This window comes from Kyrpidia sp., from assembly GCF_023512215.1.
Classification (GTDB): Bacteria; Bacillota; Bacilli; order Kyrpidiales; family Kyrpidiaceae; genus Kyrpidia; species Kyrpidia spormannii.
The window spans coordinates 1-57,671 of the sequence record NZ_JAILZZ010000005.1; the positions used below are offsets into that span (position 1 = coordinate 1).

52 protein-coding genes (1 of these 52 running past the window's edge) are annotated in these 57,671 nt (G+C 58.5%); 7 read left to right on the forward strand and 45 right to left on the reverse strand.

From position 1 onward, the window contains the following. Positions 1–182: 182 nt before the first annotated feature. Positions 183–416, reverse strand: a complete 234-nt coding sequence (locus K6T64_RS03310) for a TcpE family conjugal transfer membrane protein (RefSeq protein WP_288008557.1) — start codon at positions 414–416, stop codon at positions 183–185. An 80-nt stretch (positions 417–496) separates the two neighbouring features. Next, complete coding sequence (locus K6T64_RS03315) at positions 497–706, reverse strand: TcpD family membrane protein (RefSeq protein ID WP_288008635.1); 210 nt, start codon at positions 704–706, stop codon at positions 497–499. Between the two features lie 197 nt (positions 707–903). On the opposite strand from K6T64_RS03315, the gene K6T64_RS03320 reads away from it, so the two are divergent. Next, on the forward strand, positions 904–3,030 hold the full coding sequence (locus K6T64_RS03320) for a sigma-54-dependent Fis family transcriptional regulator (RefSeq protein ID WP_288008558.1): 2,127 nt from the start codon (positions 904–906) through the stop codon (positions 3,028–3,030). A gap of 80 nt (positions 3,031–3,110) precedes the next feature. Here K6T64_RS03320 and K6T64_RS03325 read toward each other — a convergent pair whose 3' ends face one another. Together K6T64_RS03325 and K6T64_RS03330 are read right to left on the reverse strand one after the other, a co-directional pair. Further along, positions 3,111–4,409, reverse strand: a complete 1,299-nt coding sequence (locus tag K6T64_RS03325; RefSeq protein WP_170100094.1) for an Nramp family divalent metal transporter — start codon at positions 4,407–4,409, stop codon at positions 3,111–3,113. A gap of 243 nt (positions 4,410–4,652) precedes the next feature. Beyond that, the gene (locus K6T64_RS03330) at positions 4,653–5,528 is read right to left on the reverse strand and encodes an SDR family oxidoreductase (RefSeq protein WP_232070110.1); all 876 of its coding nucleotides are present in this window, start codon (positions 5,526–5,528) and stop codon (positions 4,653–4,655) included. Positions 5,529–5,972: 444 nt separating this feature from the next. Between K6T64_RS03330 and K6T64_RS03335 the strand changes: the two genes are divergently transcribed. Both K6T64_RS03335 and K6T64_RS03340 read left to right on the forward strand, forming a co-directional pair. Further along, complete coding sequence (locus K6T64_RS03335) at positions 5,973–7,532, forward strand: 4Fe-4S dicluster domain-containing protein (RefSeq protein WP_288008559.1); 1,560 nt, start codon at positions 5,973–5,975, stop codon at positions 7,530–7,532. A 16-nt stretch (positions 7,533–7,548) separates the two neighbouring features. Then, positions 7,549–10,533 (forward strand): molybdopterin-dependent oxidoreductase, encoded by a 2,985-nt coding sequence (locus K6T64_RS03340; protein ID WP_288008560.1) that lies wholly within the window; start codon positions 7,549–7,551, stop codon positions 10,531–10,533. A gap of 118 nt (positions 10,534–10,651) precedes the next feature. On the opposite strand, the gene K6T64_RS03345 is transcribed toward K6T64_RS03340, so the two are convergent. The 28 genes from K6T64_RS03345 to K6T64_RS03480 form a co-directional block, all read right to left on the reverse strand. After that, the gene (locus K6T64_RS03345) at positions 10,652–11,434 is read right to left on the reverse strand and encodes a sulfite exporter TauE/SafE family protein (protein WP_100669496.1); all 783 of its coding nucleotides are present in this window, start codon (positions 11,432–11,434) and stop codon (positions 10,652–10,654) included. 173 nt (positions 11,435–11,607) lie between these two features. Then, a complete protein-coding gene (locus tag K6T64_RS03350) occupies positions 11,608–13,281 on the reverse strand; it encodes a bifunctional metallophosphatase/5'-nucleotidase (protein WP_288008561.1) in 1,674 nt (557 codons plus the stop codon). Positions 13,282–13,317: 36 nt separating this feature from the next. After that, positions 13,318–15,201 (reverse strand): outer membrane protein assembly factor BamB family protein, encoded by a 1,884-nt coding sequence (locus tag K6T64_RS03355; protein WP_288008562.1) that lies wholly within the window; start codon positions 15,199–15,201, stop codon positions 13,318–13,320. Between the two features lie 126 nt (positions 15,202–15,327). Continuing rightward, complete coding sequence (locus tag K6T64_RS03360) at positions 15,328–16,290, reverse strand: helix-turn-helix transcriptional regulator (RefSeq protein ID WP_170086162.1); 963 nt, start codon at positions 16,288–16,290, stop codon at positions 15,328–15,330. Positions 16,291–16,390: 100 nt separating this feature from the next. Further along, positions 16,391–17,359: a radical SAM protein gene (locus tag K6T64_RS03365; protein WP_232059722.1), complete on the reverse strand. Its 969-nt coding sequence runs from the start codon at positions 17,357–17,359 to the stop codon at positions 16,391–16,393. Further along, a complete protein-coding gene (locus K6T64_RS03370) occupies positions 17,331–18,509 on the reverse strand; it encodes a radical SAM protein (protein WP_100668392.1) in 1,179 nt (392 codons plus the stop codon). Before K6T64_RS03370 ends, K6T64_RS03365 begins: the two co-directional genes overlap by 29 nt. A 40-nt stretch (positions 18,510–18,549) precedes the next feature. Further along, positions 18,550–19,608: a lipoate--protein ligase family protein gene (locus tag K6T64_RS03375; RefSeq protein ID WP_288008563.1), complete on the reverse strand. Its 1,059-nt coding sequence runs from the start codon at positions 19,606–19,608 to the stop codon at positions 18,550–18,552. Beyond that, complete coding sequence (gene gcvH, locus K6T64_RS03380; RefSeq protein ID WP_170086165.1) at positions 19,608–20,033, reverse strand: glycine cleavage system protein GcvH; 426 nt, start codon at positions 20,031–20,033, stop codon at positions 19,608–19,610. Before gcvH ends, K6T64_RS03375 begins: the two co-directional genes overlap by 1 nt. Then, complete coding sequence (locus K6T64_RS03385; RefSeq protein ID WP_100668393.1) at positions 20,023–20,922, reverse strand: lipoate--protein ligase family protein; 900 nt, start codon at positions 20,920–20,922, stop codon at positions 20,023–20,025. The genes gcvH and K6T64_RS03385 overlap by 11 nt, the downstream gene beginning before the upstream one ends. A gap of 9 nt (positions 20,923–20,931) precedes the next feature. Further along, on the reverse strand, positions 20,932–21,321 hold the full coding sequence (locus K6T64_RS03390; RefSeq protein ID WP_170086167.1) for a DsrE/DsrF/DrsH-like family protein: 390 nt from the start codon (positions 21,319–21,321) through the stop codon (positions 20,932–20,934). A gap of 41 nt (positions 21,322–21,362) precedes the next feature. Continuing rightward, entirely contained in the window at positions 21,363–21,767 is a 405-nt protein-coding gene (locus tag K6T64_RS03395; protein ID WP_133121297.1) for a hypothetical protein, read from the reverse strand. Next, positions 21,751–22,293, reverse strand: a complete 543-nt coding sequence (locus K6T64_RS03400; protein ID WP_100668396.1) for a GAF domain-containing protein — start codon at positions 22,291–22,293, stop codon at positions 21,751–21,753. Before K6T64_RS03400 ends, K6T64_RS03395 begins: the two co-directional genes overlap by 17 nt. Next, complete coding sequence (locus K6T64_RS03405; RefSeq protein WP_013076429.1) at positions 22,293–22,673, reverse strand: DsrE family protein; 381 nt, start codon at positions 22,671–22,673, stop codon at positions 22,293–22,295. Before K6T64_RS03405 ends, K6T64_RS03400 begins: the two co-directional genes overlap by 1 nt. Positions 22,674–22,685: 12 nt before the next feature. Continuing rightward, entirely contained in the window at positions 22,686–22,922 is a 237-nt protein-coding gene (locus K6T64_RS03410) for a sulfurtransferase TusA family protein (RefSeq protein ID WP_100668397.1), read from the reverse strand. 25 nt (positions 22,923–22,947) lie between these two features. Next, entirely contained in the window at positions 22,948–24,003 is a 1,056-nt protein-coding gene (locus K6T64_RS03415) for a lipoate--protein ligase family protein (RefSeq protein WP_288008564.1), read from the reverse strand. A 51-nt stretch (positions 24,004–24,054) separates the two neighbouring features. Next, complete coding sequence (locus K6T64_RS03420) at positions 24,055–24,528, reverse strand: biotin/lipoyl attachment domain-containing protein (protein ID WP_288008565.1); 474 nt, start codon at positions 24,526–24,528, stop codon at positions 24,055–24,057. Between the two features lie 21 nt (positions 24,529–24,549). After that, positions 24,550–24,984: a glycine cleavage system protein H gene (locus tag K6T64_RS03425; protein ID WP_170086169.1), complete on the reverse strand. Its 435-nt coding sequence runs from the start codon at positions 24,982–24,984 to the stop codon at positions 24,550–24,552. Further along, positions 24,981–27,122 carry a heterodisulfide reductase-related iron-sulfur binding cluster gene (locus tag K6T64_RS03430; RefSeq protein WP_288008566.1) on the reverse strand — a complete coding sequence of 714 codons (2,142 nt, stop codon included), beginning with the start codon at positions 27,120–27,122 and terminating at the stop codon, positions 24,981–24,983. The genes K6T64_RS03425 and K6T64_RS03430 overlap by 4 nt, the downstream gene beginning before the upstream one ends. A gap of 25 nt (positions 27,123–27,147) precedes the next feature. Then, entirely contained in the window at positions 27,148–28,092 is a 945-nt protein-coding gene (locus K6T64_RS03435) for an electron transfer flavoprotein subunit alpha/FixB family protein (RefSeq protein WP_288008567.1), read from the reverse strand. Between the two features lie 31 nt (positions 28,093–28,123). Further along, on the reverse strand, positions 28,124–28,891 hold the full coding sequence (locus tag K6T64_RS03440) for an electron transfer flavoprotein subunit beta/FixA family protein (RefSeq protein ID WP_100668402.1): 768 nt from the start codon (positions 28,889–28,891) through the stop codon (positions 28,124–28,126). A 31-nt stretch (positions 28,892–28,922) separates the two neighbouring features. After that, positions 28,923–30,215, reverse strand: coding sequence for a (Fe-S)-binding protein (locus K6T64_RS03445; RefSeq protein WP_288008568.1), 1,293 nt, complete (start codon positions 30,213–30,215; stop codon positions 28,923–28,925). Continuing rightward, on the reverse strand, positions 30,187–30,924 hold the full coding sequence (locus tag K6T64_RS03450) for a hypothetical protein (protein ID WP_288008569.1): 738 nt from the start codon (positions 30,922–30,924) through the stop codon (positions 30,187–30,189). The genes K6T64_RS03445 and K6T64_RS03450 overlap by 29 nt, the downstream gene beginning before the upstream one ends. A gap of 8 nt (positions 30,925–30,932) precedes the next feature. Beyond that, positions 30,933–32,000 carry a CoB--CoM heterodisulfide reductase iron-sulfur subunit A family protein gene (locus K6T64_RS03455; protein ID WP_288008570.1) on the reverse strand — a complete coding sequence of 356 codons (1,068 nt, stop codon included), beginning with the start codon at positions 31,998–32,000 and terminating at the stop codon, positions 30,933–30,935. Positions 32,001–32,041: 41 nt separating this feature from the next. Beyond that, on the reverse strand, positions 32,042–33,244 hold the full coding sequence (locus K6T64_RS03460) for a heterodisulfide reductase-related iron-sulfur binding cluster (protein WP_100668406.1): 1,203 nt from the start codon (positions 33,242–33,244) through the stop codon (positions 32,042–32,044). Between the two features lie 53 nt (positions 33,245–33,297). Further along, positions 33,298–34,074: a 4Fe-4S dicluster domain-containing protein gene (locus K6T64_RS03465; RefSeq protein WP_232796607.1), complete on the reverse strand. Its 777-nt coding sequence runs from the start codon at positions 34,072–34,074 to the stop codon at positions 33,298–33,300. Positions 34,075–34,895: 821 nt separating this feature from the next. After that, positions 34,896–36,320, reverse strand: a complete 1,425-nt coding sequence (locus tag K6T64_RS03470) for a SpoVR family protein (protein ID WP_288008571.1) — start codon at positions 36,318–36,320, stop codon at positions 34,896–34,898. Between the two features lie 13 nt (positions 36,321–36,333). Further along, positions 36,334–37,491, reverse strand: coding sequence for a sporulation protein YhbH (yhbH, locus tag K6T64_RS03475; RefSeq protein WP_288008572.1), 1,158 nt, complete (start codon positions 37,489–37,491; stop codon positions 36,334–36,336). Between the two features lie 20 nt (positions 37,492–37,511). Further along, entirely contained in the window at positions 37,512–39,410 is a 1,899-nt protein-coding gene (locus K6T64_RS03480; RefSeq protein ID WP_170099674.1) for a PrkA family serine protein kinase, read from the reverse strand. Positions 39,411–39,607: 197 nt separating this feature from the next. Between K6T64_RS03480 and K6T64_RS03485 the strand changes: the two genes are divergently transcribed. Continuing rightward, positions 39,608–40,756 (forward strand): transglutaminase domain-containing protein, encoded by a 1,149-nt coding sequence (locus K6T64_RS03485; protein ID WP_288008573.1) that lies wholly within the window; start codon positions 39,608–39,610, stop codon positions 40,754–40,756. A gap of 55 nt (positions 40,757–40,811) precedes the next feature. Then, positions 40,812–41,030, forward strand: coding sequence for a hypothetical protein (locus K6T64_RS03490; protein WP_170086180.1), 219 nt, complete (start codon positions 40,812–40,814; stop codon positions 41,028–41,030). A 43-nt stretch (positions 41,031–41,073) separates the two neighbouring features. Here K6T64_RS03490 and K6T64_RS03495 read toward each other — a convergent pair whose 3' ends face one another. The 10 genes from K6T64_RS03495 to pstB all read right to left on the reverse strand — a co-directional run bounded on the left by K6T64_RS03495 (position 41,074) and on the right by pstB (position 49,940). Further along, positions 41,074–41,832, reverse strand: a complete 759-nt coding sequence (locus K6T64_RS03495) for a L,D-transpeptidase (RefSeq protein ID WP_100668412.1) — start codon at positions 41,830–41,832, stop codon at positions 41,074–41,076. Between the two features lie 17 nt (positions 41,833–41,849). Continuing rightward, the gene (locus tag K6T64_RS03500) at positions 41,850–42,563 is read right to left on the reverse strand and encodes an HAD family hydrolase (protein ID WP_288008574.1); all 714 of its coding nucleotides are present in this window, start codon (positions 42,561–42,563) and stop codon (positions 41,850–41,852) included. 3 nt (positions 42,564–42,566) lie between these two features. Then, on the reverse strand, positions 42,567–43,412 hold the full coding sequence (locus K6T64_RS03505; protein ID WP_288008575.1) for an MTAP family purine nucleoside phosphorylase: 846 nt from the start codon (positions 43,410–43,412) through the stop codon (positions 42,567–42,569). Positions 43,413–43,448: 36 nt separating this feature from the next. Beyond that, positions 43,449–43,922: a tRNA (uridine(34)/cytosine(34)/5-carboxymethylaminomethyluridine(34)-2'-O)-methyltransferase TrmL gene (trmL, locus tag K6T64_RS03510; protein WP_100668415.1), complete on the reverse strand. Its 474-nt coding sequence runs from the start codon at positions 43,920–43,922 to the stop codon at positions 43,449–43,451. A 113-nt stretch (positions 43,923–44,035) separates the two neighbouring features. After that, positions 44,036–45,904, reverse strand: coding sequence for a HAMP domain-containing sensor histidine kinase (locus tag K6T64_RS03515; RefSeq protein WP_288008576.1), 1,869 nt, complete (start codon positions 45,902–45,904; stop codon positions 44,036–44,038). Next, on the reverse strand, positions 45,889–46,602 hold the full coding sequence (locus K6T64_RS03520) for a response regulator transcription factor (protein WP_288008636.1): 714 nt from the start codon (positions 46,600–46,602) through the stop codon (positions 45,889–45,891). The genes K6T64_RS03515 and K6T64_RS03520 overlap by 16 nt, the downstream gene beginning before the upstream one ends. A gap of 74 nt (positions 46,603–46,676) precedes the next feature. Next, positions 46,677–47,522 carry a phosphate ABC transporter permease PstA gene (gene pstA, locus K6T64_RS03525; RefSeq protein ID WP_288008577.1) on the reverse strand — a complete coding sequence of 282 codons (846 nt, stop codon included), beginning with the start codon at positions 47,520–47,522 and terminating at the stop codon, positions 46,677–46,679. A 2-nt stretch (positions 47,523–47,524) separates the two neighbouring features. Next, positions 47,525–48,460 (reverse strand): phosphate ABC transporter permease subunit PstC, encoded by a 936-nt coding sequence (gene pstC, locus K6T64_RS03530; protein WP_100668420.1) that lies wholly within the window; start codon positions 48,458–48,460, stop codon positions 47,525–47,527. Positions 48,461–48,489: 29 nt separating this feature from the next. Next, on the reverse strand, positions 48,490–49,149 hold the full coding sequence (phoU, locus tag K6T64_RS03535) for a phosphate signaling complex protein PhoU (protein ID WP_100669500.1): 660 nt from the start codon (positions 49,147–49,149) through the stop codon (positions 48,490–48,492). Between the two features lie 14 nt (positions 49,150–49,163). Next, positions 49,164–49,940 (reverse strand): phosphate ABC transporter ATP-binding protein PstB, encoded by a 777-nt coding sequence (gene pstB / locus K6T64_RS03540; RefSeq protein WP_100668421.1) that lies wholly within the window; start codon positions 49,938–49,940, stop codon positions 49,164–49,166. Positions 49,941–50,151: 211 nt separating this feature from the next. Here pstB and K6T64_RS03545 point away from each other — a divergent pair, with 211 nt between their 5' ends. Continuing rightward, positions 50,152–50,886, forward strand: a complete 735-nt coding sequence (locus K6T64_RS03545) for a response regulator transcription factor (RefSeq protein ID WP_288008578.1) — start codon at positions 50,152–50,154, stop codon at positions 50,884–50,886. Between the two features lie 48 nt (positions 50,887–50,934). Here K6T64_RS03545 and K6T64_RS03550 read toward each other — a convergent pair whose 3' ends face one another. After that, positions 50,935–53,256 (reverse strand): methyl-accepting chemotaxis protein, encoded by a 2,322-nt coding sequence (locus tag K6T64_RS03550; RefSeq protein WP_288008579.1) that lies wholly within the window; start codon positions 53,254–53,256, stop codon positions 50,935–50,937. A 176-nt stretch (positions 53,257–53,432) separates the two neighbouring features. Then, positions 53,433–54,533, reverse strand: a complete 1,101-nt coding sequence (gene pstS / locus K6T64_RS03555; RefSeq protein ID WP_100668424.1) for a phosphate ABC transporter substrate-binding protein PstS — start codon at positions 54,531–54,533, stop codon at positions 53,433–53,435. A 307-nt stretch (positions 54,534–54,840) separates the two neighbouring features. On the opposite strand from pstS, the gene K6T64_RS03560 reads away from it, so the two are divergent. After that, entirely contained in the window at positions 54,841–55,848 is a 1,008-nt protein-coding gene (locus K6T64_RS03560; protein WP_100668425.1) for a mechanosensitive ion channel family protein, read from the forward strand. 369 nt (positions 55,849–56,217) lie between these two features. On the opposite strand, the gene acnA is transcribed toward K6T64_RS03560, so the two are convergent. Further along, on the reverse strand, positions 56,218–57,671 hold the 3' portion of the coding sequence (acnA, locus tag K6T64_RS03565; RefSeq protein WP_288008580.1) for an aconitate hydratase AcnA. The gene runs 1,258 nt beyond the window's last position; only the last 1,454 of its 2,712 coding nucleotides appear in the window; the start codon falls outside the window, past its right edge; the stop codon is at positions 56,218–56,220.

The following is a 57,671-nucleotide window of genomic DNA, read 5'->3' on the forward strand; positions in this document are numbered from 1 at the left end:
ACCATCACCTCGCCCTTTCGCACTTTCACGTTCGCCGGCACCCTCAGCTCAAGCTGCGACACTCTTCCCTTGGCAGGCAGGCTCCCCACCCGGCCGTCCTCGACCAGCGAGACCTTGACCTTCCACGACACCGTCTCTGGCCGTCCTTTCGGGTTTGGCCGGGCGTCCCAGCCATCGTGAACTTACGGTCGGACGAGATACTTCGCGAGGTCCCACAGAAACGCCACAACCGTCTTTCCCGCCGGATCGAGCTTGCTCAACTGGTACCCGATCAGACCGGCTGCGCAAACCCCGAGAAACCAGTCAGGAAGGGGAATCCACCGGGACAGGATCTGTCCAAGAATGACCCACGACGGCAACCACAGCACGCCCGTCAGGATCACGGTGTCCGCCGTAATCTGAACGCCCCTGGGCAACCGAACCCGGTACCGCCCCTACCCGATGCTGGACAGGGACGGCCGAATCCGGTAAAGATTCCGATATGTGCGGTACGCCATTACTGCATCGTCCCCGCGCCGCCGCCACCGCCGCCGCCGATCTTGCCGCCGGCCGCGGTCACGATGGACTTGAAGATATTGAGAATGCCGTTCGGGTCGGCGACGAACCAGAAGGCAACACCGAAGAGCAGGATCGTGGCGACGAGTTGGCCGTACTCGTGCCTGTGGAGCATCCGGAGCATCCGGCTGCCCATCATGACAAAAAGGATCGCGAGAAGATGCTCAGCAAGAGATGGACTAAATTGTCGATCGGTGTACTAGCGACTCACCTGTAGCGCTACAGTTGTTGCGCACGATCAGCGGGGAAAAAAAGAGTTACCCCCATTCCCGCTTAGCCGAAATTTAGTATAATAGTGCAAAACCCTAGACAGCTCTGACGTGACTCCAAAAAAGTGGGGTGTAACCGTTGTATCACGCACACCGCACGGTGTTGTCCCCCGAGGAACTCAGAAAGCAGCGCCGACGGTTGGAGGAAAGTTGGGACCACTTTTTACGCGATCCCCGGGCAGCCGGAAGCTCTTCCATTCGTTCCGTCGTTTTGGAGTCCTGGAGCCGATGTGTGCAGTCCGGGGTTGATCCGCGCCGCAAAGCGACGGATATTTCCCTGAAAGAAGACCAAATCAAAGATATTCTTCAATATTCTCAGTTATATGAACTATCTTTCCCGGTTTTGCAGGATTTATCTTTGCAGGTGAAGGAGACGGGCTATCTGGTCACCCTCTGCGATCCAAAGGGGCACATCCTGTTCCTGGACGGGGACCACCAAGTACTCAAGAAAGCGGAACGGATGAACTTCGTGGTGGGAGCCGACTGGAGCGAGCAATCCATCGGGACCAACGCCATCGGCACCTGTTTGGAAGTGGGCCAGCCGGTTCAGATTTTCGCCGCCGAACATTTTTGTGTGGGGGTGCAGGATTGGACCTGTTCTTCGGCGCCGATTCGGGATCCCATCTCCCGAGAGATCATCGGGGTGGTGGATGTCACCGGTTTGTGGCGGGACATTCAGCCCCACACCTTGAGCATGGTCACTATGGCTTGCGGGACCATTCAATCTCGGATGAACCAACAGATTGCAGGAGCACGGTTCGAACTTTCTGAACGGTATCAACGGGCGCACCGGCGATACCCGGGAAACGGAGTGATGGCTCTGGACGCCGCCTTCCATCCAGTGGCCGTCAATGAAGAGGCCAGGCAGATTTTGCGGCGGCATTCCGGTCGGGAAGTGGAGCAGTGGTGGGACAATGAACGAATCCACGCCGCACTGTTCGCAGCTCGCAGCCCCTCCGGAGACGAGGGGATGTACGAGGTTACCTTAGAGGAATGTGGGATTCGCGTGGTCGTTGAGGAGGTCCAGTGGTCCGGCCGGCGGGTTGGCTACCTCCTGATCCTTCGGCCCATGGGTTCCCAAAAAGCGGCGGGCCCAACGGTGGCCTGGGGAGGTGTGATCGGGCGAAGTCCGGAGATTCTCTCGGTCATCTCCCGCTGCGACGTGGTGGCCCACACCGACGTGCCGGTCTTGCTGCTCGGGGAAAGCGGAACCGGAAAGGAATTGTTTGCCCGGGGGATCCACCAAGCCGGCCCCCGCCGGAACGGCCCTTTCATTGCCGTTAACTGCGGGGCTCTGCAAAAGGATCTTTTGGCCAGTGAACTGTTCGGTTACGCCCCCGGGGCCTTTACCGGCGCCTCGAAAACGGGGAAGCCCGGGAAGTTCGAAGAGGCCCAAAACGGCACGTTGTTTTTGGATGAGATCGGCGAAATGCCACCGGAATTTCAGGTTCATCTTCTTCGGGTGCTCCAAGAGCGTGAAGTGGTTCGGCTGGGATCCTCTCAACCGATTCCCGTCAACGCCCGGATCATCGCCGCAACCCACCGAAATCTGGAGGAGATGATAAGAAGAGGGGAATTCCGGGAAGATTTGTATTTCCGTCTCCACGTGGTCAGCTTGACGATTCCACCGCTTCGCGACCGCCGCGGGGACATTCCCTTGCTCATCGACCACATCTTGGATCAGTTATCCAAACGCTACCACATTCCCAGACCGGGATTGGAGCCTGATGTGTTCGACTTCTTCGCCCATCGCTACCCTTGGCCAGGAAACGTGCGGGAACTCAAGCACGCCTTGGAGTATGCCGTCCTTTTCTGCAACCGGGTCATCACCTGGCGGGATTTGCCCGAAACCCTGCGCAAAGCCGGGCTCGGCGATTCGGATCGACCCCTCGCACCAAAGAATGCCGATCCGCCGGTCACATCCGGCGATCACCGTCTCGCTGTGGGGAGATCCACCCTGGCTTCACCAAGGCAGTCCTTGCCCGGACCGGTCAAATCCGCGCCGGTCTCAAGATTGGAACCGGACCCCGACGTCGCCAATGCCGAGCCCGGGGGCACCGGAGCCGACCGTGAGCAACTGTTGCAGCTACTGGAGGAAGTGGGGGGTAACCTTTCCGAGGCCGCCAGAAGGCTACGCATCGCCCGCACCACCCTGTACCGCCGACTTGACCGATACGGTATCCGCAAACGCCTCAAGATCGAATAGCCCGGCGTGTGGAGCGCCGGGCTGGCATTTTTCGACCTCATAAAATCGTTTAGAATCGTTCCCAGAACGCAAACCGCCCATCAACTGCCGATGGAGGGCATCGGGCCGCCCAAGGCTTGATAGATCAGCAGCACATTCAGCAGCGTCACCACCGTGGCCACTGCGCTGGCCACCCAGGTCGTCAGCGGCCGGTTCACCAGGATTCCCATGATGTCTTTTCTGCGGGCAAAATAGATCAAGGTGATAACCGGAACCGGCAGGACCAAACTCAGCACCACCTGACTGATCACGAGCGTCCGGGTGGGATCGACCCCCAAAGCCACCACGATGACGGCGGGGATCATCGTCACCACCCGCCTCAGCCACACCGGAATCGTAAACCCCACGAATCCCTGCATGATCACCTGTCCGGCCATCGTCCCCACTGTCGAACTGGATAATCCCGAGGCCAGGAGGGAGATCAAAAACACCGTCGCCGCCGCCGGTCCCAAAAGAGGGGTCAATGTCTGGTAGGCCGTAGTGATGTCGGCCACCGCGGTATGACCGCTGGCGTAAAACACCGAAGCCGCCATGTACATCATCGAGAGATTGATCAGCCCGGCAATCCCCATGGCGATCACCACTTCTTTGACACTGAACCGATTGATCATCCGCTTTTCGCGGTCGTCCCGGGGAATGATCCGGCGCTGGGTCAACCCGGAATGCAGGTACACCACATGGGGCATCACCGTGGCCCCGATCACCCCCACCGCCAACATGACACTTTCTTGGGGTCCGAGCCATGGCACGACACTGTGGTAAACGACCTGGCCCCACTCTGGCCTGGAAAAGATCGTCTCCACCAGGTAACTCAGTCCAATCACAGCCACCAATCCGGCGATGACCTTTTCCAAAGGTCGAAATCCGAATCGTTCCAGAGTGAGAAGGAGGTAGGTCGCCACCCCGGTGATCAGGACCGCCGCCAGCATCGGAATGTGAAAAAGCAAATGCAAAGCCAGAGTCGCCCCGAGGAATTCTGCCAAATCCGTGGCCATGGCGGCCAACTCCGACACGATCCATAAGGTGACGGAAACGCCTTTTGGAACATGTTCCCTGCACAATTCCGGCAGGTTTTTCCCCGTTGCGATGCCCAACTTCGCGGACATGCTCTGGATCAGCATGGCCATTAAGTTCGCCATCACCACCACCCAGAGCATCTGGTACCCGAACTGAGATCCACTTTCAATGTTGGTGGCGTAGTTTCCGGGATCCATGTAGGCCACCGACGCGACGAAGGCCGGCCCGACAAAGGGCAGGAGTGCCCGAAGGCCTTTTGTTTTCCCGCTCATTGCCATCCTGGCCGCGGCCACCGCCTTGTGATCGCGAACCCCAACCGACATCTCGGCCACCTCCGTCACCTCCCCTTTTCTTTACAGCTGAAACAAATTGTCAAAGCGGACAATATGTTGGCTTAGGGAAACTTGTCGTTATTATTATACGACACGCGCTCCAGTTTTGAAAGTCCCACCCTATTCCTGGCGCGCAAATCCCCCTTGGAGGGCCGACAACACCCGGTACCCGGCGGCCCCGAAACCACCTATCCCGAGACCGCCTGGCTCAGCCGGAGTGTACCCCACAGGGATTTAACTGCCCGTGATCACGCCGCCGTTGACATGGATCACCTGACCCGTGACAAAAGCCGAGTCGCCGGATGCCAGGTACACGTAGGCCGGAGCCAGATCTGCCGGCTGCCCCGGCCGATCCATGGGACTGTGGCTTCCGAAAGAAGCGACCATCTCCGGTGTAAACGATGAAGGAATGAGCGGCGTCCAGACTTCACCGGGGGCCACGGCGTTGACCCGGATACCGTAAGGGACCAGGGACAAGGCGAGGGATCGGGTAAACCCCACCACCGCGGCCTTGGTCGCCGCATAGTCGATCATTGTGGAAAAACCCTCATAAGCGGTGATGGAGGTGGTGTTCACGATGGCACTACCCCTTTTCATGTAGGGGAGCGCCGCTTTGGTGAGGTAAAACATGGCAAAAATATTCGTCCGAAAGGTGCGCTGCATCTGAGCGTCAGTAACCTGAAGGAGCGTGGGCTGCACATGCTGTTCACCCGCGTTGTTAACGAGCACATCCAAGCGCCCAAAAGCCGTAACCACGGATTGGACTACATGAAAACAGTGTTCCTCCGATCCAATATCACCGGGGAGGAGAAGGCACCTTCGGCCCAGGGCCTGAATATAGCCTCGTGTCTCCTCCGCGTCGCCATGCTCATCCAGGTATGCGATGGCCACGTCCGCCCCTTCTTTCGCGAAGGCGACGGCGACAGCCCGGCCAATCCCGCTGTCGCCCCCGGTAATCAGGCACACTTTTCCTTGGAGCTTTCCGCTCGGCCTGTAGTGGGGGTTGTCAAATATCGGGCGGGGCCGCATGATCGATTCGATCCCCGGCTGCCGGGGCTGGGTCTGGGGCGGCACCCGACGGGGATAAAAGGCGTCCACCGGAAGTTCCACGGGGTCACACCCTCCTTTTTCCCATGGAGATGAGTCCTATGTGTCAACACCTCTGCCTTTGCATCCTATGTGAAGGGCCTGGGCGAGGTGCCGCAACCCCGCAGCCGACGGTGCGAATCCTTCTCCATTGTTCGGCAAATGTAAAAGGTAAAAAGTATTATGTGATCCCGGGTATCTTGTGCTAGAATACCCCTAGAGGTAGAGGCATTCCCGGCACTCTCGTTCGGGTCACACGAAAGCCAACCTCTCACCGGGTAATGTCCGAAAAGGGGAACGATTGCCCGTTCTTGGATTCATGCCGGTTTCAGGCCATTTCAAAGTCGTCAAAATACGCTGTCATCCTCACCATGCATGGGTCGTTCCCTGTTTCCCCGGACCGGAGCCCGGTTTCGGCGCAACGTCCTCGCGCCCATCATCATTTTATCGTCAGGAGGGATGTGATTGATGATCGAGCTCGAAACAGCGCCCAGAGAACGCCCCCCGGTGAAATGGGGCAAAGTGTTCAACCAGGACGCCTGTATCGGCTGCCACGCCTGCAGCACCGCGTGTAAGTCGGAACACCTGGTGCCCCTCGGCGTGAACCGGACCTATGTCAAACAGGTGGAAGTGGGCATCTACCCCGAGGTGAGCCGGCAGTTTCAAATCACCCGGTGCAATCAGTGCGAGGATCCTCCCTGTGTCGCCATCTGTCCGGTGTCCGCAATGTTTCAGCGGCCCGACGGCATCGTGGATTTTGACCGCGAGGTCTGCATCGGCTGCAAAGCGTGCATGGCGGCCTGTCCTTATGATGCCATTTACATTCATCCGGACATCCACAGTGCGGAAAAATGCAATTTTTGCGCACACCGGATCGATCAGGGGCTGGAGCCGGCCTGTGTGGCCGTCTGTCCGGTAGAGGCGATCGTGGTCGGCGACCTCAACGACCCCGAGAGTGAGGTTTCCCAGCTCATCGCCCGGAATAAAGTCGACGTCCGCAAGCCCGAGAAAGGCACCAATCCAAAAGTTTTTTACGTCGGAGCCAGCGATTATACTCTCAATCCGACCAAGAGCAGTTACGAGTCGATGCACGTGTACGCCGAACAAAAAGAAGGCTATCCGGTCGGCCGAAAGCCCCAGAAAGAGGAAGGCGGCTCCCGGTCGGTGGCCGCAGCTCGGCTGGCCTACGATGTCAACCATCACTCCCCGTGGCACTGGGAGGTCTCCTTGTACACCTGGACAAAGTCCATTGCGGCGGGAGTGTTCATTCTATTTGCGATTCTCACCTTTGCCGGACAAACCCTGCCCCCGGCCTGGGGGATCGCCAACGCAGTGGTCGGAGGTGCTTTTTTGGGCCTGACCGGTTTGCTGTTGATCGCAGACCTGGAGCACCCCGGACGGTTCCTTCGCCTGTTTACCCGGCCCCAGTGGAGATCATGGCTGGTCCGGGGGTCGATGATCATTTCCGGCTACAGCATTGTGCTGTTGATTCAGTTTGTGCTCAGCCTGGCGGGCGTGACCGCCGCCAACACCGTGTTGTCCGTTTTCGGCCTGGTACTTGGGGCCTTTACCGCTATGTACACCGCATTCTTGTTCGCCCAGGCCAAAGGGCGGGATCTCTGGCAGAATCCGAGCCTGCCGCTGCACCTGTTGTCCCAGGCCGGGCTGAGCGGCGCGGCGGTTTACCTGCTGTTGAACCTGTTTCTGCCGCTGCCCGAAGGGGCCGTGCCCCTGGTTCAGATCACCCTGATCATCTCTTTGGGCTTGCACCTGGCCCTGGTGCTCAGCGAATGGGTGATCCCCCACACGTCCGAAGGGGCCAGAATCGCCGCCGAGCACATGTTCCACGGGCGGTACAAAGGTTATTACTGGACCGGGGTGATCCTCGGGGCGGTGATCCCGTTCATTCTCTCGTGGTTTACCGGGATTCCCGCACTGCCGGTTCTCGCGGGAGTACTCGGCCTCATCGGCCTGTTGGCTTATGAACACGCCTATGTGCAAGCGGGGCAGTCGGTGCCATTAAGTTAACAAAGGGGGACGGGGCATGAGCGTTCGCGAAGAAAAACTTTCAGCCATTCAGGGATACGGCGGTCTCAAGAGCCATCCGGATCCCGACCAGTGGGATGATTGGCGGGAACTGGACTCCCGGTCTTGGCCGCGAAAACAGTACAAACAATACCAATTGGTCCCTACGGTGTGTTTCAATTGTGAAGCGGCCTGTGGGCTGGTGGCCTACATCGATAAGGAAACGGGGGAGATCCGGAAACTAGAAGGCAACCCCCTGCACCCGGCGAGCCGGGGTCGCAACTGCGCCAAAGGCCCGGCCACCCTGGTCCAGGTGACCAACCCGGACCGGATTCTGTATCCGCTCAAACGCGCTGCGGGCCGGGGGGAGGGCAAATGGGAACGGGTCAGCTGGGACGAGGCCCTGAACGACATCTCCGGGCGGATTCGCAAAGCCATTCTTGATGGGCGAAAGGATGAAATCGTCTATCACGTCGGCCGCCCGGGGGAAGATGAGTACACCGAGCGCGTTCTGAAAGCCTGGGGGGTGGACGGCCACTCCTCCCATACCAATGTCTGCTCTTCGGGGGCCCGGACGGGGTACGCTTTCTGGATGGGCATCGACCGCCCGGCTCCGGATTATGAGAATGCCCGGTTTATCCTGATGATGAGTTCCCACCTGGAGAGCGGCCATTATTTCAATCCCAACGCCCAGCGCATCATCAAAGCCCAGCAGAGCGGGGCGAAGGTGTGCGTCATCGACACCCGGCTGTCCAACACCGCTTCGAAGGCGGATTATTGGCTGTCCCCGTGGCCTGGGACGGAAACGGCGTTCTTGCTGGCGGTGGCGAATCAACTGATTCAAACGGAACGCTTCAACCGGACTTTCGTCGAAGAGTGGGTGAACTGGAGACAATTCATGGAAGACCGGGACTACCTGGAGGATCTCCAGCGACGGGGCTTTTTGGAACGGGTGCCAGATGGCCGAAGCTTCGAGGATTTTGTTTCCGTGCTGAAAGATCTCTATAAGGACTACACACCGGAGTTTGCCGAAGCGGAGACGGGAATCGCGGCGCGCTGGGTCAAGGTGGTGGCCGACGAAATCGCCCGGGCCGGTACGGCATTCTCGTCCAATATCTGGCGCAATGCCGCCGCCGGCAACCGCGGGGGGTGGATGATCACCAGGGCGCTCATGTTCCTCAACGTGTTGATGGGCGCCGTGGGCGAGCCGGGAAGCATGATCCCCAACGCCTGGGTCAAGTTTGTCCCCCGGCGCAACACCATGCCGGATCCCATTCAGATGTGGAATGAAAACCATTGGCCGAGGGAGTATCCATTGACATACTTTGAACTCAGCTATGCCCTTCCCCACATCCTGAAGCGGCGGAACAAGCGACTTGAAGTGTATTTTGCCCGGGTGGTCAACCCGGTGTGGACCTTCCCGGATGGATTCACGTGGATCGAGTTCCTGAAGGATCCCGAGCGACTCGGCTGCCACGTCGTCCTCTCCCCCACCTGGTCGGAAACCGCCCAGTACGCCGATTATGTCTTGCCGGTGGGCCTGGCGCCTGAGCGGCACGATCTGCACAGCTACGAAACCCACGCCTCCCAGTGGATCGGGTTTCGCCAGCCGGTCAAGCGCGCCGCCCGGGAGCGGGCGGGCATCCCGGTGCAGGACACCCGGGACGTCAACCCCGGGGAGGTCTGGGAAGAAAATGAGTTCTGGATTGAGCTGTCTTGGCGGATCGATCCGGACGGGTCCCTGGGTATTCGCAAACATTTTGAATCCCCGTACCGCCCGGGAGAGAAAATCACAGTCAGCGAGTACTACCGTTGGATTTTTGAAAATGCCGTCCCCGGACTGCCGGCAGCCGCCGCCCGGGAGGGGATTGCGCCCCTGGAGTACATGCAAAAATACGGGGTGTTCGAGGTCACCAAAGACGTGTATCGCCAGGACCTCACCCCGGTCCCGGAAGAGGTCCTTCGGGATGCGGTCATTGTGCCCGAAGAGGCCGAGGACCGGGTGGACGACGGCGAAGAGCCGGGGATCTGGGTGGATCATCCCGTGCACGGGGCAAACCACCGGGCCTACCCGGGGCCGTTCAAAAACCGCCGGGGGCAGTTCCGGGCCGGGATTATGGTGAAGGGCCGCGCGGTTCAGGGTTGGCCGACGCCCTCGGGAAAACTGGAGTTTTTCTCCACGACCCTGAGGGATTGGGGATGGCCGGAATACGCCATTCCCATCTATCCGCGCAACGAGGCGGAGCGTCGGCAGATGGTCCACATCGTCAGCCAGGTGCACCCGAAAACCCTCGACCGGAGCCAAAACGAATTCGTGCTCTTGCCCACCTTCCGGCTGCCGATGCTCATCCACAGCCGGACGAACGGGGCGAAGTGGCTGCATGAGATCGCCCACGTCAATCCCGTGTGGATGAATCCCATCGACGCCCAGCGCCTCGGGGTGGACACCGGGGATCTGGTCAAAGTCTCGACCGAGACCGGTTATTTTGTCGACAAGGTCTGGGTCACCGAGGGCATTCGCCCGGGCGTGGTGGCCTGTTCCCATCACCTTGGCCGCTGGCGGCTACAAGAGGACCACGGCAGCGACCGCTGGAGTTCGTCCCTGGTCTCCATCGAGGAAGTGGAACCGGGAAAATGGAGCATGCGGCAAAAACACGGGCCCCGGCCCTTTGAGAGCACCGATCCTGACTCCGGGCGGATCTGGTGGTCAGACGGGGGGGTGCACCAGAATATCGTGTTCCCGATCCAGCCCGATCCCATCAGCGGCATGCACTGTTGGCACCAGCGGGTGCGGGTGGAGAAAGCGGGGCCGAGTGACCGATATGCCGACATCGCCGTGGACACCAAGAAAGCATACGAGGTGTTCGAGCGGTGGCTGCAACTCACCCGCCCAGCGCCGGGCCCGGGAGGGCTGTACCGGCCGCTGTGGATGCTTCGGGTGCTCAAACCACATCCGGACGCTTACGTGATGCCCGAAGCGCAGACGGAACCTGTCAAATCGTGACACACGCAAAAATCGAGCCCCGGGGCTGGCCGCCTGGCCGACCCCTGGGCTCTTTCAGTTTGCATCTGCATGACGGTCGCGTCCGAATCTTTTCCCCTGTGGGTATGCACTTGTTGGCTTATGGGAGTAGGATGCCGGTCCAAATCTTCACGGTCACGGCGATGATGACCACCCCGAGGACGGCCCGGAGCACCCGAACGTCCATCATCCGGCCGACCTTCACTCCTAAAGGGGCCACGACGACGCTCGCCACCACCACGATGGCCGCCGCCGTCCAAGGAATGCCTCCGGCCAATACCTTCCCTACGGAGGACCCAATGGACGACAGGAACGTAATCGCCAGAGAGGAAGCGATGGTGACTCGGGTGGGGATCTTCAGAATCTGCAGCATGACCGGAACGAGCAGAAAGGCCCCGCCTGCTCCGACAATCCCCGCCGCCAAACCCACCGTCAGAGACGAAACGACGGCCACCGTTTTATTAAACTCAATCTCGTGGAGGGCGAGGTCTTCTGAACCCCGTTTGGGAAGGGACATGAGGATTGCAGCGGCAGTCGCCAGAATGGCGTAGATGATGTTGACAATATTCCCCGACAAAAACTTCGCTCCGTACCCTCCGAGAAAACTGCCCACCAACACCGAGATCCCCATGATCAGCACCAGTTGCCTGTGGATCACTTCATCCCCGCGTTGGGCGATCACGGCGGACAACGTGGAGAACAGCACCTGAAGCGCCACGATCCCGGCCACTTCATGGGGGTTGTACCCCGGGAGCCCGAGCATAGGCGGAATGTACAGGATCATCGGGTAATTCACAATCGCTCCGCCAATCCCGAGCATACCGGATAACAAAGCCCCGATCACGCCAATGACAATTAATGTAGTAGCGAGCTCAATGGTCACATCGCGCATCCCCCTTTTCAGAATGCGGTCTACCCGGATCAGAAAGAGATAGTTGTTTCAAACGATTCGCAAGAACAGTTTCTTTACATACCCTCCGGGGTTCCCTATCCTCATTATAGCGGAAATATCGCCTTTGATGTCAAGGATGCTGGGAAATTGCTGATTTCGAAACTTTAGTGAAAAGTGTATGTTGTTCCTGGTAATTGTGACAATACAAATCCATGGGCATCCGTGGCCTTGACCCGGCCCTCGATCTCGTACTGAACCGGCCCTTTCTTTTTCAAGAAATTTTCAATCGCTTGAAACATGTCAAGGTCAAGGATATGGGGGTCACGCACATTTTTAAACCGACACAAAACGGTGGGGTCCTCCCCTTCCCGGACACAAGCTGCGATGGTGTAGGTCTTATTCGGCTGCAGCGGTTCTCCCCCGATGGTTATCGATTGTACGCGCTTGCCGTACGGGTTCGCGATCGTCATCGTCACTTGCATTCCGGAAAAACGAACCACCCATCCCCCCACCCGCTTCGCCGGATCGGGAGAAAACACGTTTTCCAATTCTTTTTCCATCCAGTCCCAGATCTGCTTTCCCGTCACTCTCCCGATTTCCAGTTGCGAATTCGTGGGCAGAATGCTGTACAGATGCTCCACAGTGAGATCACCTGGCGGGATCGGCGGACTGAAGCGGAATCCATTGGAAAAACCAATATCGGCGCCTGTGGCCTCCCGGATGGCATCGGTGATCAAATTATCCATAGGCGTTTCCAGCACATTGTAACGGTACAAGTAGCCTTTGGTTTCGCCAATTTTACGTTCCATGACCGGGAGGTAGGGTTTCCGCTCCGCTTCCACTACACTTTTGATCGCCGGATCTTCAGGGTACTGGTTCTCGTCCACAACCAAGAGCTTGTAAGTGTAGTCCTTGATTCTGCCGTCCTCCACCACCACATCCAGCCGACCGACGAAAGACCCAAAAGCCCCCGGTTCCACCACCGGGCAATGGCCGCCTAAGATGGGTTCGTAAGTCCGCTCGTGGGTATCCCCGCCGAACAGGAAGTCCACCCCTTGACATTGGGGCTGTTTCGCGAGGTATACCTGTTGAGTCAGGCCCAGGTGGCAAAGCATCATCACAAGCTGACATTTGTAATTGTTGCGCAAGATGTCGACCAGCCGGGGTATCGAATCGGTCGGGAGGCCGAATTGGATTTCCTTCGACCAGGCCGGCGACTGCCGAACTTTGGTTAACGGGTCGTTATAACCGATGAAACCAATTCGCACCCCTCCAAGTTCTTTGATATAATATTCCGGAAACAGATCCCGATTCGGCTGGGGGCCTTGCCCGTTCCACACCATATTGGAACAAATCACGGGGAAATTGTAGCTTCGCGATAAGTCCACCAAAGCTTTGGACCCGTAGACCACTTCCCAATTGCCAGGAATCGCCAGGTCGTACCCCATGCGGTTCATAATCCGCACCATTGCCCGGCCCTTGCTGAGGGCCGCCAGGGCTGAGCCCTGATAACAGTCCCCGGTGTCGATGATAAACACGTTACCGGGGTTCTCGGCTCGGACTCGTTGGAACAAGGTGGCAATCCGGCTCATGCCCCCTGTCCGGCGAAAGACGATCGTGTTATTCTCCCAGAAGAATTCGGGATGTGTGAGCACCTGCCCATGAATGTCGGTGGTTTGAAGAAAGGTCAAACGTTTGACGCGGCTCGAGGTGGCCGCAATCTCCCGGTCCCGGTTGAGTCCGGAGGCCAGTCCTGTAACCAGGGGAAACATCCCCAGCCCCAGCCCGAAGGCTCCCATGTACTTTAACATGTCTCTGCGGGAAATTTTCTTTTCCACATGAGTGTCGTCGCCGCATTTTTGACACATGCCTGATCACGCTCCCGAAGATTGCACCGTTGGATCAATTTTGCTTAGGGGAATAGCCTGGATCCAGTCGTAGGAATTCCCCAGATACATCGTTTTGCCCACAATAACGGGGTTGACGATCCCAAACCGGCCCCCCGGTTCATAAGACCCGAGTTCCTTGCCCGTTTTGGGATCCAGGGCGTAGACTTTTGGTCCCGCCGCTACCCACAGCCTGTCGTAGGCGTACACGGCACTGCCCCGCCCGGCCCCGGCCGGCCCGGAGTTTTGAAAATGAAAGTTCCACAGAACGTGGCCGGTTTTCTCATCCAAGGCATAGTAACGGGAGGTCGCCGGACTGCCGACATAGACCACGCCGTCGTGCACCATGGCCACCCCGGCTTTGTAAGCAGGAGGACTGCTCCCCCGGCCGAGCTTCGTGCTCCAAACCATTTTCCCGGTTCTCGCGTCCATGGCATAGATGGCCAAGTCCACCGTGTTGGTCTTCGGATCGTTATCCACCACCGAATCCTGAAACACCAAGCCATTCTCCTGGTCCACCGTAGGCGTATTGTCGCCCATACCGGTGTTAAAAATGTTCAGGGTCGTGGGTTGTTTCCACAACACCTTTCCGGTTTGTGCATCCACCGCCACCACGTTGTTCGCATCGGAGACCCCGACGATGATTTCCACCCGCCCGGTCTCGGGATCCCGCCAGTAATTGGCCGACGACATGCTGGCAAACCCGCCAAGATCTGTTTTCCATAATGATTTCCCGGTTTTCGAATCAAAGGCGTAGAGATGGCCGTCTCCGGTCGCTTCGTAAACGGCATGGTCCACCAGGGCCGGGGTGGGCATCGCATTGCCCTGAAAATCCTGTCTCCACACCAGCCGCCCGGTTTTCTGGTCATAAGCATAGATGGCTGAGTAGGTCAGACCCCTGACCAACTGCATTTTGCCCTGGGACAACATGAATTTGAGCACTTGGGAAAAGGAAAAGCCTGTGTCGCCAGCGGTGACATACACCAGTCCATCCCCCACGATGGGATTGCCCATGAGGGCGTTCACATTGGGACCCGCCTGCCACAACAATTGACCCGTTTTTGCATCCAGAGCGTAGAGGTGCGCATCATCCGACTCCGCATAGATCACTCCATCCACGGCCGTAACGCCGCACGCATTGCCAAGGCTCTGGGTCATTTTCACCGGTGCCCCCCGCATGCCCAACTGGCGGAGATCAGGAAATTCTTGAGACAACGGCACGGCCGCTTTTTCTGGAAAGTTCCACATCACCCCTTCTTTTTCCCAGCTTGGGGCAGAATCGGGGACGGGATAAAAGGGATTGTGGGCCTGATCCCCGGCGTAAGTGGTCCATTTCCCGGGAAATCCCGGAGCATCTGCCTGTGAGGGGAGAGGTGGGGCCACGATATTCTGAACTTCACTCAACAACGCGGACGCCGAATCCGTCCGCAGGTCCTGTACCGCGTACCCCAATTCCTGCAACTGGTTGACCAAAGACCCTGACAGAGAATCTGTGGTGCCGACCAGATACACCTTTGGCTTGCCCGGGGCGGGTTGGTAGGGTTGCACATCACCTGCCGGGTTTGCATCGGGTACGGACAGTTGCGACAGAGATTGAAGCGTGTTCGGGCCCAGTTCCCCCGCACTTTGGGTGAGTAACAGAGGGGCGGATAAATACGCGGCAAGTGCCTGGCCAGCTACCAGGTCCGACCGTTCACTTTTTGGATCTCCGGAACAAAGAATCACCGCCGACGAACCACTGGGAAACATTCGGACCGCCATTTGCGCCGCCGACGTCGCCGTCGTCGGGACCTCACCTGCCGCCGACGCCATACCCGCCCCAAGCAGAACTCCCGCCGCCGCCACCGCGGACCATTTTCGTCCGACCTTCATGGTTTCACCTCCAGGAACTTCTAAGTATTCTGATTCACCTGGCTTCACCATATATGGGGCGGCGGCTGAAATTCTATTCCTCAGCCCTCTTATTTTTTCTAAACAGGCGATTAAAACGCGATTTTTCTAAGAATCTTGACTTGCGGCATCGGAACCGCCAGCGCTCTCCGGTCCCGCGTCCCCTTGGCCACGAAAAACGAGACAATGTTTCCGGGCCCAAACGGTGAGTTCCTCTCGACTATGTACTTGGGTCTTGCGCATCATCCCGGCAACATGGGCCCGGACCGTGCCTTCACTGATTTGTAAATGTTGTGCGATTTGGCGATATGACTTATTTTCTGATAATAAACAGAGAACTTCAAACTCTCTGGGAGTAAAAAGTTGAAAAGCCTCCTGGCGACGGGCGATGATCCGAGCCAGCGTTCGCCCCGCCTCCTCACCTTTCGATCGACTTGCTGTTTGACATAGCTCTTCCAATAAAACCCGTATCTGTTCTTGCTTGAGGACATTTTCCCCGATTCCCATCGGCGACATCATCGTCGCGAGCAACTCGGACAGCGCTTCTTTCAAGGCGTGGCGCTGGCGGTTTATCCCCGCCTGGAGCTCGTTCAGCCGGGCGATGGTATAGCCGAGAAGGCCCATGAGAAGCGTCGCGGAGGCAATGCCCACCGCCCAGCCGGGATGAATCCAGCCTGCGGGCCCACGGTTGATCGTCGCCATGCGAAGAGCCAAGAGCAATGCTTCAGCACCGATCGCCCAAATAAAGCCGCGGGCACCGAAAGCGAGAAACACCTCAGCCAACACGGGTGGGGCGAGGAGCAAGGCGGGAACCCCGGGATTTCCCAGGAAGAGTGCGTAAAAAATCAGCGCATAGATGACGTCCCGAAAAGCGGTCCATCGGTCCGCCCCGGAGACGGTCGAGGCGCGCAATTGAGACCCGATGTCGATGGCGACATCCACGGCACTGGCCAAGAACAGGCCCATGAGAGGCAGTCCGAAATCTTCCGTCGACCCGATGACACCTAGACAAGCGAGGGGAATGACGGAGCGAATCCACAAGACGGGAGAAAACTTGGTTACTCTCACCATCTCCACGGCTCCCAATAGACAGATTGACCGTTCAGGTCGAGATTCCATCAATCCGGGCCGCGCCCCGGCCGGAACTCCGGGGCGGCCCGGCCTTGTGATCTCAGTTCAACACAGAACAGCATTGTTCGTGATAACGGATCCGGATCCCAAGTTGCTCTGCGTAGGCCACCGTTTCCGGCAACGGATACGCGATACTTTGAACCCCTACCCGAAGGGCCCACCGCTCCATCGATCGCTTTTCCGGGCCGGCCGGGCGCGCGCAACCTAAGGAGATCGGCATATCTGGCATCATAATCCGGGCGGCCGCCAGGACTTTGCCCACCTCGTCTCCGGAAACGCTCCTCACCCCAGCCATGCCCGTGCCAGGCAAGGGTTGCAGGGCGACAATGACCAGTTGCGAGGCCCCCTCCTCCCGGATCATGCGCAGGGCTTCCCACTCCCCGAGAATTTCCCCAAAATGAAGCCCCACTACCACATGGGGAATAGCGGAGAGTCCTTCTTCGCGAAGGATGCGCAGGGATTCCCGATAAGCTTCGGTGGTACGGTCCAGATGGTACACCTCGCGAATCGTCCGATCGTCCCCAATGATGTCCAACAGAATTTGGTCGACCCCCGCCGCCTTGAGTCCCCGGGCGATCTCCCGGCGAACCAGACCGGTGTGGACGAGGACTTTGAGCCCTTTCTCTTTCAGCCGACCGATGTCTTCGAGAAAGCGATCCAGGGGAACGGACCCGTCGTCGAGACAACCACCGCTGATCAGAACTCCCCCTGCCCCCTCGTCAACCAACGCAGCCCCGATCTCGGCCAGCGCTCCCGGGACCCTCGCCGGCATCATTCCATCCAGGACCTTCGTCCCACAGTGTTCACAGCGCAGTGCGCACGCCTGGCCGGTGACACTAATGGTGCGAAAAGCCCGGCGTTCATTGCGGTATCCCCCTGTGTCGTAGTACTTTTGACTGGGGGCGGCAAAGAGGATCTCCCGGGGAAAAAACTGATCGGTCAGCTCCCGGGCCTGGTCGACCAGAGACGGTAGATCTAGGTCAGCCCAAGGCGCTTTGGTCGTGAGCATCATCCTCCCCCTCCCAATCGCTCCACAGTTGCATGCGAATCTCTTCAATGTCTTTCGGCGTCGGGATGAAGGGGAAGTTGCGCATCGGCTCGCTCGGGCGACCGTTTCCGTACGGGCGATTGCAGGCCGTGGCCCCGTGTTCATCCGGACAACCCGAGGTCATAAAAGGCAGCCCGCTATCGATCACTGCGTCGAGCTCCTCCGGGGCTACACCGAAATCCACGACCTGGCCGGCCCGATTAAACCGAAACCGGTGAAAATCCCGGCCCATTTCGTTGATGAGATACCGGCCCAACTGGCAGCGCCGGTACTGCCCCAAGGGAGGCTGCGGCCAGTCCCCCAGCAGGGTGCTGGGTTCCGGATTGAAAGAGAACAGGTGGGTCACCACGCCCATCTCCTGGGCCCTGTGACAGGCTTCCAGAAGTTCCTTTTCTGTCTCTCCGAGTCCGACCACCAAGTGGATCCCCACCGTCCCAGGTTCGAACACTTTGGTGGCCTCCTCCGTCACCCACCAAAAATGGTCCCAACGATGTGGCCCTTTGACCGGCCGCCCTCGATGCTTTTCAAACAGTTCCTCGGTGGCCGCATCAATCGCGATATCCACCCGGTCCGCCCCGGCATCCTTGATCATTTGGAGCTGTTCCCGGGACCGGATGAGAGAGGCGGTGATCAGTCCGGAGATGAGCAGGTCGGTTCGCTCCCGGAATTCCCGGATCACTTGAAGAGAGTCGTTAAAGGACCGGTGATTCGCCAACATCCCCACGCACACCCGGCGCATGTGATGAGGAACCTGGTTCGTGCGATCAATCACCTCATCCAGGTCCACCACCGGCCATTTCACCCGAATGAAAGTGGTTTGTTCTCTGGGTATTCGCCTCTCCCGGGACATGCCGCAGTAGGAACAATTCGCCGAGCAGTTCTCTTTATACGTCATCAGTACGTTGAGGCCCCGGAGGACGATCTCCTCCCGGGCGAACTTGCCTTTCTCGATTCCCAGGGCCATCGCCCCCGCCAGAGAGACCATAACGGCGTCCGGGCTTTCGGGCACCCCCTCTTGATGCGGCCGTTCCTCCACCTGGTCCTCGGAAAACGCCTTGATGTCCCGAGTCTGGGGTTCGAGAACCTGTGCCTCTCGGTGCGTCGGTGTCATAACGCCTCTCCTCCCTTCTCGACCTCTGATCCACCCCGCCTTAGGCCAGTGCCTGTTCAAACAGGCGCAGCCAGTCCTCCACCGCCACTCCAATGTATCGATTGCCCTGGTCATAGTGATGGCGCAGCAACTCTTCGATTTTCTGGATGTCGGCGGGCGCCTCTTTTAGCATCGCTTCTAAATCCATAACGGCTCGTTCGGGATAAACGAAAAAGTCCCCGGTGATAAACGCCCGGCGAATCCGCTTCGCCCCAGGATCAACGATCACCGATGCTTTAATCAGCCCCCCGGGCGCCTTTGTACTGACGGTACGCAATTCTGGTTCAACAGCAGGCGGCTTCCGCCGATCGATCCACTCGGGATAGCGATAAGTATCCTGAATCGTTTCCCATTCTTCTTGCTCCTCAGGCGTCAAGCCCGGAGGCCCCCAATCGATCCCGAGTACCCGGGCCGCCGCCTCCACCATCGCCCCTTTTACCGCCGTCATCTCAGGCGCTTCGCCCAACAGTTCCCTCATGGTCACTGTGCGGCGGCGAAAAGAATCCACTTCTTTGTCACTCAACTTTTCGATGGGAAGCCTTAATACCCGAATCATCGTGTCCACGTCAAAATCTACCAAGAGCGTGCCCTGATAGATCAAGGCGTCTCCCCACTCGGTTCCTCCGGTACCAGAAATCTTGCGCCCATCGACCTCCACATCGTTAACCGGGCGAAACTTGGCCTCAATGCCCCATCTCGCCAAAGTTTCGATGACGACGGTGGAAAGCCGGCGGTACACCGTTTCCGGATCGGCGGGAAGCCCGGGATCATCTTTGCGCAAACAGATTTCCCAACCCAACTGCCGGGAGTCGAGATAAATGGCCCCCCCGCCGGTGATGCGGCGATTATACTCGATCCCCAGGGCTTCGCACTCGTCCCGGCGCAGCTCAAGATCGATCGCCTGATGGTACCCCACGAGTACTGCATCAGGATTAAACTCCATAAACCGAAAGGTGTTTGGCGCCCGCCCTTCCGCCCGGGCCCGAATCACCACCGCATCGAGAGCCATTTGGCGCCAGGCCGGCATGGGCCCGGGATCCAATAATCGCCACTTTTCCATCAGTGGGCACTCCCGGCGGCCAGAGAAACTAGCAACGCCTGATACTCCCGCGGGCTGAGCAGGCGGTGGACATCCTCGGAGCGGTTCGGGCGTATTTTGCAGATCCACCCGGCCCCATAGGGGTCCCGATTCAACAACTGGGGGTCCTCCTCTACCCGGGGGTTTGCATCCACCACGACCCCGTCAAAGGGCGCGTAGATTTGCCCGACCCATTTGCCCGACTCCACGGAGCCCATTGGCTCCCCTGCTTGAATCCGTGCCCCAACCCGAGGCACAGACAGGTACAGAATGTCTCCGGCTGTATCCTGGGTATAGTCGGTGATGCCCACAGTCACCGTGGAACCGATCAAAAGGTACCACTGGTGGCGATCATCATACCTTCGGTCCTCGGGAACTCTCCATTGCTGCGGCTGCTCAACGGCCATCTCCTTCCCCCTCCTTAAGAAAAGATTCCCGCCACACCCGCAGGATGCGGTTGTGTTCGCGATCGATTTCGACGACGGCATCCCGATAGCGCGGATCGTCCACCGTCCCGATGTACACGCCCTCCCGGACCTTGACCTCTCGGCTGTTCGACGCCCGGGCGGGCCCCGGCTGCCGCAGCCAGTCGTCGCGAAGCAGCTCCCGGCCGATCCTCTCCAAGCGGCCCCGCCAACGCTCCCAGGGGAAAGGGGCAGGGACCGCCCCCAGGCGATCGATGAACACCTGAGCCAGATCTTTCGCCACCTGATCTGCGGACCAGCGCCGGTCCGGGGCCAGCTCCCGCAGCGTCGTCAGATGGGCCCGCATACTTTCTTCGTACGCCCGGCGCCAGAGTGGACTTGGAGCCCGACGAGCCCGGGCCATGGCCTCCGTGGGAAAATCCAGCAGGATATTGCCAACCACGACGACCCGATCCCCCAACTGGCCCCCGGCGTTCCCCGAAATCTTGCGCCCGCCGACGACGATGTCCGCCGGGAGGCGCAACTCGGCCGAAAAACCCTGCTCCCGCAGATAGGCCACCACAGGATCCAAGGCATGGCGATACCACTGATCCGGAGTGCGCTTTCCTGGAGTTGCGCGGGGGTTCAGGATGATTTGGAAAAATACTTGGTTTTGATCTAAGTACACGAGGGAACCGCCCACTTTCCGCCGCACCACGGGTAATCCCGAGGATTCGTCGTAGTCGCTCCAACTCTGATGACATCCGAGGCAGACGTAGGGCGTCGAAGGTCGGCACAATATCACGGCCTCCTCGCCGAATTCCGCCAAACCGTGGTACAGCGTCTGGGTCGTGAGCCAATCCACCTCGCCCACGGAGTACAATGGCAACATAACCGGTCCCTAGAACGTCACCGTGACATCGGCATCAAAGGCGTATTCGAGGAAGGCCGCCGCGCCTCCAACGGGACACCGATCGGGCAGTTGTTCCTGGGTGATCCCCATAACATCCATCGTCATCTGGCACCCCAACAGTTCCACCCCAGATTCCCGGGCCATGTCCAGCATTTCTTTAACGGAGGGCAGCCCCGCCTGCCCGAGAGCGGCTTGTAAGTGCTCTTTACCGGACGGCATCTGCAGGGATTCCGGTGCCGTGAGGATGTTCAAACCCTCAAAGGTGAAGAAAATCTTCACTTCCGCGTCCATCGATGCGGCTGCCACCGCGATGTTCAACACTTTGTATGCGGTGTCCAGCGTGCCTTGAGACGCAATAATCGCCACGCGACGTGCCATAATCCTCTTCTCCTCCTTCATGAAACGGGGAAATCCCCTGTTCAAGATTGGTTTTGCGAACGGCCATACTCTTCGACCAACTGATCAAACCGAGCGACCCACTCCGGAGTTTCGCAGCGGAGGATGAGTTCACCCACCGGCCGCTTATCTTTGAGCCTTCCCTGCAGCGCCAACTGGTAAGGTTTGTCCCGAGGTTCAATGACCAGCTGCCACCGGCCCACCGAAGGCGGGCGACCTGAACCCCGGGGGCCGAGTTCCGACATCATGTAGATCGTGTATCCTTCGATGGGCTCGTAATAGGGCAGATGATCATTGCGGCCAAAATTGATATTGCGCAGGACTTCGTGAAGAGTGTTCAGAAACTCCAGCCGGTCCTCGAACCAGGGGGCGAGATCGGGCAAAGGCACCTCGATCCTCCGGGTCATGTTCTCAAACCTTCCTTTCATCGTTAGAACCATCCTTGGGAGCTGCCTGTGAGCACAGTCCCTGTTTTGGCCACCGGTCTCCGACGCGCTTTGTGGCGGCACTGAAGAGTTCCACCTCAATCACGCTGAATCGATCGACTTGCTGCGATTTTACCGAGAGCACCCCCTGGACGATTCCGGATCGGATCACGGGCAGAGCCACTTCCGACCGGGTCCCGAGTCGGTCCCGGAGATTCCCGGGAAACCGCCGCACGTCAGCCACAATCTGTACCGCTCTCTCAAACGCGGCGGAACCCACCACCCCCTTTCCCCAGCCAATTCGAGGCACGGTGGGCGGACCTTGAAAAGGCCCTAACGTCAGGTTCCCGCCCACACTTTCTGTGACATACCAGCCGAGCCAACTCAGGTCTGGAAGTTCATGGAACAAATAGCTCGTGACGTTGCAGAGTCCAGGCAGAAAGGCACCGCTCTCGTCCAACAGCCGATCCACCTCGGCGATGATGGCGGGGATGGAAACTTCGCCGCCGGACACCGGATCTTCTGCCATCAGAAACTCACCACCAAATCGGCCTCCAACAACATTTCGTTCACCGCGGTGCCCCCCACCACCCCATCGATCTCAATCAAATCTTCCACTGTGACATCGTTGAGGTCGAGACTTGGGGCGCAGACGTAAAATTTGACGCCAGCGTCTCGGGCTTGATCGATAAAAAACTGGAGATTCGCCCCTTCTCCCCCTTCCTTTACCTGAAGGGTCTCTGCGACGCCCTTTTTCAAAAGGCCCGTGGCCTTGATGGTAAAAACCATCGAGACGTCGTAGTCCATCAAAGCGGCGGTCGTAGCGAGAAAAAATGGCGAGGCCGCCCGGTAGGGAGCTTCAACCCCCGACGTATGAATGTATACACATTTCTTCGTTTCCTCGGACACAGACAATCCCTCCTATTTTGTACGTTTGATTCGATACACGTAGATCCCTTGATTTTCTGAAGCCTGCAAAAGATCGTGGCCTGTGGCCCGGGTCCAAGCTTCAAAGTCCGCCATGGAGCCGGGATCCGTGGCTTCTACTTCGATCACCTGTCCGACCTCGATACCCAGAATGGCCTTTTTGACCCGCACCACGGGCAGTGGGCATTTCAGCCCTTTCGCGTCAATTTTCAACGCGACATCCTCCGCCATGAACATCCACTCCTTTATAAGAGATTCAAAATCCATGGGTGGCCCGAAAAGCCTGCATCAAATCCTCCACGCCCACCCCCGGGATTGACGCCTCTTCCATCAGCCACTCAGCCGCCAAAACCCACTCCTCTTCACAGACCTTGCGACCGATGAGCCGCTCGGAAAAACGCTCCAGGGCATCTTCGGGATATGCGAAGAAATCCCCCGCCAACAGCACATCGTCAAAAAGACCATCCCGGGTGCGGTAGATCAACCGGATGAGCCCGCCGGGGGCTTTGTGGACCCCTTCGTACAGGCGCACAGCCTCCGAGATCTTCACTCCGCTGCGAAGAATCCCTTCGGAGCGGAAAACAAAAGGTTCGGAGAAGAGGAGTTCTTCGAACTCCCTGAGCGCCTGTTGCTCCCGTTGCGAAAGCCGACCGGCCCGGGCGGGTTCCTGGAGAATCGACGCGAATTCCTCCACTAAAATCGCTGTCACCTGCTCGCGCTCCGGCAGCGGCTGACCTGCCAGTTCCCGGCGAATGGAGGTCACATATTCCGATAAGCCCGAAACCAGTTTATCGCGAAATTTTTCCGATGGAACCCGCAGGACCTTCGCCATGGCGTCAACGTCAAAATCCATCATGATGCTGCCGACCAGCACGATGGACGTGCCAATCGTCGCTGCGCCGGTACCCCCGATCTTGCGGGGACCCACCACGATGTCGTTGACCGGCCGGTGTTCGGCGGCAATTCCGATGCGGTGGTACGCACGGACCGGCGCTTGCAGCCAGGTCTCATAGAGGCGTTGTACCGGAACCTGGGATTCCGGGAGGATGAGGTGCCAAAAAATCTGATCCTGATCCAGATACACAGCCCCGCCCCCCGTCATGCGCCGGCCAATGGGAATGCCCTGCTCCCGACAGTATTCGACATCGATTTCTCGACTGGTCACCTGATGAAAACCGGCGCATACGTACGGTGTGCGGGGGCTGACGACGATGAGGGTCGCCTCGTCGCCTGGGCGAGCCTCCCGGGCGACGGCATGATACACCGCCTGGGACCTCTCCGCCGAGACGATTCCCAGATTCAGATAGCGCATGTCCTCACCCCTTGCCCTGACCTGCCCATAGCCTTGAACGAAAACATTATCCTAGACCGCTCCAGGGTTTGATTCATCTGAAGGGATACACTGAAGGCAGGTGAGCCCTTCCTCGCGAAGTTTTTGCTCAAAGAGTGGTACCGCTTGGTCTGCGGGCAGCAGGTTTCCTTGGGGCCACTCCTGGCTGGAGGGTTCCATCTGAACGATCCAGCCCTCTTCATAGGGACTGCGGTTGATCACATTGGGATCCTCCGCCACTGCGGGGTTGAGCCGCAGCACTTTACCCTGCAGCGGACTGGTGATGGGGCCAACCCACTTCCCCGATTCCACTGTAGCCACACTCTTACCGGCCCCGACGACCTTCCCAACGCGAGCTCGGATCTGCAAGATCTTGCCCGCCCGGGTCTGGGCTGGATCGGTCATCCCGAGCAACACGGTGTTGTCTTCGAGTCGTTTTACCCAGACATCGAGTTCAACATCGTACCAGAGGTCATCGGGAAACTCGCACATCATCACCCTGGCCATGGGCTCATCTCGCCTCTCCCTCTAATGGCTGCACTTGATTCCCTCAGCTTCCAGTTTTTTTCGATACTCAGCAACCCCGTCCGCCCCGGTAGCCAGATTCTGGGAGTCGGTGTTCCAGTCCGCGGGCTCAACGCGAATCAACCAGCCCGCGCCATAGGGATCGGTGTTCACCAGGTCGGGCTGCCCTTTGATCTGTTCATTGATCGCAATCACTTTGCCCGCCACTGGAGTCGGGATCGTCCCGACCCACTTTCCGCTTTCAAGAGTTCCGGCGCTCTTGCCCCGGGCCAAGTTTTTCCCCAGGGAGCGCAAATTCACCACAATGATCTTGCCGGCCAAGCTCTGGGCCACATCGGTCATGCCCACCAACACCGTGCCGTCCGGCTCCGGTTTTGCCCACACGTGCTTGTCGATCCAGTAATAGAGGTCTTCCGGAAGAATGCAGCCATCGCTCATGTCACTGTCTCCTCCACTACTTCGTTCGCGAGCCCCAGGGCCTTTTCAAGCAGGAACACGAGATCTCCCACTTCCAACTGTCCTTCATACCCCGCCGTCTTCACGGCATCGGTATACATCACCAGATCTTTGGGGCAAGCGACGATGAAATGAGTAACTCCATCGAGTTGTTTCGCTTCTTTGATCCGACTTTCCGCCGGCTTTGTGGGATAGAGGGTATCTCCCATCCAGATTCTTCCTCCCCCCGCTCCGCAACAGAAGCTGTTTTCCCGGTTGCGGGGCATTTCCACCAAAGTCGCCCCGACGTGAGCGATGAGGTTGCGCGGAGGATCGAAGACTCGATTGTACCTTCCGAGATAGCAAGGGTCGTGGTAGGTCACTTTGACGTTCTGGGGATATTTCACCGGCAGCCGGTTTTCCCGGGCCAGGCGATCGAGAAGCTCCGTATAGTGCTCGATCTCCACCTCCAATCCATAAGCCGGGTACTCGTTTTTGAGGGTATTGTACGTGTGCGGATCGGTGGTCAGGACCTTTTTGAACTTTGCCGACTGGATGGCCTTGATGTTTTTCTCCACGAGGGTTTCGAACAGCCCTTCCTCACCCACTCGCCGCACATCGTTCCCGGCGTTCCGCTCCGCTTCATACAAGATTCCAAAACTTACTCCCGCATGAGTGAGAACCCGGGCCAGAGCCTGAGCCACTTTTTGCGCCCGAGGATCGTAGCTCGCGTAGTCCCCGACAAACCAGAGGTATTCCACCTCTTGTTTTCGGGCGTCCGGGACGGTGACCCCCGCCTCCTTGACCCATTTCGCGCGATTGCGTTCCGACTGGCCAAAGGAATTCCCTTTGCGGGCAAAATTCATCAGTGTGGCCGACAGGTTGCCGTCCATCGTGCCTTGGTCGATGAGCGAGCGGCGCATCTGCACGATGATAGGAACGTGCTCAATCCCCACCGGGCAGGTTTCCACGCAGGCCCGACAGGTGGTACAGGACCACAAAACGTCGGGAGCAATCAGCTCTCCAGGTTCGAGGGCGGCGGAAACCTCTTGCGAAGACAGGTCCGACTCCGCCGCCGAGTGGCCAACTTTGGCCCCCGGCCTCTTCATGCCATGAAAACCACTGATCGCCTCCCGCAAATCCAGGATGAGGTCCCGAGGGGATAGTGGCGCTCCGGAGTTGCGGGCAGGACATACATCGTGACAGCGGCCGCATTTTGTACAGGCATCGAAGTGCAAGAGTTCTTTCCAACTGAGATTTTCAGCGGCAGGAGCCAGCGGCAGCCCCGGCTCGGTCTCTGAAGGCGGCGGTGGCAGGGCGATCCCGGCTTTCGGATTGCGTACGGTCAAGCTCGCCCAGGACGCCAGCATGTGAACAGATTTGGCATAGGGTAGATAGGCAATAAATCCCAGTGCCAGGAAGGCGTGAACCCACCAGGTGATAAAATGCCAATCCATCGCCGTCTGGGGAGTCATTCCGGTTGCCCGGAACCCTTGGGCAACCAGGGATCCCACCGGGGAATAAGCCTCAAACCACGGCCGATCTGCCACAAGCCGGAACGCCTCGATCAAGAGGCCTGTCACGCCGATCAACAGAAGCTGACCGAGAAACCACCAGTCCTCTTTCTTGTAGTTCGAGCGATCCACCGGCTTGTTGTCCACCCGGGCGTAGTTCAGCCGGGCTACGGCAAAAAATGCCCGGCGCACCGCCAACATCCCCAGGCCGATGATAAACAGGACCATGGAAATGTCCATGACGACCGAGAAAGCGAGGAAAAAATCCCCTTTCCAAAACTGGAGTTTCGGTGCTATGAGTCTCAGTATGTCATTGTCAATGAAGATGATCGTGGTTCCTAGAAACAGAAAACCGAACGACCAGAACACAAATCCGTGGGCAATGCCGGTATAAAGGTCCCTGCGCCCGATTTTGCGACTGGTCAGCACCTCCGCGGTGGCCCGGATCAGCCGCTTGGGCCAATCCGGGTACCACGGCTGCCGGCGACCCGCCCGATAACGTTGGATCCGGCGAATGACGCCGTAAAGGAACACACCGATGGCGATGAATGCCAGGACGTAAAAGGCTGGCACCAGCCACGTGTGCTCGAATCCTTCGAATACGGGCCGTTCAGCAACGGGATTCACGTGAGTTCAACTCTCCTTTCCCTGATCAAGCGCCTTTGACCTTCTCGGTGAGGGCGGGCACCAGTTCGAGAATGTCTTCAACGATTCCATAATGGGCAACGTCGAAAATTGGCGCCTTGGGGTCGGTGTTTACGGCGATGATGCAATCCGCGTCCCGCATACCTTCCAGGTGTTCGGGAGCCCCGCTGATCCCGAGGGCCAAGTAGACTTTGGGCTTGACTTTTTTGCCCGATTTCCCCACTTGCCGAGATTTCGGGAGCCATCCGGCATCGATGACCGGCCTTGAGGCCGACACCACCGCGCCAAGGGCTTCGGCCAATTCTTCCACCACCTCGATGTTGTCCTTGTCACCAATCCCCCGGCCGATGCTGACGAGAATATCTTGTTTGGTGATATCGACATCGGTGCTGTCGGGCATGGCGAGTCCCTCATATACCGTGGCTGCCGCCTCCGCTGCGGTAATGGTTTCCACCGTGGGGTTTCCTTGAATGTGCCCCCGCTCGGCATCGCCGGCACCAGCCAGGACTTGTAGGATGGTGAGCTCGGTCACTTCTGCCGCGGCGACCATTTTGCCACCGAGAATCACCGATTCCACCTGCCACCCCTGTCCCGCCGGTTCCACCTTCTGGACCGAGGCGATGGTCGAGCACCCTGCCCGGCTGGCCGCATAAGTAGCCACGTCCATCCCCACGGCGGTATTTCCCACAAGAACCAGGTCCGGGGATACTTGATCTATCGCTTGGGCCAAGGTTTTGCCCAGGGATTCCGGCAGGTAACAATTATCCGGATTGTCGGCCCACAGCACCCGGTCCGCCGCCCCCAGTTCCGAGGTGAGACCGGCGGGCATGACGGCGAGGGCTGTCACCGTGCCGCCATCCCCTGTCACCCGGCGCGCGAGATCGAGCAACTCGTATGTGATATCGGCAATCTTCCCGTCCAAGGTCTCTACGAAAACCAATGCTGTTGACATTCTCCCGCCTCCCCACATTAGACAGCTAGATTCAAGCGATCACTCCGCGTTCTTTTAGCAAGGCCAGGATCCGGGCGGCTTTCTCGTCCAGATCGCCTTCAATCATTTCGGCATGCCCCTCCGATACCGGAACGGCCATCTTCGTCACCCGGATTCCCGGAACCTCCGGCACCTCAACCTCCATCTCTTCCAGGGTGGCCGTTTTCATCATTTGCCGAACCCGGGAGATGGGGGCGTAACGGGGAGGTGTTGGAGACACTTGGATGCCGAGCACAGCCGGTGGGCGAACGGTCAGCGACGCTGTAATGCCTCCGGAGAACTCTTTTTTGACGAGAACCTGGGTGTCCTTGGCCTCGACCTCGGCTACAACGGTGACAAAAGGATATTCGAGCAATCCCGCCAACCACGTGGCCAACTGGCCGTCCAGGTCATCATTGGCCTGAACTCCGGTTAAGATGAGATCCGGCGTGGTCGCCGAGACGACGTTCCTGAGAATCTCGGCGTACTGGCGATTGCTCAAGCCCTGTTCGAGGCCGTCTCCCACCAGCTTGATGGCCCGGTCCGCCCCTTTTGCCAACGCCGTGTACAGGGCGTCGTCCACATCCCCGGTTTCGGCAGCGACGGCGATCACCTCGCCACCCGCCGCCTCTTTGATGAGAAGAGCCTGCTCTAATGCCTGTTCATCCCACTCGTTCAATTTCAACGCCACAGCTTCTCGATCGAGGCTGTCCCCGCTGTCTGACACGACGAGTTCTTCGACCACGTCTGGAACCAATTTCATCGGTACCAACATTTTCATAAACGTCCCCTCCCACCATTCCGTACAGCTTTTACTGGCCGACCTCGACCGGACTTTCCAGCAATCCGGCGGACTGGGCGAGCAATTCAGCGATATCCATCACTTCCAATTTTCCTGCGTTGCCGGTCGATTTTACCGCGTCCTCAAAACGCGAGACCTCAAAGGGACAAGCCACGGCGAGGATGTCCGCCCCGTACTCGATGGCCTCCAGCACCCGCCGTTCAGACAGGCGCATGCTCAGGTGGTCGCGGTTAAATCCATCCAGCCACATCCCTCCTCCGCCACCTCCGCAGCAATACGCGGTCTCCCGGCAGTGCCCCATTTCCACCAATTCAAGACCCGGGATCGCATGCAATAGCTTGCGGGGTGCGTCGTACTCCCCGTTGTGCCGGCCCAGATAGCAGGGGTCGTGGAACGTGACCCGCTTTGGAATCGGGATTTTTAAATCCAACTCGTGAATTTTAGAAGCGAGATACTGAGTGTAGTGTACCGTTTGAAAGTTTCCACCCAGGGCCGGGTATTCGTGTAAAAACGCGTTGTACGCGTGGGGATCTGTCACCACAATCTGGTTGAACTGGTACTTCGAGAGCATCTTGATGTTATGCTCGGCGAGCATTTCGAATAAGCCGCGCTCTCCGGCCATCCGCTGGGAGTCCCCGGCACACTTCTCCTCGTGGCCGAGAATGCCGAAATCAACTCCCAGGGCATTGAAGATCCGCGCCAAAGCGATGGACGCGTCCTTGCCCCGGGGGTGGTAAGAGGGGTAGCACTCCACAAACCACAGGACATCCACCGGAGCGTTGTGTTTGCTCATGATGGGTACCGGTACCCCCGCTTGTTTCGTCCAGTCCGCCCTTTTCCGGGGGGACTCGCCCAGGGGGTTGCCGTAACGGGCTGTGGCTTCAAAGGCATCGAGCAACTCTTTCGGGGCTTTCCCCTCGAGCACGGCTTTCTCCCGCACCGCCGGCATGATTTTGATCATGTTGACTTCTTTCGGACATACCCGCAGGCAGTTCCGGCAGGTCGTACAGAGCCAGAGGTCCGGGCTGTCTAACAAAGAGGCGCCGAGTTGGGTACGGCGAAACACCTTGCGAGGCGAGAAATCGCCCACCGTGTCGATGGGGCAGACCCCCGTGCATTTGCCGCATTGGTAACAATATCCAAGGGACTCCGCCCCTTCGATGGAGGTGACCGTCTCCAAGGCGGATAGGTCGTACTCTGTGATAGGTCGCGGTTCAAACATCCGGTTGAACGAACCGGTGAGCCGCATGCCGTCGACAACCACTTCGAAGAATTCAAAGCTTTTGGCTTTCGCGTTGCTCAAGTTGCACTCCCTCCCCGTGCCGGATGCCCAGTAGGCCTTCCACGACTCTCGCGAACGGCGGCAGCACCTGGGTAAACTCAGTAGTCATGCGCCAGGATGTCACGGTAAACATATAAACCGCATACACCAAGGACAAACAGATCAACGGACGGTGACTGTCCGGAACCCGCGGCAGCCGGTGAATCGACTCCAGCACCGCCCCCAGGAGCCCCATGCCCTGTGCAATCTGCCCATACTGCTGGCTGGGGGGAACCCTTGGTTCCATCACCCGAGGATCATCCAGCAGGAGAACGAAGGCGCCGGTCTGGTTGCCGGGGTTATACAGCCACCGCGCCCACCAGGGAGCGCGCTCAGGATTTGCAAGATAAAACCAATACGTCGCCCATTCCAGGGCCCATTTTGGCCGCTCCTCCCAGCTATCGACCAACTCCCAAAACTGCTGACCATTCCCGCTTTCCGCCAGCCGAGCCAAGGCATAAGCCCGCTCTGCACCCCGCTCCCGTTCTGCCGCCGGCAGGCGTCGGGTGGCGGGAATCAGATGCCACGGCAGCTTCTCAGGGTCTCCTCCACTTTGTTGAACGAGGCCAAACTGTCGATCTGCGGACCGGAGGCGCTGATCCAGCTGTTCGGCCCACGACCCAAAGGCATCTTCTGGAATGAAAGGCTCGGCTTTATCCAGAAACTCCTTGAGCGCCTCCGCATCAATCATCACGCCGTTCATCCGACAGACACGCGTTGCAGCCGGTTCAGCAGCGCCACCGCTTTCATCGCCGCAGCCCCGCCCATTGAAATCGAATCCTCCAGGTCCTTTGGCCCAGCGGCCGCCCCGGCGACAAAAATTCCCGGCACGGGTGTGGAAACGGTGTCCAAGGGCCCCCCTTGGGTCGCCAGAAAGCCATGATCCTCCCGAGGAATGTTGAAAATACGGCTCATCTCGATCGTCCCCCGGGACGGTTCCATCCCCACCGAAAGAATAACCATGTCCATAAGGACTTCCACCGGCCGGCCCATCGTGGTGTCTTCCCCTTTGACCAGCAGCTTATCGCCTTTCCGGATGATCTCGGTCACAATCCCGCGCACGTAGTTCACTTTGTACTCTTCCTGAGCTTTCCAATAAATCTGATCTTCCCAAAACCCATACATCCGCATGTCGATGTAGAAAATAAAGACTTTTGCGTTGGGCAACATCCGCTTGATCTCGATCGATTGTTTGGAGGCGATCCCACAGCACACCTTTGAACAATATTTGTTCCCAATCTGCCGGTCCCGGGAGCCCACACATTGAATAAAAGCCACCCGCTCCGGGGGTTCACCCGTCGAAGGACGCACAATCTTGCCTTTTTTCATCATTTTTTCGGCGTCTACCAGGGTAATGACATCGTCGTACTCGTAGTAGCCGTACATCTGGGTCTCCCGGCCGGGATCGAAATGTTGAAATCCCGTGGCGATGATGACCGCACCCACTTCTTCTTCCACCTGGGCACCATCACCCCCCGCCAGAGTCACTCTAAACTCCCCGGCTCGCCCTTCGCTTTTGACAACCCGGGTCCCGAGCCGAACGTCCACCAAGGGATGTTTGCGAACATCTCCCAGTAATCCGGCCATCTCTTCCTCGGTATCCCGCAGGTCGGGGGTCAAGGTGGCATAACTCGAAGCATAGGGAGTTCCGCCCAATTCATCCCGCGCTTCCACCAGAATCGCTTTTTTTCCAAGATCGGCGACGCCCCTCGCCGCCTCCAGGCCCGCGGGCCCGCCCCCCACAATCAACACGCTATCGTTCGGCATACCGGTTCCCCTTTCTGCATCGGAATCGGAACTCAGTTGGATTACATGACTGCTTCCCAAGTTAGCGTCTCCACCGCGCCGCTGCGGATTTTTTCAAGGTCTGTCTCGAATTCCGCCCACGCCGCTTCGTGGTCGATGCCCATCTTGTTGAGAAGGGCGGCGGTATCGGTGGAATGCCAATGCAGTTGAGCCACCCGATAAGGATGAGCACCCAAAGCCAGGGCGGCGAACTGGGATTCGGACATCACCGGCACCCCGACATTCCGGTCGTGGGCCCGGGCCGCGAACTGGCTCTTGTCGAGCGAAGTCACGCATCCAGTGTCGTGGGTCAACACCACATCGGGATTTGCTTCTTCTTTCATCACTTCAATCTTGCGCAAGGTCGCAAAACTCCGGGTGAAATCGCGTTCCACGAGGATGTGTCGGAAACCAAATCCACAGCAGTCATACCACGTTGAATAATCGGCGACGTTCCCGCCCAAGGCCGTCACCACCGCCGTGACCACCGCCGTCCTCTGTCCGTTGTAAATTTCCGCGTCATAGATCGCATCCGCCCGCTGTAGTTTGTAATAGTGACAGGCTGGATGAACCGCTACTGTAATATTGGACACGTCCCGCACCCGCCGGGCGGCCAATTGATCCCGCACCGCATACATCCATTCGCTGTAATGTACAATCTCCTCGGGCATCACGAAGGGCCGCCCGAGCTTGTGCAGGATATCCCGAACCTGCCGGCGCAGATTCGCGTCGTGGACCAACTCGTGACGAACCTCTTTGTAATGGCCAAAGCTGGTTCCGCAATGAATGAGGGGATAATATCCTGTCTCATAGGCGGCGGCAAAATTCCGCATCGCCACCGCGGCTTGGGCGGCCTGGTTGGAGGTGGCAGAAGCGTAGTAATTCCACCCCGTACACGACGTTTGATCCCGGGGATCAAAATAGTCGTACCCTAGCAACCGATTAAGCCAAAAGATAGATGTGGAATAGCCCGGGATATGCCCGCACTGGCCGCAACTCTTATGGTGCCACGTTTTTTGGAGCGGGATCTTCTTCTTCCATCCGAATTTCGTGCGCACTTCCACATAAGGTTCGGGAACCGGCTGTACAATCCATTCCCCTGCCCTCCCCAATTCCCACACCGCTTCCCGGATGTCCTCATCCGGCGCCTCGTTGGGATCGGGTTCAAACACGCGCTGAGTGTCAACTTGCAAGACTCCTCCACTTTTCGCATCCCGGTCAGGCATCGATCCTCTTCTCCTTTCTCCTCGTAACCTGACAGAGTGATTTGCGGTACCCTTCAGTCGAAGGCGAGACCCATCTCCTCCAGTTCGTCTTCCATCAGCTCTTCGATAATGGCGTGCAACCCCTCATCCAGGGATGCAATCATATCGAGTGCTCCGGTCATTTTCCAGATCGCAAACAACTCCCGGGTGGTGCGCTCGTCTACCGCCCAGGAAGTCGCCGTGGTGTGCATCGTATCCGGCGGGAGCGCCTTGCGCCACGTGTCGAGGTTCCGGGATACCTCCCGCACCTGGGGCCCCCAATCCGGAAACGCGTCTTCCTGCAACATATCCGGGGAAACCTGGGTGCCGGTGGTCATAATCTTATAAATGACCCGGGTGTATCCCGCCAATGCCTCTTGTGTCGACCGCAGGCCGTTTTTCACCGCCACTTCCCGCATAATCGTGATCAAACCACCGGGGTTATTCTTGCGCGGACAACGCGTACAAGAGAAACATTGGGAGCAGTTCCAGACGTCTTCGTTCAATTGGACGTAGAACGTTTCAACGTCCTCTCGGGCCAGGGTTTGCGCGATCTTACGCGGGGAAAAATCGTAAAATCGCGCCGATGGGCAGGCCGCCACACAAATCCCGCACTCATAACAGCCATATAGATAATCATGGAAGCGGGGGTCGGCCTTTACTTCCGCAAAAAGTCTCTCTTTTTCTTCCAGTGGAATTTCGGTGTAGCTCAAGGTCGCCGACGGCAATCGCAGTCCCCCCTCAACCGAAATGGTTCGCCGGTGGTGCAAATGGACATCGATATTCTGTGATGACACTGTATAATCCCACACATCGACCTCCTCTGTGAAATCTGTACATGAATAGGGTTGACTTTGGTTTGATTCAAACTCTGCCTCCTTTTCCGACTCCTCCGATGCCGTTGAACAGCTCAGCATCTCTTGAAGGCAATGAATTCTAGCGCGACCGTTTCATCGTCCAGGGTGAGTCAAAGGGTGCGACCTTTGCACGAAGGGAAATGTTTCATCGAGGTGCTTCATTGAAGTGCTTCTATCGAGGTGCAACATCCAGGTGCTGTGTGGGTACCGCTTGGTACGAGTACGATACCCGGTAGGGTTCACTGTTTATTCACGTTTTTGATTATAAAGCACTTTTATGGTCACGACAACCCTTTTTATTGTTTTTTCACTTATCTGTTTTCTCTACACATCCCTTTCGCCGGGAACAAAGCGGCTGCCGCTCACCAGCAAGCCACAAGATAGACGGATCACGGCCTCAATCTCGACACAAGTCATGGAGACGGGATGCCGGCCCGACACGATCCCGATCAATTATGGCTTTTCTTTAGACACAAACTCATTGGTGTACGTTTTCGAGAGGTCAATTTTCGCCTGATCGAGAACATTTCCATCCCCTCGGTTCGGCGAAACTGTTTGCTGCAAGCCAAAAAAAGGCCCGCACAAGCGGGCCCGGGGTGTAATGCGCAAGTTAACGGCAATGTCGATGATGGTGCCTCTTGCACTTGACGACCAAGATCTGACCTGGATGCAGACAGATGAAAATCTTCTTCGGTTTCCGCACCTATCATCACCACCTTCCCCCTGCTACATCTTATGCACCCGGAAACTGGACAGAGTGGACGATCGTTCCAGGATCAAAGAAATTTTCGATGGTTCTTTTTCCCGTCATAGCTAAAAAGGATCGCCCGGCTATCCAACACTGTTTCCAGATGAACCGGACGCCCCCACAACCGATACACATAAGGGAGCGTTTTTTCCACATACTTGACGTCCAACTCCACCCCTTCATACCGGTGCGTGAGATACAGCTCACCGTTTTGCAAGTAATCCCCGTCCTGCACGAGAATCACGGGAAATCCACCGTTGACCCGGGCGGCGCACAGAGTGTCCCGCACTTTCTCCCAATCCGTCTCCACCACCCGCCACTCATTGCCCATCTTCTGGTAAAGATAGAGATTCAGTTCTTCCACCAGCTCTTTGGTCAAATAGTTGCGCAAAAAGGAGGTGTCTGTCTCGGTCTCCCGCACCTCAAACATCTTCGCCCGCCCTTGGCCGGGCCTCGCTCCAAAGCGCCGGCGGGCCTCCTCAGGCGGATCATTCCACCGTTTCTCGATATCCTCCCAAATGGCGAGTCCCACATAGTACGGGTTGATGGACGTCTTGGACGGAAGCACCACTCCGGAATGCATCTGAGAAAAATCCACCGCTTCGTCGGAAGTGAGATCCATTTCTCTCATGATGCGCAAATGCCAGTAGGTCGCCCAGCCTTCGTTCATAATCTTCGTCTCGATCTGCGGCCAGAAATACAACATCTCGTCCCGCAGCACCGAGAGAATATCCCTTTGCCAATCTTCCAATACCCGGCTGTGCTCAATCAGAAACAAGACGAGATCCTTCTCCGGTTCCGGTGGAACTTTCCGCGGTACAGCCATTTCCGTCTGTTTCGCCGCCAACGGGGGCTGATCGAGCGCCCACAGATCGTCGTAGGGACTTCCTGGCTTCTCCGTTTGCTGCCCTTTCTCCCGGCGCTCCTCCCAGTCCCTGGGGCGGCGACGAAAAGTCACTGAAGGGTCGACGTGTTCCTGGATGGCGAGGGCGGCATCGAGAAACTGTTCCACCACATCTTTGCCGTATTGCAGTTCGTAGCTCCGAATCCGCTCGGCACTGGATGCCATACTCTCGACCATGAACCGCGAGGTATGCGCAAAATGGGCGTTATTCTTAAAGAAATCACAATGGGCGAGAACGTGGGCCGCCACCAGTTTATTTTGCAACAGCGAGTTGCCGTCGAGTAAAAACGCGTAACAGGGATCTGAGTTGATCACCAGTTCGTAGATCCGGCTGAGGCCAAAGTCGTACTGCGTTTTCATGCGGTGAAATGCCTTGCCGAAACTCCAGTGGGAAAACCGGGTCGGCATCCCATACGCCCCGAAGGTGTAAACGATGTCCGCCGGGCAAATTTCAAAGCGCATCTCATAAAAATCGAGCCCGAATCCTCGGGCGAGATCCATCATCTGTTCGATGGCCTGTTCCAGCCGGCGTATCTCCTCCCGGTTCATCCCTCTCCCCTCCTTAGGACGCCTGCTGATCCGCCGCCGGCGAGAAAAATGTGGTTAAAGCCTTGTAGACATCCCCTTTCTCCCGGATCAAAACCGCCCGGAACTTCGGATTGTGAATGTGGCGATAAGCACTCATCAGCGTGGAGGTCCGCTGATACTGGTTCACTTCTCCGTAGCCGAAGATGTTACATTTGTCCATTAATTCATTGACCAGCTGGACACACCGCTCATTGTCCGAAGAGAGGTTATCCCCGTCCGAAAAATGGATCGGGTAGATGTTCCACCGCTTTACGGGATACTCATGATCCACGAGATCCAAAGCGAGTTGGTACGCGGACGAGCAAATCGTCCCTCCGCTCTCGCCTTTGGTGAAAAATTCCGTCTCACTCACGATTTTGGCCTCAGTATGGTGGGCGATAAACACAATGTCCACCTTTTGGTACTTGGTGCGGAGAAACCGCACCGTCCAGAAAAAAAATGTCCGGGCCACGTATTTTTCAAAGACGCCCATGGATCCGGAGGTATCCATCATCGCAAGCACCACGGCGTTGGAGCGCGGTTCTTCGATCTCTTCCCAGGTCTTATATCGTAGATCGTCCGGCGAGATGTGGTGTATACCCGGCTTCCCGTGCATGGCGTTGCGCTTCAGGGTTTCGAGGATCGTCCGTTTCTTATCGATGTTCGAGGACAGTCCTTTTTTGCGCACATCATTAAATCGAATATCGGTCACTTCTGTCTCGAACTCGTCCTTGGGCTTGAGGTCCGGCAGCTCCAGATCTTTAAAAAGAACTTCCTCGATATCTTCCACCGACACGTCGGCCTCGTAATAGTCGATTCCCGGCTGATCGCCGGCACCCGGACCGGTTCCCGGGCCTTGGGCGGGTTCGCCGTCTCTTCCGAGCACATCGCCGGGTTTGGCGTTCCCGTCCCCGGTGCCGCCATGTGCCTGTTTTTCGTAATTGAATCGGAAACGGTACTCGTCCAGGGAACGAATCGGCACCTTGACGATCTGCCGCCCGTCGGTCATGATGATGCTCTCTTCCGTGATGAGGTCCGGGAGATTCTTCCGGATGGCCTCTCGTACTTTTTCCCGGTGGCGCTGCTGATCCTGATAGCCTTTGCGGTGAAGGGACCAATCTTCCTTGGAAACGGTGAATCGAACCGGTGCCACGTTCCTCCCCCTCCCTTTCGCTATCGATTGAGCAAGCTGCCGGTGTACCGCAACAATTCGTTCGCGCAGATCGGACAATACCCGTGTTCCTCGATCAACTGTTTGGTGACTTCGTTGATTTTCTTGAGTTGCTGGACATCGGGCGTCTTGGTGGAAGTGGTGATCTTCACCACATCTTTCAGGTCAGCGAACAGCTTTTTTTCGATGGCTTCCCGCAGGCGCTCGTGGGAATGGTACTCGAACTTCCGTCCCCGGCGGGCGTAGGTGGACATGCGGATCAGAATTTCCTCCCGGAACGCTTTTTTGGCGTTTTCCGAGATGCCGATTTGTTCTTCGATGGAACGCATCAGTTTTTCATCCGGATCGATTTCTTCTCCAGTGATAGGATCTTTCAATTTCTGCCAGTTGCAATAAGCTTCGACGTTGTCGAGGTAATTTTCAAACAGAGTCCTGGCCGATTCTTCATACGAATAAACGAAAGCTTTTTGCACTTCTTTTTTCGCCATGTCGTCATACTCTTTGCGGGCCACGGCGATGAAGTTGAGCAGCCGCTCCCGGTCTTCCTTGGTGATGGAGGGGTGCTGGTCAAGCCCGTCCTTCAGCGCGCGCAGGACGTCCAGAGCATTGATGCAGGGGGTATCCCGCCGAATCAGCGCACTGGAGATCCGGTTGATGACATACCGGGGATCGATGCCGGACATGCCTTCATCCGGAGCTTCCTGGCGCAGCTCTTCAATATCCTTTTCCTTAAACCCCTCCACCGTCTCCCCGTCGTACAGGCGCATTTTTTTCACCAGATCCATACCTTGTTTCTTGGAGTCCCGGAGCCGCGTGAGCACCGAGAAAATCGCTGCCGTCCGCAGGGCATGGGGGGCGATGTGCACATCCCTCAGATCACTCTGGCGCACTAGTTTTTCGTAGATCCGCACTTCTTCAGAGATGCGCAGGTTATACGGAATCGGCATGACGATTATCCTGGATTGCAGGGCTTCATTTTTCTTGTTCGCGATAAACGCCCGATACTCCGCCTCGTTGGTATGGGCGATGATCATTTCGTCCGCGGAAATGAGCGCAAACCGCCCGGCTTTAAAATTTCCTTCTTGGGTGAGAGAAAGCAGATGCCAGAGAAACTTTTCATCGCATTTCAACATCTCCTGGAACTCCATCAGGCCGCGATTGGCTTTGTTGAGTTCCCCGTCGAATCGATAAGCCCGGGGGTCGGACTCGGACCCGTACTCGGAAATGGTGGAAAAGTCGATGCTGCCGGTGAGATCGGCGATGTCCTGGGACTTCGGGTCCGAAGGGCTGAAGGTGCCGATTCCCACCCGATCGTCTTCGGAAAGGAGCACCCGCTCCACGGGCACTTCCTCCACTCGGTTGTTGTACTCATCCTGGACCCGCAAGCGGCACGCGGGGCACAAGGTCCCTTCGATCTTGATCCCGAACTCCTGTTCAAAATCCGACCGGAGTTCCGGAGGGATCAAGTGCAGGGGTTCCTCATGCATGGGGCACCCCTTGATTCCATACAACTCTCCTTCCTCGGTGCGGGAGAATTGCTCCAGGCCGCGCTTGAGCATGGTCACGATGGTGGATTTGCCCCCGCTGACCGGACCCATCAAAAGCAGGATCCGCTTTCTGACGTCCAGACGCCTGGCGGCCGAATGAAAATATTCCTCCACCAACCGTTCGATCGCGGAATCCAAGCCGAAAATTTCTCGTTCAAAGAATTTATAGTGTTTCCTTCCCTGCTCGTCGGTCTGCACACCGGCAGAGGCGATCATCTGATATATACGGGAGTGCGCAGACTGCGCAACGTGCGGTTTGGCTCGGACGATGTCGAGATAGTCTCGGAATGTGCCCTCCCAACGGAGTTGCTCTTCACGAGCCCGGTATTCCGACAGGCGGTCTAAGATGTCCATGATGTCTCCCCCTTTTCATCGGGCTCTTGCCCCGATCCTTTCCGGAAGGGTTGTGATTCTGTAAAATATATTCATGTCCGTTAGTCTGGTAGCACCGGTCCCGTCGTCCTGGGTCACAAAGTTGACAACGTCCTACGTATTCCATATATATGCGGCGCGATGAGTCCTGTTGCCGGCGAACCGGAGGTGGCTGCCCATTGGACCATAATTGGATCACTCTCATTGCGGGCTTTTTACTGCTATCTCCCATTGTCATCGGCTTGTGGCGCGGGTTGCCGGGTGAATTGGAATTGATGAAGTACAGTATTCGCTCGGCACTCGGATCTGTGCAGTGGATTCTGGCATCCCTGGCCGCCCTGTGGCTTTTGCGGACGGTGGTTGCCCAAAACGCCTGGGGCATCCCTCAGTTGCAGTGGGTCAGCCGTCAGCTTCACGAAAGTTTGATCGCGTGGGCCGTGGCGGTTCCGGTGACCGCGTTCTTGTTTTCGTGGATTTTGGATTTGTTGGCCCAACCGGTGATCAGCCTGGCCGTGGGCGTCCTTCACCGATTGCAGGGGTTGGCCTCTCGGCTGCCCAGAACGTTGAACCATGCCCTGGGTGGTCTTCTCCAGGTTCCCCGGGGCGCCCTTCACATGTTGGTGTTTGTGGCAGCCATTCACCTCATCCTGCCCTACATTCACGCCCCCACTGTAGAGGCGATGGCGAAGGAAAGTTCTTTGTACCGGTGGGCGGATACCCGGGTGGTGTCACCGCTTCTGTCGAGCCCGATCGCGCAAAAAGTTCCTGTTCTCGGGGATCAAGCCAATCGCTGGCTGACCGAGTTAACCCAGGAGGCGGCCAACAACGCCCCGCCCGAAGCCCGGGGGTTCTTGACCTGGCAAACCCGCTTCCAATCGAATAGCCAGATCGATGCCACGGCCGGACAGGTGGTTCAGGGAGCGCGGACAGACCGGGAAAAGGCTTACCGACTGTATCGATGGATCGGGGAACACGTGCAGTACGATAATCAAAAAGCGGCCGCCATTGAACAGGGGCAGATTCAATCGCTATCCTTCGGGGCGATACCGACGTTTAACACCGGCAAGGGCGTGTGCACCGATTACTCTGCACTCATGGTCGCCATGGGCAGGGCCGTTGGCCTTAAGGTCAAACAAGAATTCGGTACAGCGGTGTTACCCGATGGAAGTGGCGGACCCCACGCCTGGAATGTTGTCTATTTGGCGGACGAGAAAAAATGGATCCCCTGCGACCCGACGTGGGAACAGGCGGGAAATTACTTTGACAACCCGGACTTTTATGCAACTCACCGCCCGGATCATCAGACGGGAGTCGATGCAGCTCAATGAAGCGGGTGAAAAGTGGATCGGTGGTTTGGGGCATACTGAAGGCGGAGGGATCGAGGTGGAAGATATTCGCCGAATCGTCGAACAAGCCGCCGGGGGAAAGCCGGTCTCCGTCCAAGTGCTGTCCTACGGAGCAACGGTGAAAACGGATAATGTGGAAACCCGCAAACAGGTGGCTCGCGCCTTGGAAGCCGCGGGCTTTGTTGTCCAACCTGTGTACGGCGAAGGAGAGGAGTTTCTTTATCACCTGAATGTCAGCCTTCCGGTCATGCACTGAGATATCCTAGGCGGCCCGGCCAGGATCGGCGGCCGCCCTGGATTCAATCGTGAATAACTACCTTCGTCCCAGGTGGAATATTGTCATAAAACCATTTGGCATCCGGCACCGAGAGACGCAGACACCCGTGAGACGCTTTTTGCCCCAGCTTGTCCGCCTCACTTTGAATGATCTGCTGATTCTGGTCCATGGGAACACTATGAAAGAGAAACTCGAGCCCTTTGAAAGAGACCCAATACATCGCGCCTTCTTTTTCTTGGGCGTTATAAAACCAGGTATCCCGCTGACCAATCTGGAAAGTTCCCCGAGGAGTCGAATTGTCCGGATTCGTGTCCAGTCCCGACGAGGTCGCCATAACCTTCAGCACCTGATTGCCATCTTTGATATACACCCGCTGCTGGGAAAGGTTGCAATCGATCCACAGATTCTTGCGCTGTTTCAGGGCTTCCATGGTCAGTTGGCTCGCGGGCACAAAATCCTCTGAATCCGCCCGCATGCCTCCACCGGCCCCCATCGTCTGCTGCATGGCCCCGGGTCCATGCCCCTGGCCGGCCCCCGGCCCCGCTCCCGGCGCAGGTCCGGGAGTCCCGGCGTTTCCCCCTTGACCCTGAACCGCCCCCGCCGGTTTCGTCGGGGAAGCCAATCCTCCGCCCGGCTGCCCTTGATCCGCCGAAGGGGCTCCCGATGCCCCGCTTGCTTGCGGGCCCGACTGGGCCCCGGGAGACGGCTGTGCAACCCCCATCCCACATCCCGCCAGCGTTAGGGACAAGGCCATCGTCACCGCCACGCGCCTCCGTCGCATTCCCCCGCCTCCTCGCGTTAAATTTCCCTGTGTTTGATCCACTCCAGCACGTCCGTCAACGTCCCGGTCCATGCCGGGGGGCGGTCCACCGGCACGGATCCCACGAGACAGTCTGTGACGAGACCAACTGCGATTCCCGCCTCGGCCGCTGCCCCGTCCTCCACAACATCGTTGCCGATCATCGTGCACTCCTCTGGACATCGGCCGATCTTCGTCAAAATCTCGCGGTAATAATGAACCCGGGGCTTACAATAATGGGAATTCTCCATGGTCGTCACCAGGCGAAAGGGAATGGCCTCAAGGCCCGCCCAGCGCAGTCGCTCATGAATTGCCTTCTCGGGGAAAATCGGATTGGTGGCCACCACCAACTCATAACCTTGCTCCAGAGCTGTGCGACAAATTTCCTGGGCCAAGTCCGTCGGTCGGGTCAAATGGCGAAGCTGGGCAAACTCTTCCTCATAGAAGGCCTCCATCTCGGCCCAGACTTCTTCCTTCCCGGCGCCGGCCCTGGCCATGAAGGCCTCTCGGAATACTTCGTCGTTCGTGCGATGGGAATCGTCGTTCTCCACCGTGTCTTTGACCGCCGCCCAAATTAAGTTCACCAGTTCGTCTGGCGCCAACCAACGGCCCACCCGGCGGGCCATGCCCGAAAAACAGCCGTGCAAAAAGGTCTCCAGATCCAGCGGCAAAAGCGTCCCATCGAGATCAAACAACAGGGCCCTCCGGGTCAACCCCTATCGCCCCTTTCCGATGTTTTCCTTCGTCAGCAGGGTATCCTTTCGCAGGTCCCGGCATCCGCAATCTTCATCGAGAGGCGTTTCGCGCAGCGCGTCGAGCAGAATCCGGCCCACCGCCCGGGCTTCTTGAAAAAACAAGTCCCGCAATTCCTCGTGCCGCCAATCCCGGACCACCCCTTCGGCATAATTCACCACCAGGTCGACCCGGGCGTAGCAGGCACCGATCTCCCGGGCCAGGTACACCTCCGGGCACATGCTCTGCCCGATCACGTCTGCCCCCATCATCTGCAGAGCCCGTACTTCGGCTACGCTTTCAAAATGACGCCCATCGGTGTTGGCGTACACCCCGCGTTCGAACACCCGGCCAAGGCCGGCATCCCGGGCAGCTCGGGCCAATCGCCGTCGGCCGTGGGGACAAGTGGGCTGGCGCATCACCAATAGATACGGGCCCCCCAACCCCACATCTTTGCGCATGGACTGGTCGATGTAGTCGTCGGGAATGACCACATCCCTCAGATCCAGCAAATGATTGCACGCTCCAACTCCACCCTCGGCGTACACCTTGCGCACTCCGGCCTGGCCGAGAATCCAAAACAGTTGTTGAGAGGCCTGGCCCCTAGGTAACCCTTCCTCGGGGCGCCAGCCGTGCATCTTCACCGTCCAAACTCGCTTGTCCCCGAGCGTAAACAATTTCATCTCCGGCCCGGGACCGTACGGGGTGTCGAAACGCACTCCGCTTTTGAGCACCTGTACGTCTTCCGCCTCGACATCCTCTGGAAAATGCAACGAAAAGGTGCTGGAGCCCCCGATCACCGCAAACTCCGCCAAATCGATTTCAGACACAGGCGCCCCCCCTTTTGCCACTTCGTGAACCCGGATTCACACGAGACCCGGAAAACCGTTCTGCCGAAGCGCCTCAAACAACGCCAAAGCCACAGAGTTCGACAGATTTAATGACCGAATGTCCGGACGCATGGGGATCCTCACCGTTTGCTCGGGAAATCGCTCCAACAAAGCATCGGGCAACCCCCGGGTTTCTTTTCCAAACACCAGAAAATCCCCGGGCTGATACCTCACCTCGGCATAGTGACGCTTCCCCTTGGTACTAAAATAAAAAAAGCGCCCCTCCGGGTGTCGTTCCAGCAGTTCTTCAAACCGATCGTGGTACTCAACGTGAACCAAATGCCAATAATCCAACCCCGCCCGACGCAGGTGGCGATCATCCACCTCAAATCCCAAAGGACGGACCAGATGAAGGACCGTTCCCGTGGCCGCACACGTGCGTGCAACATTCCCGGTGTTGGGAGGAATCTCCGGCTCCACCAGCACCACGTGAAAAGGTCGTCTCTCCATCCCTGCACCCCCATTATACTGCGCCCCGGGCAGCGCCTCCAAGAGCCCGTCCCGGCTTCCTGGCCCGACGCACACCCTCGAACCCCCGGCCCCACTCCGTTCCTCGGCCATTGTCAGGGTAAACTGTCCGGAGGCCACCGGCGGGGGAATTGAACAAAAAAACGACTCCCTTTCCCCACTTCACTTTCAACTCCCACCCGGCCTCCGTGAAGCTGTACCACATGTTTAACGATGGCGAGCCCCAGCCCTGTGCCGCCCGTGGCCCGAGACCGGGCCTTATCCACCCGGTAGAAGCGTTCAAACACCCGGTCCCGGTCTTCGGGGGGGATTCCAACCCCCGTGTCGGCGACCTCCACCTTGACCTCCCGGGGATCCGTGCCCACGACCCGGACATCCACCCGCCCTCCGGCTGGAGTGTATTTTAGCGCATTGTCAATCAAATTGCTCAGTACCTGCCTCACCCGGTCGGGATCCACTTCGGCCCGGCAATCGCCCTCTTTGTCCAAATAAAGATGGGACCCGGCTTGCTCCGCCGCATACCCGTAATCCTGCACCACATCCCGGGCCATCTCCGCCAGATCCACCGGTCTCCGGTGTAGCGTGGTCAGGTGGGACTCCAGCCGGGAAAGATCCAACAGATCCCGGACCAGCTGTTCCAGTCGCCGGGCCTCCCGATTGATCAACTCCAGAAAATGTTTTCGCTCCTCAGGGGCCAAATCCTCTTCCACCACGGTCTCTGCCAGTCCGCAAATGGCGGTCACCGGGGTTTTGAGTTCATGGGAAACATTGGTCACAAATTCTTTGCGCACCTGTTCCAGCCTTCGACGTTCGGTCACATCGTGAATGATCACCACGGCCCCGCCAGACAAACTGCTTCCGCCGGATAAGTGCCTCCCTTCAGATCGACCCACATCCTTTGTCGATCCGGCCTCTTGCCCCTGGCCTGGGATCCGGGGGATCGGCACCACGTGCACCTCCACCTCCCGGCGGGCCGGGCCGAACACCCCGTCGTATCGGCCCCCCTCGCCGTTGCGAACCGCCTGATCAATCATCGCATAGATCGGTTGGAACGCTTGAATCCCCCAGAACCGCCGACCGATCACCCGCTGCTCCCCGATCAACTCGGCCATGACCGGATTAATCCACTCCACCCGACCTCGGCCGTCTAGGGCCATGACCCCGCTGACCAGATGTTGCATCGTGATTTCCAGCCGGTCCTTTTCCAGGTGAAGTTTCTCCACACTCATGGCCAGATCCTCCGTCGAGCGCTGGAAGGCAGAGGCCATCTCGGCCAACTCCTCGGCCACTTGGCCAAGTTCATCCTTGCGTCGAAAGGGCAGCCCGTGGTATCGCCCCTGGGCCCAATCCGCCGCTGCCCGCCTGAGTTGGAGCAACTCGGTCCGGATATTCCTCGCTACCACCGCCGACCACGCCACTCCCAAACCAACGCTGACCCCCAGACCCAGCAGCCAAGCCCACCACGCGCCAAAGGGGGCCACCACCTCGGCCAAGGGTGTCTCCAGCCACACGACCCCCAGGATGCGATCCCCCGCCCGGACTGGCGACGCCGCCCGCACCACCAACCGGCCCACGGGATTCTGCTGGACATCGGTGGCCGTCTCGCCGGCCAAAGCCCGGTTCAGTTCCACCCCAGGCCCGAGCTGGGCGGCTGCGTTCGAATCGGCCGAACCCCCGGTTCCCCCGGAAGACGCGATTACCCGCCCATCGGGGCCATACACCCGGCATATCGCATCGAGCAACCCAGCAGTCTGCTCGGCCCATCCGATCAGCCTCACCGGCTCGGACCAGCGCATACTCGCGTCCTGAGCCGCCAGTGCCGCCTCCCGGGCGGCGATGCCCTGCATCTCGATCATCGAGCCCCGCACCTCACTGCGCACCACCCAAAGGCCCGTCCACAGCCCGGCCACAGCCGACAGGACGAATCCCATCACCACCAGCCGGCGACTTAACGATCGCCCCATTCCAGGCTCCCTCCGAACCCGTAACCCACACCCCGAACCGTAGTGATATACCGTGGCTTTCTGGGATTCTCTTCGATTTTGTCCCGAAGGTGGCTCACTATGACGTCGACAATCCGGGTATCGCCGGCATAAGTGTAGCCCCACACCTGATCGAGCAACTCGTCCCGGGTCCACACCCTCCCCGGTTTCGACGCCATCACCGTCAACAGTGTGAACTCCCGGGCGGTGAGTTGCACCGGCTTCCCCGCCACCTCCACCCGGTACTCCTGGGGCCAAATCACCATATCTCCGACACGAATCTCGTGGCTCGCCCCCCCTTGGCGATGGGAACCGGCAGCTGCCCGGCGCAAAACCGCTTTCACCCGGGACACCAGCTCCCGGGGCAAAAACGGCTTTGTGACATAATCGTCCCCGCCCAGATCCAGCCCCAACACCCGGTCCACCTCGTCATCTCGGGCTGTAAGAAAAATCACCGGAATTCCAATCCCGTCGTCTCGCCAACTGCGGCACAAACTCAAGCCGTCCATCCCGGGGAGCATTACATCGAGGACCACCAGGTCCACATTTCCCTCCCGGACCTTTCGATCCGCCTCCTCACCACTCTCCGCTGTGTCCACCGCATACCCCGCCTTCTTGAGGTGCCAGGACACGAGCTCGACAATGGCCGGCTCGTCATCGACGATCAATACATTGCCCATGCTCACCGCTCCTCGCCGCACGGTACTCTCCTCACTCCTAGTGTATCACGTGCCGCCGCGGCTTGTCCCCCGCTTTACCGTCCGACACCCATCCGGTCTCTGAGCGCCACCCTTGCCACAATGTTGATCACCAGCACGATCAGCACCAAGGTCAAAGCCCCGGTCCAGGCCTGCTGCTGCCAGTCCGGATAGGGCGAAATCGCGTACACGAACACTTGAAGTGGCACGGCGGCAATGGGTTTGAAAATACTCGACGGCCAGAATCCGCTGCCGAAGGCGGTGACGATCAGCGGCGCCGTCTCCCCCATCACCCGGGCCACCGCCAGCATCACGCCGGTCAAAATTCCCCTCCTGGCCGCGGGCATGACCACCCGCCACACCGTCTGCGCCCAGTTCGCCCCGAGGGCCAGCGACCCCTCCCGCAGCGCCACCGGCACCATGCGCAGCATCTGCTCCGTGCTTCGCGCCACGGTGGGCATCATGAGCACCGCCAGAGCAAGTCCTCCGGACAGGGCCGAAAACCCCTGCATGGGGATCACGACAATACTATAGATGAATAGCCCCACCACGATGGAAGGAGCCCCGGACAGCATGTCCGCCACCCAGCGCACCAAATCCCCCAGGCGCCCCCTCCCCCACTCCGACAGAAAAATGCCCGCCCCAATTCCCAGGGGCACGCTGACCAATGACGCGATGGCCACCAGAATGAGCGAGCCGAGAATGGCGTTGCCCATACCTCCCCCGGGCACCCCCGTGGGTGCGGGGATATTGGTGAAAAATGTCCACGACAACCCCGGCAACCCCTTCCCGAGCACGTAAAACAACACGTGAAACAGAGGTATGACCGCCAGAATGACCATCAGGGCGCTGATGAGTGCAGCCAGGACATTGGCCACCTTTCGTCGCAAGCGCCTCCCCACATTCAAACCTCCCTTCCGGCCCGGGCCATCAACCGGACCACCAGCCAACGGGACAACAGGCTAAACAGGGCCGTCACGATAAAAAGCGTAAACCCGATCTCCGAGAGAGCCGAAAGATAGAGATGGGATGTGGCCTCGGTGAACTCGTTGGCGATGACGCTCGCCATACTGTGACCCGGTGCAAACAGGGAGGCGGATACCTCCGGGCGGTTGCCGATCACCATCGTCACCGCCATCGTCTCCCCGAGAGCCCTTCCGAGCCCCAACATTAAGGCGCCGATGATCCCCGGCCATGAATACGGCAACACCGTGGAACGAATCATCTCCCAATGGGTGGCGCCCAGGGCCAGCGCCCCTTCTTTGATCGCCGAGGGAACCACAGCCATGATATCCCGGGATAGGGAGGTTACCGTCGGCAGGATCATGATCGCGAGGATAAACCCGGCCGTGAGCAGCCCCACCCCGTAGGGCGTCCCCTGAAACAAGGGCAAGAATCCCAGGTGCGCCCCGAGCCACGGCTCCACACTGGTGCGCATCCACGGCGCAATGGCAAAAATCCCCCATAACCCGTATACCACGCTCGGGATTGCCGCCAAAAGCTCAATGATAAAGCCCACCACCGATGACAGCCATCCCTTGAGGTACTGGGTCAGAAAAATCGCCGATCCGATACCCACGAAAATCACCAAAACCAGGGCGATCAATGATGTAACCACGGTGCCGTAAACAAAGGGCAGAGCCCCGAATTCATTATTTACCGGATCCCACTGCCGCCCGATAAAAAAGCCCAGTCCAAACTCGCGGAACGAAGGCATCGACTGGATGGCCAGCAACACCACGAGAGCTGCTGCCGTCAAAAGCAAAAGGATCGCCATGGCCGACACGCCGATCCGAAACCACGTGTCGGCCTGGCGCGACAAGAACCGCAGTCGTCCCACCGCTCGACATCCTTTCCTTTAGCGTCCCATCACAGGTTGAGGTCTCGACGCTCCCCCGTCACCATGTAGATGGTCCATTCCCCGATGTTCGTAATGTGGTCCGCCACCCGCTCTAAGCTCTGGGCCACAAACAGGAGTTGGGTTGCCTGGCGAATCGTGGAGGGATCTTCGATCATCAAAACCAGGAGTTCTCGAAAAATCTGGCTATACAGGTGATCCACATCGTCATCCCGGTCGGCCAACGTCTGGGCCAGATCGGCATCCCGGTCCACAAACGCCCGGAGGCCGATGCCCAGCATCTCCTGGGCGATCTCCCCCAGGCGCGGAATGTCGATCAGGGGCTTGATCAGCGTTTCTCCAGACAATTTCAGCGCCGTCCGGGCAATGTCGACCGCGTGGTCCCCCATCCGCTCCAGATCGGTGACCATTTTCAGCACCGTCCCGATGGTCCGAAGGTCACCGGCCATCGGTTGCTGCAGGGCGATGAGGCGCAAACAGCGGTTTTCGATCTCCACCTGCATGTCATCCAGCTGGTCATCCCGTTCGATCACCTGCTCCGCCAAAGACTGGTTCAGTTCTTTTAAGGCGGTTACACTATCGCGCACAGCCTGGCTGACCAGCCCGCCCATCGCCAAAAGACTCTGCTCCAGGGACTCCAACTCTTCGTGAAACCCGCTGCGCGTATCCACCACGGTCGCCTCCTTTAGCCGAAGCGGCCGGTGATGTAGTCCTCCGTACGTTTATCCTGGGGTTTTGTGAACAATTCGTCCGTGCGATTCACCTCCACCAGTTCACCATTCAGGAAAAACGCCGTGTAGTCCGACACCCGGGCCGCCTGCTGCATATTATGGGTTACGATCATAATAGTATAACTCTCTTTTAGTTCTGTAATCAATTCTTCAATTCGAAGAGTAGAAATGGGGTCCAGGGCGGACGTCGGCTCGTCCATGAGCACCACCTCCGGTTCCACCGCCAAAAGTCGCGCAATGCACAGTCGTTGCTGCTGACCCCCGGAAAGACCCAGGGCCGGCTCGTGGAGTCGATCTTTGATCTCGTCCCAAAGGGCCGCCCGGCGCAGGGAACGCTCCACAATCTCGTCCAGCTTCTTCTTGCTCCGGGTACCGTGGATGCGCGGCCCGTAGGCCACATTGTCGTATACCGACATCGGAAACGGGTTTGGACGCTGAAACACCATCCCCACCCGCTTTCGCAAATCCACCACATCAATGCGCGGCCCGTAGATATCCATCCCGTCGATTCGCACCGTTCCGGTGATACGCACCCCGGCAATCAGGTCGTTCATTCGGTTCAACGTGCGGAGAAACGTCGATTTTCCGCACCCGGACGGGCCGATCAGGGCCGTGATCGCCCTCCGGTGGACGCCCATCGATACATTGAACAACGCTTGCGCCGATCCATAGAACAGATTCAATTGTTCCACATCGATTTTGACCTCACCCGCAGCCGGCAAGGCGTCCATGACCATTCCTCCCCGCGCCGCCACCTACCGTGCACAGCCGGCGGCACACTGCTTTTAGTCTATCGAACAAACGTAAATAGATCATGAACCGAATGTGAACCTTGGGTAAATACAATTTTACAGACCATCTATACAAATCTCACAACGAGACAACATAAAACCATTACAATAAGAAGACACAAGCACGTTTCGTTCTGGGAGGCTGGCCGAGGTGGAGCGAATCCTGGTGGTCGATGACGAAGAAGCGATCCTCGCGGTCCTGCAGTTTCATCTTGAAAAAGCCGGATATGTGGCCGAAACCGCAACCCACCCCGAGGAGGTGTTTCAGCGCCTTCGGGAGGGGGAGCCGGTGGACCTCATTATTCTGGATCATATGCTTCCAGACATGAGTGGATTGGACATCTGTAAAATTCTCCGGCAAGAAGGAATCACGATCCCGATTATTTTTCTGACCGCACTGGACGACGAAGTGGAGCGGGTCCTGTGCTTGGAGATGGGCGCCGACGACTACATCACCAAACCCTTTCGGCCCCGGGAATTGGCGGCCCGGATTCGGGCCGTCCTCCGAAGGTACCAACTGTCCGGCGACGGGGAGCGGCGCAGTGCGGACGTGCTCCACGCAGGACCCGTCATCATCGATTTGGCCAAACATACCGTGACCGTATTCGGGCAGGAAGTTTCCCTGACCTTGAAAGAGTTTCAACTGCTGCACCATCTTGCTGAACATGCCGACAAAGTGGTCACCCGGGACACCCTCCTCGATCATATCTGGGGATTTAAATACACGGGCGACACCCGGGTGGTGGATGTGCACATCAGCCACTTGAGAAACAAGATCGAGCCGAACCCCGCTTCCCCCCAATTGATCAAAACGGTCCGTGGGGTCGGTTACAAATTGATCACCGGGAGGGCGGTGCCGGGGGATGACCCGGAGGAGGATGAGTAGGTGACAAGGGGGCCCTTCCATACTTTCCGGGCCCTCGGCACTCGCCGGCTAGGTTCTAGCCACGAGCGCTCCCGGCTCCTCAACCGGGGCGGGCCCGGCGGACCCTCCGGAGCCCGGCTCGGGCACCTCGATCTTTCCGGAGGGGACTTCTCGAGAAGCCGCCTCATTCTCCTCCGCCCCGGAGTCCGGCTCAGACCCCGTTTGTTGCTCATTCTCGGAATCCGGGGGAGACGCGGACGGCTTCGATAAGGACGTGTTCTGCAATCCCCAAAACGAGATCACATCGAGTAAGGACTCTCCAAGCCCTTCCAGATTTTTCATCTCCTGTTTCAATAAGCGGAACAAGTGGTGCTGCTCCCCGAACCCCGACGATAGCTCTTGGGTGGCCGCCGACGTCTCCCGGGCGACCTCCAGCACCCCTCGCATGTTTTCCACCATGGACTCCCGGGCGACCGCCATCTGCGCCTGGGCGCCGGCCATCTCTTCGATGCGAGTCGCTATCCCGCCGAGGGCTGACACCACCTGATCGAACGCCCCCTTAGCCCGTCCTGCCGTCTCCACCCCTTGAACCAAACCCCGACGGCTCTCCTCCATCGCCTGGCGGGCTTCGGCGGCATCCGCCCCGACCTCCGCCGCCCGCCGCTGAATCTGGGCGGCGTTGTCCCGACTCTGTTCGGCGAGACTTCTAATTTCCTCCGCCACCACCGCGAATCCCCGACCCTCAGCCCCGGCCCGGGCGGCCTCGATCCCGGCATTCAGCGCGAGAAGTTCCGTCCGGCGAGCCAATCTGCTCACCAGGTCCACCGCCTCGGAGATGACCAGACTGTGGTCGGCCAGACGGCCCACCCGAGCTCCCGCTTCTTCCATTTTTGCCACGAGATTCTCCCAACTCCGCTCCCAGGCCTCCATGACCGCTCGGGCGTCCTGGGCCACGCCCCGGGCTTCGACGGACTGTTTCACCACTCCGCGGAACTGCGCCTCCCAGCCAGCCAAAAGCTGGGCCAGCACCTCCAGTTCCTCCCGGGCCCGGGCCGCCTGCTCCGCCTGATGAGCTGCACCCGCGGCGATCTGTTCCGTGGACAGGGAAAGGCTAACCGCCACCTCCTCGGCCGTGGAGGTACTGCCCTTCGCCCGACCGATTCCTGCACCCAGAGTGTGGGCCGCCTCCCGGAGGCGACCGGATACCTGAGTCATCTTTTCCACCATGACCAGATACCCCCTAGCAAGGTCCCCCACCTCATCCTTCCGCAGAGCTGTCCTCTTCATTCTCGTTCTCTCCATATCAGAGAGCCGCAGTTCCCCCCGGGCCACCCGGCGAATCCCCCGGGCGGCCAGCTGAATCGGCCGGGCCAACCCTCCGGCGGTCAAGGCACTGAGCACCATCGAAATCACCAAGAGCATGGCGGTGGAAACGATCAACGTCCGCTCCAACACCGCGGCCCCCTGGGTCAGATCCGAGACCGGCCCGCCAGCAGCAATGACCCAACCCCAGTCGGGAACCGTATCATAGGCCGCAAAATGCGGTTCAACCCCTCCCCCCGGCGCAGCCCACTGGTATTCCATCGTTCCGCGACCGGTCTGCACCATCTTTTGCAACCATGAACCATCGCCGCCGGACGTGGGCGTGCCGCTGGGTGGGACCGCAAAAGTCGGGGCCTGACCGCCTGTGGCCCCATCGCCCGCCTTCACCGCAAAAGCGTATCCCCGGGAACCGATATGTACACTCCGGATATGATCGGCCAGCCGGTCCATATACGGTTGCAGGGCGACCTCAATACCGATGGCGCCCACCACATTCCCTCGATCATCCGCCAGGGGCATGTCGTACACTTGATACAGCCGCCCTTGAATCATGACGACTCCGGAGTAGTAGGCCCCTTTGCTCAGAGACTGCAGTTCCTGGGGAGACAGGGGCGCCTCTCCCAACACCCGTCCCTGGCCGTCTTTTAACGAGGTGAGCGTCCGGACGAAAGAATCCCCCCGTCGCACGGCGATGCTCACATCGGTACCCGTAAACTGGGTGAGCTGGGCCAAGAACTGTTCATTGCCGCTTACTTTTTCTTTGCCGAAGTAAAGGCCGTCATCCCGGGCCGCCGGGGCTCCCTGATCGGCCCGCAGGCGCGAGATCAAAAAGCTGGCTTGCTGATAGCCTTGATTCGCCCTTTGTACCGCCACACCTTGAAGTTCTCTCCCCGACTGCACCAACAGACCGACAATCTGTGTGGTCTCCTCCGCCGCTCTTTGCTGGGCCTCGTGTTTGACCAAGATGACCGAGAGAACGCCCAAGCATCCCAGTGCAACCAGCAGCAAAAGACCAGTCACTGCTGACAACCGCCAGCGTAGCGACGAAAACCCCTTACCCCATTGCACCCTGACCACCCCGCGCCAAAGATGACGTCAACGTCAAAGCGAAAGAACCTTCAGGCCAAGCGGTGTTCGCAGCCAAAAAAACGGCGGACGAACGGGAACGTCCTCCCGCCCGTCCGCCGCACGCCCCGCATGGGCACCGGTCACGGCTGCCGACACCCTCCCCAGGCGTCCGATCGTTATTGCATCACCGGCTGGCCGCCTGCCTGGATCTGCTTCAACAGCCCCACCGCCATCTCCTGCACATTTTGCGGCAGGGGAGCATACTGAATGGTGGTCGCCAGCTTCTGCCCATCCGTCACGACATACTTCATCACGTCGAGTAAAGTCTTGGCTTTGTTGGCGTCTTGCTGGTCTTTCCAGAGCAGTACCCAGGAGTACCCGGCAATGGGATAACTGCCGTCTCCCGGCGCGTTCACGATGGAGAAGTTATCCGCGCTGACGTTCGGGAACTGGGAGGCCGCCGCCGTCACCGATTCCAAGGTCGGAGCCACGTATTTGCCCGCCTTGTTCTGCAGGGCCACATAACTCATCTTGGTCTCCAGCGCGTAAGCCAGCTCCACGTATCCGAAGGCACCGGTGGTCTGCTTGATCTGGCCGGCTACGCCTTCGTTCCCCTTGGCGCCGAGGCCGCCGGGCCACTGAACCGATTTACCTTTGCCAATCGAGGACTTCCACTCCGGGCTCACCGTGCTCAGGTAGTCGGTCACGATATAGTTCGTCCCACTGCCGTCAGATCGGTGAACCGTGGTGATCGGTAGGTTCGGCAACTGGACATCGGGATTCAACGATTGGATCGCAGGATCATTCCAGTTTTTGATCTTGCCGAGGAAAATCTTCGCCACAACATCCGGGGTCATCTTCAGTTGTTGGGTGACGTCCGGCAAATTGTACGCCAGGGCCACACCACCCAGAGCCACCGGGATCTCCACCACATCGCCACCCGACGCTTTGGCTTTCGCGTATTCATCTTTGTTGAGCGGCACGTCGGTGGCACCAAAGTCCACTAACTTCTTGGTGAACTGCTCGATTCCGCCCCCGCTCCCGATGGACTGATAGTTGACTTCCACATTGGGATGGGCGTTTTTGTATTCCGCGAAGGCCTTAGAAAAATACGGATAGTCGAAGGTCGATCCAGCACCGGTCAGCTGAACCCTGGCCTGACCGCCACCGGTTTGATTGGTGTTGCCCGGGGTGGCACTGCTTCCGCACCCAGCTAACAGGGTGGCCGTAAGAGCCAGGACCCCAAAGGGCTTCCAAACCCGTTTCACAATTTGCATCCTGTGCGCTCCTCCTTCTTATCATTTCGACCCCAAGTATAGCGATCCGATCTAAACGCAACATGAACCCACTTTAAAACTTATGTAAAGATCTCGCCGAATCTCGCAAAAAACGGTGCATCTTCGATACGACCGCACCGCCTTCGTACGAGAATCAAAGCCCTGACCCCCCTTCCACCAAGTAGAATCCCGTTTGGTTTTTGAGAACCCCCGGGACGATTTGCTAGAATAGACCCGTGCCGTACCGGGCATCCACCGTTCAAACGCCATGCGGTGCCCTGCGGGTGAGAGAGGAGGTCCCTGATCGATGACCCTCGATTCTCAGGAAAAATCTAGATTTCCTTGGAAACAGACCTTTGTCGCCTTTTTTCTCCTCATTGTATTGGCCATCCTGCTGGAAATCGGGTCAGATCTCGTCACCAGCCGACTCGCCAAGGAATACCGCACCGTCTTTTCCACAGGGACGGCGGTGTTATGGGTTGTCATCGGTTTTCTCCTGGTGAACCGCATGCGGCGCATCCTCATGAGCATCGTCTATCACACGCCCCGACACGCCAGCATGTGGAACCTCGGGGTCAACGTCCTGACGGGATTTGCGTACTTATTCGTGGCGGTGTTCAGCCTCCGCATGGCCAACACCTCGGTCAGCAGTCTGTTGGTCAGCGGCGCGGTGACCGGCGTCATCGTCGGAATCGCAGCCCAGTCCACCTTGGCCAATATTCTGGCGGGCCTCGTGATCATGACCTTGAGACCTTATACGCTCGGCCAGCGCATTACCTGCCGTTCCTGGATGTTCTCCGGCGCAGAGTACACCGGTGTCGTCGAGGAATTGAACCTGTTTTATACGGTGCTGCGGGATGGGGAGATCACCCGGGTTCTCCCGAACTCCACCGCCGTGGTGGCCGCCGTCACCATTCATTCCGAAGACACAGCCTACAGCACCTTCACCCTCGGGCTCCCGTACCATTGTCCCCTGTCCGCCGCCCGGGAAAAACTCCGGACCTTGGCCGGGCCGGGAACGGACCTTTGGGTAGACTCCTTCGGTGAGAAAGCGGTCCAGTGCCGTGCCCGCATCCCCGCCGGCGACCCCGACGCGTTGCGGCGTCTTATGGTATGGGCCGAAACCTTTTCGCGAGATGCAGGGTCTGCGGAACGTGAAGACCTGCAGCTTGGCGTCCAATCCAGCGGTACCGGAGAGCGCGAAAAAAGTCTGTCAAAGGATCTATCCCCCGATGGTGACGGGATACAAGCACGCGACCCGGCCCGCCCGCCGAGTCCTGAGTCCTCTCGGAACCGAGGGCTCGGCGAGTCATGACTTTCCGACAATTTTTCCTGCGGACGGCCCTTTTGGCGGCCGTTTGGGTCCTGATCCTCGCCCCGGCCACCGGGAGCCGGGATGTCTTCGATACGCCGGTTCGAACCTTGCTCATAGCCGTTTTGCTTGGCGTGGCGAGTTCCTTCATATGGTTTGCCCTCGAAAGGTCGTCCACAAAACACCGGCGCCGCAGAAAACGAAAAAAAACTCCCGTCCGCAGGAGGAAGACAGGTGCCCGAACCCGCAGGGGCCGAAAATAGGAACAACGGGAAAACATCTACGAAAAAAAGGCGCCCGAAAGCGCCCTTTTTTTGTAGGTTCAATGGCACTGAATTCCTTGCATCGCCCGCCCGGGCGGGAGCAAGCCGTTCAACCGTTCAGCAGTTGCCGCAACACCGTTTGCAGAATCCCGCCATTCCGGTAGTATTCAATCTCCACCACCGAGTCCAGGCGCACCAAAGCTTCGAACTCCCGGCGCCCGCCGTCTTCACCCACCGCGGTCACCCGGACGGTGGACAGGGGCTTGATGTCATCGGAGAGACCTTGAATGTCAAACCGCTCTTTTCCGGTCAACCCCAAGCTCTTCCAGCTCTCTCCCTTGGTGAACTGGAGCGGCAATACCCCCATCCCCACCAGATTCGAACGGTGGATCCGCTCAAAGCTCTCGGCCAGGACCGCTTTGACACCGAGGAGCATCGTGCCCTTCGCCGCCCAGTCCCGGGAACTTCCGGTGCCGTACTCTTTGCCCGCCAAAACCACGAGGGGCGTGCCGTCCGCCTGGTATTTCATCGCCGCATCATAAATCGGCATGGTCTCGCCGGTGGGCAAATACACCGTCACTCCGCCCTCGGTGCCCGGGGCCAACAGGTTTCGAATCCGGATATTCGCAAAGGTTCCCCGCATCATGACCTCGTGGTTGCCCCGCCGGGAGCCGTAGGAGTTGAAATCCCGGCGTTCCACGCCGTGCTCCATGAGGTATTTGGCCGCGGGGGAATTCGGCGCGATACTCCCCGCCGGGGAAATGTGGTCGGTGGTCACCGAATCCCCCAACAAAGCCAGAACCCGTGCACCGCGAATATCCGCGATATGACCCGCTTCCCGGCTCAGATTGACAAAGAAGGGCGGTTCTTGGATGTAGGTCGAGTCAGCGTCAAAATGATACAACTCCCCTTCGGGAGTGGGCAGGGCGTTCCACCTCTGGTTCGCCGTGAGCACATGGGCGTACTCCTCGGAGAACAATTCCGCCGTCACCGCCTGTTGAATCGCGGCTTGGACCTCTTCGGAAGACGGCCAAATGTCTTTGAGATATACGGGGTTGCCATCGCGATCCGTCCCCAGGGGTTCTTTTGACAGGTCGATATCCACCGTTCCGGCCAGGGCGTAGGCCACCACCAAAGGCGGAGACGCCAGATAGTTCGCCCGGACGAGGGGATGAATCCGGCCCTCAAAGTTCCGGTTGCCGCTGAGTACCGCCGCCACGGTCATATCCTTCTCCTGGATCGCCTCGGCCACCTCGGGATCCAGGGGACCACTGTTCCCGATACAGGTGGTGCACCCGTATCCCACCACCGCAAAACCGAGCTGCTCCAGGGCTGGCAACAGTCCTGCCCGCTTCAAATAGGCCGTGACCACCCGGGAGCCGGGAGCCAGGGAACTTTTCACATAGCGCGGCTTTGTCAGCCCTTTTTCCACGGCCTTTTTCGCCAACAGGCCCGCACCGATCATCACCGAGGGATTTGAGGTGTTGGTACAGCTGGTGATGGCGGCGATGACCACCGCCCCGGTGCGCAGAGTCTCCCGGCTGCCGTCCGGGTATTTTACAT

Bases quoted from the DNA above. Each gene is read 5' to 3' on its own strand.
- K6T64_RS03495 (WP_100668412.1), bottom strand. From the start codon at position 41,832: ATGCGACGGAGGCGCGTGGCGGTGACGATGGCCTTGTCCCTAACGCTG.
- K6T64_RS03415 (WP_288008564.1), bottom strand. From the start codon at position 24,003: ATGCGCTATCTGAATCTGGGAATCGTCTCGGCGGAGAGGTCCCAGGCG.
- K6T64_RS03520 (WP_288008636.1), bottom strand. From the start codon at position 46,602: ATGGGCAATGTATTGATCGTCGATGACGAGCCGGCCATTGTCGAGCTC.
- K6T64_RS03410 (WP_100668397.1), bottom strand. From the start codon at position 22,922: ATGGCGGAGGATGTCGCGTTGAAAATTGACGCGAAAGGGCTGAAATGC.
- K6T64_RS03450 (WP_288008569.1), bottom strand. From the start codon at position 30,924: ATGATTGATGCGGAGGCGCTCAAGGAGTTTCTGGATAAAGCCGAGCCT.
- K6T64_RS03560 (WP_100668425.1), top strand. From the start codon at position 54,841: ATGACCCTCGATTCTCAGGAAAAATCTAGATTTCCTTGGAAACAGACC.
- K6T64_RS03355 (WP_288008562.1), bottom strand. From the start codon at position 15,201: ATGAAGGTCGGACGAAAATGGTCCGCGGTGGCGGCGGCGGGAGTTCTG.
- K6T64_RS03335 (WP_288008559.1), top strand. From the start codon at position 5,973: ATGATCGAGCTCGAAACAGCGCCCAGAGAACGCCCCCCGGTGAAATGG.
- K6T64_RS03340 (WP_288008560.1), top strand. From the start codon at position 7,549: ATGAGCGTTCGCGAAGAAAAACTTTCAGCCATTCAGGGATACGGCGGT.
- pstS (WP_100668424.1), bottom strand. From the start codon at position 54,533: ATGCAAATTGTGAAACGGGTTTGGAAGCCCTTTGGGGTCCTGGCTCTT.
- K6T64_RS03435 (WP_288008567.1), bottom strand. From the start codon at position 28,092: ATGTCAACAGCATTGGTTTTCGTAGAGACCTTGGACGGGAAGATTGCC.
- K6T64_RS03515 (WP_288008576.1), bottom strand. From the start codon at position 45,904: ATGGGGCGATCGTTAAGTCGCCGGCTGGTGGTGATGGGATTCGTCCTG.
- K6T64_RS03375 (WP_288008563.1), bottom strand. From the start codon at position 19,608: ATGGAAAAGTGGCGATTATTGGATCCCGGGCCCATGCCGGCCTGGCGC.
- K6T64_RS03365 (WP_232059722.1), bottom strand. From the start codon at position 17,359: ATGCTCACGACCAAAGCGCCTTGGGCTGACCTAGATCTACCGTCTCTG.
- K6T64_RS03470 (WP_288008571.1), bottom strand. From the start codon at position 36,320: ATGAACCGGGAGGAGATACGCCGGCTGGAACAGGCCATCGAACAGATG.
- K6T64_RS03370 (WP_100668392.1), bottom strand. From the start codon at position 18,509: ATGACACCGACGCACCGAGAGGCACAGGTTCTCGAACCCCAGACTCGG.
- K6T64_RS03420 (WP_288008565.1), bottom strand. From the start codon at position 24,528: ATGGCCAGGGTGATGATGTGCGAGTTTCCCGATGACCTCTGGTACGAT.
- K6T64_RS03395 (WP_133121297.1), bottom strand. From the start codon at position 21,767: ATGAAAGGAAGGTTTGAGAACATGACCCGGAGGATCGAGGTGCCTTTG.
- K6T64_RS03440 (WP_100668402.1), bottom strand. From the start codon at position 28,891: ATGAAAATGTTGGTACCGATGAAATTGGTTCCAGACGTGGTCGAAGAA.
- K6T64_RS03390 (WP_170086167.1), bottom strand. From the start codon at position 21,321: ATGGCACGTCGCGTGGCGATTATTGCGTCTCAAGGCACGCTGGACACC.
- K6T64_RS03455 (WP_288008570.1), bottom strand. From the start codon at position 32,000: ATGCCGAACGATAGCGTGTTGATTGTGGGGGGCGGGCCCGCGGGCCTG.
- pstB (WP_100668421.1), bottom strand. From the start codon at position 49,940: ATGGACGCCTTGCCGGCTGCGGGTGAGGTCAAAATCGATGTGGAACAA.
- K6T64_RS03480 (WP_170099674.1), bottom strand. From the start codon at position 39,410: ATGGACATCTTAGACCGCCTGTCGGAATACCGGGCTCGTGAAGAGCAA.
- K6T64_RS03360 (WP_170086162.1), bottom strand. From the start codon at position 16,290: ATGGTGAGAGTAACCAAGTTTTCTCCCGTCTTGTGGATTCGCTCCGTC.
- K6T64_RS03425 (WP_170086169.1), bottom strand. From the start codon at position 24,984: ATGAGCGATGGCTGCATTCTTCCGGAAGACCTCTATTACTGGATCGAC.
- K6T64_RS03385 (WP_100668393.1), bottom strand. From the start codon at position 20,922: ATGTTGCCATTGTACTCCGTGGGCGAGGTGGATTGGCTCACGACCCAG.
- trmL (WP_100668415.1), bottom strand. From the start codon at position 43,922: ATGGAGAGACGACCTTTTCACGTGGTGCTGGTGGAGCCGGAGATTCCT.
- K6T64_RS03400 (WP_100668396.1), bottom strand. From the start codon at position 22,293: ATGGCAGAAGATCCGGTGTCCGGCGGCGAAGTTTCCATCCCCGCCATC.
- gcvH (WP_170086165.1), bottom strand. From the start codon at position 20,033: ATGGCCGTTGAGCAGCCGCAGCAATGGAGAGTTCCCGAGGACCGAAGG.
- K6T64_RS03325 (WP_170100094.1), bottom strand. From the start codon at position 4,409: ATGTCGGTTGGGGTTCGCGATCACAAGGCGGTGGCCGCGGCCAGGATG.
- K6T64_RS03460 (WP_100668406.1), bottom strand. From the start codon at position 33,244: ATGCCTGACCGGGATGCGAAAAGTGGAGGAGTCTTGCAAGTTGACACT.